The following is a 55410-nucleotide window of genomic DNA, read 5'->3' as shown; positions in this document are numbered from 1 at the left end:
TCGTACGGCCGGACGAAGAGGACCACCGAGAAGGTAGTCGACGAGGTGGCGGGAGGCGGTGAGGTTCACCCCGAGTAGTGGACACCGAGTTAGCAGGACCTGGGGTTCTGCTGAAAGGATGTCCTCATGCCTCCTCGTAAGCGCCGTTCGTACACGGCTGAGTACAAGGTTGAGGCTGCGCATCGTGTGATCGATTCCGGCCGGACGATCAGCGAGGTTGCCCGCGAGCTCGGGATCGACGCGGGAATGTTGAGCGTCTGGGTCAAGGATGAGCGGCGCCGGATCGCTGCGGCCGAGGCCCACGGGGACACGCCTCTGGAGGCGGCCGAGCAGGCCGAGCTGCTGCGGTTGCGTAAACAGGTCGCCGAGCTCGAGAAGGACAACGCGTTCCTGGTAAAAGCCTCGGCGTACTTTGCCGCGAGCCTCCGGCTACTACGCCTACGTGAAACGTTGTGCCGCAACGGTGTTGACACCTCGTCAGCAGCGTCGCGCAGACCTGGAGGTGAAGATCACCCAGGCGCACAAGGACTCTGACGGCACCTACGGATCGCCACGGATCACCGCGGACCTGAGGGATCAGGGCGAGGTGGTCAGCGCCAAAACCGTCGCCAAGGTCATGGCCGATATCGGGATCGAGGGCATCAGCCCACGCACGTTCAAGGTCAGAACGACGGTCTCCGACCCGGCGGCGTCGTTCCCGCCGGATCTCGTCGACCGCGAGTTCGATCAAGGCCGTCTGGACGCCGTGTGGCTCACCGACATCACGTACTTGTCTTGCGGTGAGGGCGAGATGTTCCTGTGCGCGATCCGGGACGGGCACTCCCGCACGGTGCTCGGCTACAGCGTCGCCGGCCACATCAGTGCCGAGATGGTCACCACCGCCATCGAGGCGGCCGTGACCGTCCGCGGCGGTGAATGTCGTGGCACGGTCCTGCATTCCGACTGCGGCGGCGAGGAGTACACGGCGAATCTGACCGCACAAGCGTGCTTCCGGCATGGGCTGCGCCGATCGATGGGCGCGACCGGGATCTGCTGGGACAACAGCCCCGCCGAGTCGTTCTGGTCGACGTTCAAACACGAGCACTACTACCGGCACTTCTACGCCACGAAGACGGAACTCGTTGCCGCAGTTGACAAGTGGATCCGTTTCTACAACAGTACGCGGCGGCACTCCGCGCTCGGGATGCGCAGTCCCAGCGACTACGAGAAGTCACTCCGAGCGGCTGCCGGAATCTCTTAAGCCCCTGTCCACCGTTCGGGGTGAACCTCAACATCGGCTACAGCGCGCTGCGCATCCACCCGGAACAACCGTGGCACCCGATCTACCTGGCGCAGCCGTTCTACAACATGGCGCTCGCGATGTTCTTCGAGTGGGGAATCACGATCTACGACGTCGAGCTGGAACGTGCCTGGCGTGGCGAGAAGAGCTGGCGCGAGGCGCTGACGCAGCTGCGCGGTGTCCTCGGCAAGGCCGGCCGTCAGGTGATCAAGGACTACGTCGCGTTCCCACTGCTGTCAGGCCCGTCGTTCCTGCCGACGTTGCTCGCGAACCTGACCGCGAACACGATCCGCAACGTGTGGACGCACACGATCATCTTCTGCGGCCACTTTCCTGACGGCACGGTGGTCTTCACCGAGGACCAACTCGACGGCGAGACCCGCGGTGAGTGGTACCTGCGTCAACTGGCCGGTTCGGCGAACATCGACGGCGGCACGCTGTTCCACCTCATGACCGGAAACCTCAGCCACCAGATCGAGCATCACCGGTTCCCGGACCTGCCGAGCAACCGGTACGCCGAGATCGCGCCGCGCGTACGTGCGCTCTGCGAACGATTCGGCCTGCCCTACACCACTGGCCCGTTGCTACAACAGACCGCCAGCGTGTGGAAACGCGTGCTGAGGCTCGCTTTCCCCGGTCAGGGCGGCCAGCAGGCCACGTAGTGACGTGGTCGCCAGCCCGATGGAGGCGTCGCTGGCACCGTAGGGGATCACCAGCGTGTCGTCGTGCAACAGGGGACCGCAGGAGTAGACGACGTTGGGTACGTAGCCGTCGCGTTCGGCGGCGGTGGGCAGCAGCAGCGGTTGAGGCAGGGTCGCCAGCACCCGTTCGGGGTGGTCGAGGTCGAGCAGGATCGCGCCCATCGAGTAGACGCGCATCGGGCCGACTCCGTGGGTCAGCACGAGCCAGCCCTCGGAAGTCTCGATGGGCGAACCGCAGTTGCCGACCTGGACGAGGTCCCAGTCCCTGGCGGGCACCTCCACCGGTCGTGGCTCGTTCCAGGTCCTGATGTCGTCGGAGGTCGCCACGGCCGTGCTCTCCCCGTCGCCGCGCGTCAACGCCGCGTACCGGCCGCCGATCTTCCTGGGGAATAGGGCCATGCCCTTGTTGCGAGCGGCCGACCCCGTCGTCTGTGTGACGTGGAAGGTGCGGAAATCCTTGGACTGCAACAACTGTGGTGCGACGTCCACACCGTCGTAGGCGGTGTAGGTGGCGTAGTAGGTCTGGTCGCCATCATCGTCGGTGAAGCGCACGAACCTGGCGTCTTCCATGCCCTGGCGTTCGGACGGGCCGGTCGGCCAGAGCACCCGGCCGCTGATGACGGTGTCGTCGGGAAACTCCGAGGTGTAGTTGCACGCGGCGATCCACCGGATCAGCTCCACGGTCCGGTGTGCCTCCTGGCGGGCGACCAGACTCGGGTGCAGATCGGCCAGCACGAGATTCAGGTCGGCGTCGGTGAACCGCTCGGGCAGCCACCGGTTCAGCACGCCGGAGACCTCGTCGTCGTGGCCGAGCTCGGCGAGTTTGCCCAGGAAGAGGCTCTTCTCGTACACCGCCTCCCGATGGAGGCCGGTGGTGATGACGTTCGGGGGCGCGTCGACGGTGAGCACACCGTCAGGACCGACCACCCCGGTCCGGAAACCGATCGACGACAGATGGCCCTCACCGATGCCGCGGACACTCAGCACGAACCGCAGATGTCCCGGTGCCAGCCCGCTCTGATCGGGGTGCGCGACCATGGACGGGTTGCACAGCGCGGCGCCTTCGATAGCGTACTCATGCGTGAAGTACGCGCCGATGAGCAGCCGGCGGGACTCGGACAGCTCGACGCCCTCGGGGAAGCGGTGGCTGACGCTCGCGAAGTGGTCGGCGAAAGTCACGCGGACGTCCCTGTGGCGTCCCGCGAACAGGCCGATGGTGCGGTCGAGCGTGGCGCACGCGGTTTCCTCGTCCAGCGCCATCACTCGCCGGATCACGGCCGCGGACCGCGACTCGTGTTCGGGCCGTTCCTCTCCCGGCACGAACAGTTTGGTGATGACCCGGCGCGGATCCGGCCGCAGCCGCAGCGAGGCGCGAGTGACACGGGCGTTCATCCGGTGCTCCCCAGCAGAGTGCGGCCGTGTTGCAGGGTGGAGATCAGCGCCAGGGTCGACTCGGCGCCCTGGTTGCGGTTGGGTCCTCCGTGCGTGAGTCCGTCGTAGCCGCCCCCGGTCTCCCTGTCGTGCATGGGCAGACCCAGGTCGTTGTCGCCGTCGAACCACGCGACCGCGCGGCGGACACCGGTGAGCCACATCAGGTCGCCGGTGACCTGGTAGGCGCGGGCGCAGGCGTCGGCCAGCGCCGCCACCTCGATGGGTTGCTGGTCGAACGCCGGGCGAGGCTCGCCGAGGTGCCAGCCGCCGGCCGGGGTCGGCGAGAGATGGATCTCGGCGGACTCGACGGTCAGCAGCCAGTCCAGCAGCCGCAGCCCGTCGTCGCGGATCTTGCGTTCCGAGAGGAGATGACCTGCGGCGATCAGCGCCTCGGGCAGCACCGCGTTGGCGTAGAAGAGTCGTTTCTCCGGCCACGGCCAGGTCGGTACGTCGCCGGGTTCGCCTACGTACGAGGCGATGTCACCGAGCAGCTTGGCCGCGAGGGCGTGCTCGGAGTCGGCGCTGAGCACCTCGGCGGCGCCGAGCGCGGCGAAGGCCATCGACCGCACCGACGGAGGCCTGTGGTGGGCGCTTGCCTCGAAGCGGTCCAGAGCAGCCGTGCGCATCCAGGGCACCGGGCAGCGGGCAGCCGCGGTGCCCAGTCCCCACAACGCGCGTCCCCACCAGTCACCCAGCCCCGGCTCGTCCCGCCAGCCGCGGTCAGGTCCGAGCCGGTTGTGGAACCGCCCGTCGTCGGCCTGCGCGTGGGCGGTGAAGGCGAGATAGCGCTCCAGCAGGATGACCAGATCGGCGGACAGCTCCGGTTCGCGGCTCAGGACGACCAAGCCTCGGGCGACGTCGTCCAGGCAGTAGCCGTGCTCCCGGCGAGGCAACGGCCCGTCGGCGTGCTCGTACAGGCCCGTGTCGTCGCTGAGCCGGGCCAGGTGGGTGAAACTCGGGCCGGTCACGTCGTCACGGCGACTCGGGCGGCGAGCAGGTGCTCCGCCAGGTCTCGATACCGGCTCGCGACCGCCGGCCAGTTCAGTGCCGGGGCGAGGCTCGCCGAGCGGTCGCTCATCCCGGCCGCGAGTCCCGGTTCGGTCAGCACCCGCCGCAACGCCGCGGTGATGGCGGCAGGGTCGCGGTGGGGCACCAGCAGCCCGGCCCCGTTCGCCAGCAGCTCGGCGGCGTGAGGGAACTCGGTCGCGACCACCGGTTTGCGAGCGGCCAGGGCTTCGACGAGCACACCGGACGTGACCTGCTCGGACGAGTCGTAGGGCAGGAGGATGACGTCGGCCTGGCCGACCAGCTCCGCCAGTGCGTCCACTTCGAGGTAGGTCGAATCGAACTCGACCAGGTCCGCGACGCCGAACGCGGCGGCGCGGTTGCGCAGGTTCCTGCGGTAGGCCTCACCCTCGTGCGCCAGCACCTTGGGATGGGTCTGGCCGGCCACCAGGTAACGCGGCTTCAGATCGCGCAACGCACCCAGTGCGGAGATGCCCCACTCGATGCCCTTGCCACGCCCCAGCAAGCCCCAGGTGAGGATCATCGGCCTGTCTGCGGACGGATCGCGGGCGGGTGGCTCGACGGGGAGCGCGCCGTGCGGAATCACGACGACCTCATCGGGCCGTCCGACGGCGTAGCCGTCCACGAGCCGGCGCCGCGCGGCTTCGGACATGGTCACCACGGCGTCGGCGTAGCCGACTACCTCCTCGAGCACCTGCCGCTGGCCAGGGGTGGGCGTGGTGAGCACCGTGTGCAGCACGATGATCACCGGGACCCGCAGCCGGGCCAGCACACCGAGCACGTCCGCACCATCACGGCCGGCGTAGATCCCGTACTCGTGCTGCACCACCACCATGTCGCAGCGGTTGAGCACGTCGGCCGCGGCCTCGACCGCGCCGGGGATCATCTCGTGCACCACTGATGTTCCCGCTACGGCGGCGGGTTCGTGATCCGGCTCCGCGAGAACACGGACCACCTTGCCCTTGCTGTCCGGCGTCACCGCGGTCAGATGGCTCAGCAGAGAAGCGGTGAACGTGGCGAGTCCGCATTGCGTGGGTGGATACGTACTCAGGAAACCGTACGTGCGAAGCACAAAGGACCTTCCGGGTCGGCTGGAATGTGGGACCGGTGACCACCGGCGCTGAGTCCTCCCGGGGCGCCCGGGCTGTTGGAACGCGCCGGTCGGCGATCAGCGGACGTGCTCCGGGATGTGGTCCAACGCGCCCAGCACGTGCACGGCAAGACCCTGTGCGTCTTTCGCGCTGAGTTCGGTGTGCGCAGCCAGGACTTCTTGGACCAGCTTGACTCTGCGCTCGTACAAGGACAGGTAGGTCGATGTCGTCATGGGGTGTGCTTCCTGTTCTGCTCCGGGATTCGGCCGCCGTCTGCTTCCCAGCCCGCGAGAGCGATCCGGGACAGGTCGGCCGTGCGTTGCGTCGACGCGGTCATGCTGACGCCCGCAGCGAGCAGGTCGTCGACAGTCTGGGTGTTGCCGCGATCGGCGGTGATCATCATGGTCTGCTGCGCGGCGGCCGGGTCGGTGTTCGACGGCACGACGAGCAGCGTGAGCCGGTGCTTGTCCGCCGCGAGCACGTCCACGGTGTGCGGGGGCCTGGAGATGAACCCGTCGAGCCGGATCTGGCGGCCGTCGCCGATGATGCGGCGCGGCGCGGAGTTCCACTCGGTCATGTTGTAGCTCACCCGCAGGATGTCGCCCAGGCGAGCTCCCAGCGCTGCGAGCAACGAGGGCAGCTCGGCGGCGAGGTCGCGGGAACGTGGCCACCAGGCCCCGTCGACGTGTCCCGTCGTGGGCGCCTTCGGCCGCAGCCGCAGTCGTTGCGAGAGCTGAGACTGCTCGGGGATCGCAGTGGCAGGTGAGGCTTCGGAAAGGTGGGGTGCTGACGTCATGTCAGGACTCCCGTCCCCGGCCGGAAAAACAGCCGGTCTAGTTTCGCCGAGCACGGCATGAACTCGATTGCCCATATACGCGCTGTTCTCGGCAACTTCACTCTACACCGATTCAGTCATGATCGACCGAAATGTCGCCAAATTTCTGGATCACCCACCCGCATGTCAGATCGAAGTACGGAAAACGCCTTCAGTGACCCAAACCTGCAGGTCAGATACTCACAGCTGACTCTCAGGATGACGTAGGCCGGATTTTCTGATCACACAGGGCTCGACCACTTGTGCCAGTGGCGCGTGTAGCATGGAGGAAAAAGTGCCGCTTTTCAACGGCCTCCTCGATCCTTCCCGAAATGGCCTGGCGATCCATATCGGACCATTTGCTCGAACATCACCCGGCCAGCTCGCGCAACCGGGGGACGGAGTACCGATATGAGCACGTCGACATGGACGACCCACCCGCTGACCACAGAGCGCCTGACCTTGCGGCCCTGGATGGTCGACGACGCACAGGCCGCGCTGGACGTCTACGGCCACGCCGAGGTGACACGCTGGCTCAGTCCCGACATGGACCGGGTGCCCGACCTCGCGGCCATGCGGCTGTTGCTGCAGCAGTGGAGCGCTGAAGGCGCCCGGTTGCCCGCTCCGGCCGGCCGATGGGCCATCCAGCGCAACACGGACGATCGTGTGATCGGCGGCGCCGTCCTGCTTCCGCTGCCGCCAGGCGACGAGGATCTGGAGATCGGCTGGCAGCTGTGCCCCGACGCCTGGGGCAACGGCTACGCCACCGAGACCACCCACGCGCTGGCCAGCTGGGCGTTCAGCCAGAACGTCCAGGAGATCTTCGCCGTCGTCCGCCCTGGCAACGCCCGCGCCGCGGCCACCGTCCGCAACAACGGCATGCACTGGGTCGGCGAGACCACCAAGTACTTCGGCGTCGAGCTGCAGGTGTTCCGTCTCCGTGCGGCTGACCTCGATCGGGCGGCACCCACGGCGCTGCAGCCACCCAACCTCAGTGGCGACTGACTCTCTGCCGCACAGCGGCCCGTTCGGCGCAGCGTCGACCTGTCTTCGTGAGCCGCGCGGGTCCGCCACCACGGACAGGAGACACGTGGAACAGCTCAGCCTCGGAGTGATCGCGCAGTCCCGCAAGGAGAACGGACCCGGCTTTCCCCGCATCCGTTACACCTGGCCAGGATCCACGCGGACCTCCTCGCAAAACGACGATCTGTCCACTTCGGCCACTGGCGCCCTGGTCGTCGGCGTCTCCTGCGACGCGGGCATGGCTTCGGATGGGCACGCCCACCTCGTTCACGGAGCAGGACTTCCTGGTGGGCGACCACGTGCCTTACCACGGCGTGGACCACAGCCCGTCCTGTCCTGTGGAGCTCGGCGACCTGGGGGATCAGCGAAGCGCTGCTCCCGCACCTGCGTCCGGTGCTCACCGGCGCCTGGGACTCCAGCGAGATCATCCGGCGTGCCATCGAGGTCCGCGAAGGAACCATCCTGAACACCCGCATCCTCTTCTTCCAACACCGATCATCGGAGTACCCGCATGCCCGTGTCTGAGCTGCAAACCGCCGTACTGTCCGACCACTCCGAGCACTCAGGCACCGCAGGCATCTGTGTCGTGTGCCCGCACCCGTGGCACGAGCACGACCCGATCGGTGTTCGCTACTGCACCGCGACCACCGCCTCCGCGCTGTCCCGAGGCTGCATCTGCCGGTGACGTGCGACACCTGATGCCACCACGGGAACTAATTTGCCCGCGGCGGTGTTGTACGAGGTGGTCGTAGAGTTTTGTGTTCGTGGTTCATCACGCTCGCGGAAACGGTGTTGCGGGCGCTTCTTTCTTTTTTCTGCAGGACAAGCTGGAGAAGTCGCCGTCTGAAGCCCGGCCTGGGAATCGCATTCCGCGGTGCCCACCCCAGCCCCTGACAAGGAGAAGGACAATGACACGGGGAACCGTGAAGTGGTTCAACGCGGAGAAGGGCTTCGGCTTCCTCTCCCGCGAGAACGGGCCAGACGTCTTCGTGCACTACTCGGAGATCGACGGTCACGGCTACCGCAGCCTCGAGGACGACCAGCGCGTCGAGTTCGAGGTGACCCAGGGCCCCAAGGGCCCGCAGGCCACCGCCGTCCGCGCCATCTGACCTCACATCGTGCTCCTACCAGCTGACACACGCTGACGGAGACACCAACCCGATGCCCCTCGACCATCCCCCGATCGAGGGGCATCGGCCTCAGCACATCGGTTTTGCCACCGCCACACCACGGGTATCCAGGCGGTGTGACGACCTGACGCGGGTCGCCTGACATCCGGCACCTGCCAAATCCCACACCGATCGCCCTGGACCCCGGCGACGGAGAACGTATGCCGTCCCCGGAGGTACGAGCGTGAGTGCGCAAGTCGAATCGAACGTCCGTCAAGCCGACGCCGCGCCGCAGCCCATGCTGGCCGGAGAGAAGTCCCCGGCCGAGATGTTCCTGGTCAAGTTGTTCGCCGTCATACCAGCGCTGGCACTGGCGGCAGCGGTTCCGCTGGCGTGGGGCTGAGGTCTGGGCTGGGTCGACGTCGGTCTCGCCGTTTCTTCCACACCCTCACGTGTCTCGGCGTGACGATCGGATTCCACCGCTACTTCACGCACGGTGCTTTCAAAGCCAACCGCGCACTGCGGATCGGGCTCGCGGTGACCGGCAGCATGGCCATGCAGGGCCCGATCATCGGCTGGGTCGCCGACCACCGCCGCCACCACGCCTACGCTGACCGCGAAGGGGACCCGCACTCCCCCTGGTTGTTCGGCACCTCGGCCACCGCGCTGGCCAAGGGTTCTGGCACGCCCACCTGGGCTGGATGTTCCGCCGGGAACTGACCAATGCCGCACGCTTCGCCCCCGACCTGCTCGCCGACCCGGACATCCAGCGCGTCAACCGCTGGTTCCCCGCACTGACCGCCGTGACACTGCTCGCACCCGCGCTGATCGGCGGGCTGGCCACCTGGAGCTGGTGGGGAGCGCTGACCGCGTTCTTCTGGGCCGGTCTCGTCCGCGTCGCCGTGCTGCACCACGTCACCTGGTCGGTCAACTCGATCTGCCACATGATCGGCGACCGGCCGTTCGAGGCGCGCGACAAATCCGCGAACTTCTGGCCCCTGGCGATCCTGTCCATGGGTGAGTCCTGGCACAACTCCCACCACGCCGATCCCACCTGCGCCCGTCACGGCGTCCGCCGCGGCCAGATCGACATCTCCGCGCGACTGATCTGGGTCTTCGAGAAGCTCGGCTGGGCCACCAAAGTCCGCTGGCCGAGGCCGGAACGACTGGCCCGCAACCTCAAGACCACCACTTCCTGACCCTCACACCCGTTTGGCGTCATCCGCAGCCACACCATTCGGTGGCAGCATTCACGACGCAGCTCGGTTATTTTCGAAAGCAGCCGAGTCCCTTCGGCGAAGGCACAGGTCAAGCTCCAGGCCCGGTGATGACCCGGTCATCGGCGAGAGGGCTGCGTTATCCGCTCCGGCCCCCGGCGGCGCCCACTTCTCAGTCGCCCTGTCAGGAGTGCCGCCATGGCCATCCCGGATTCCTCTCCTGCTCACGAACGTTCACCGCGATCGATTGACGTCTCCGACGTCGTTCGGCTGGAGGCGGACACGCACGCTCTGCGCGCGCTGGACTACCGGCAAGGCGGTGACTCCTGTCTCGACGCGGTCCGCACCCGGATGCGGGAAGGGCTGCTGATGCTCGACGCGTCAGCCACCGAGAAAGTGCGGCGGCGGCTGCATGTCGCGCTGGCCGACCTGCACAACCTCGCCGGCTGGGTGTGCTTCGACGCCGGTCTGGTCAGCAACGCCCGCGTGCAGTTCACCCGAGCACTTGTGTTCGCCGGGTGGGGCCGGCACGACGGGCTGGTCGCCAACATCTGCTATCGGCTCGGCCGCGTGTGCCTGCACCACGAGAGCCTTGACGAGGCGTTGGACTACTTCCGGCTCGGCCAGCTCGCGGCGACGCGGCCGGGCAACGAGATCGCGGCCAGCATTCTGTCGGTGAACTCGGCGTGGACCCATGCCAAGCACGGGGCCGGCGACCAGGCGCTCGCCGAGCTCGACCGTGGCCGGGACCAGTTCGCGGCCGCCGACCACACCCAGGTGCCCGACTGGGCCAGGTTCTTCACCACGACCGATCTGTCAGCCGTCGCCGGCGCCGTGCACACAGATCTCGCTCGAACAGTGAGCCCTCGCCACACCCGAATCGCGATTCCGTTGCTCATCGAAGCGACCGACGACTACGACGACGACATGACCCGCAGCCGTGCGTTCAGCCTCGTCCTGCTGTCGATCAACCACCTGCTCGACCGAGACCTCGACATCGGCGTCGACATCGGATTCCGCGCGCTGGCGTCCGCCGAGACCCTGGCCTCGGCACGAGTCCGCGATCGCATCCGTCCGCTCGGCCGGCAAGCGGAACGGCACGCCTCCCACGCCGGCGCGCAGGAACTAGCCGCGAGCATTGCCACTTACGCCACCACCGGTCCGTCAGCACCACTGCGGTCCGCGCCGACGCCGACCGCCCAGCCACGAGCCCCGCACGACAACGACAAGTACTGATCGACGCGGTCCGTTCACGTATTTTACGCCATGGGGAATCGGCAGGAGATTTTCAAGAGACCGCAATTCACGACAGAACCGTTCGAGTCACCGAGGTGTACAGGAACATCTCGGAGGAGTAGGTTGTGGGTTGTTGCTCAAGACCTCGGTAGCGTGTCAGACGCGAGCCGAGGTTTTTTCGTACAACAATTTGCCCCAGGAATAGAAGTAGTCATGCGAAAGCTCCGCACGACCATCCACGCCCTGATTGGAACCATCGTCGTCATCGGGGGTTTGACCGTCGTCACCCCGGTGGCACAGGCCATCACCATCCCCGTGGCGTGCAGCGAGAACGCTCTCGTTGACGCGGTGAGCCTCGCCAACTCCACGACCGCGACGGACACCCTCGTCCTGACGAGCGGCTGCACCTACGGTCTGACCTCGCCCCATGGCGGCCTGGCCAACGGACTGCCGGTGATCACCACTCGGATCGAGATGATCGGCCCTGCGACGATCACCCGCTCCTCACTGCTGCTCTTCCGCATCGCCGAGGTCAGCACCACCGGCAACCTCACCCTCACCACGTCGGTCGCGATCACCAACGGCAGCGTCGTAGGCCATGGTGGCGGCATCCTCAACCGCGGCGCGGTGACCTTCACCCGCAGCAGCTTGAGCGGCAACACGGCGACACTCAACGGTGGTGGACTGGCCAACGCTGACACCCCTTCCGGCACAGCGCCGGCCGCAACGTTCACCCGAAGCCCGGTGTTCAGCAACACGGCTCTGCTGCGCGGCGGCGGCATTTACAACGGTCTCCGAGGCACGCTGACAACCACCGGCGTCTCCGGCAGCCCGATGCCGATCATCGGCAACACCGGCTCACAGGGTGGCGGCATCGCGGCCGTCAGATCCACCGCGACCACCATGACCCAGACCGCCGTGTCCGGGAACCTCGCGCTGCTGACCGCGGGGGGCGTCTACCGCAACGGCGGAACCATGACCACGACCGACTCGCCGATCAGCGCCAACACGCCGAACAACTGCGTCGGCAGCACCCCGGCAGTGCCCAACTGCACCGGGTAGTCAGATCCGGAAAGGACGTGCGGGCTTCCCTCCGGGAAGACCCGCACGTCGCCTCACCCGTCCGCGGACCTGCCGAGCGAACCGCAGGAGCGCTGGGCCGAGTGCGGCGCGATGGGCACCACCGCGCCATCCACCCACGTGAGGCGTAGTGTGAGGTGTGCAAGCCCCCTGCCTGAAAGGGGGTGTTCATGACCGATACGTGCGCCATCAGGCCCGTACAGTCACAATCCTCCGACACGGCCCCGTCGGCCACTGCCGAGCTCGCTCCTTCAACGGCCGCCCGTTCCCAACCCGTGGCGTGCCCCCGAGCGGGAGTGATGTGCTCCATCGGACGGTGACAAAGGGAGCAGCCCAGGCCAGGCCGGCGCGAATCTTGCACGCGCCACCGTGTCCGTCGAGCACAACCATCCACAAAGGACTGATAGTCGCATGAACAAAACCCCGGACGACACAGCTGTTGTCGCCCAGCGCCTGCACCTCGCCACCGGCTTCCTCGCGTCAGAACGAGGATGGGTCGTGGAACGCCTCGCCGCCCTCGGTTCGCGACTGCGGTCGTTCCGCGACGACCAGATAGACCTGGAAATCAGCGTGAAGGACCGCAAGGGCGTCGAGCAGCGAGTCACCCTCGAATGCTGGATCAACCGCACTCCTCGCCTGCATCTCGTCGCCACGTCGTCGGAGCGCGACCTGCCAGGGGCGCTCAACGAGGTACGCGACGAACTCGTCCGTCAGGTCGACGAGGCCAAGACCCGGACTGAACCACGCAGCAACCGCGCGCTGAGGTCTGTGCCCCGGCTGCCCGAGCACGAATAGCACCCGCGGTCAGGACGCGTTCCTCCTTCCGAGCGCCGGTATCCGTCAAACCACCTACCTGATCTCGGCGCGCGTCCGCCCGTTTGGCAGGCCACCTGGGGCTAGGCTTTCGTTCGCACGAGATCACAATGGCGAGGAGTGACCAGCATGGGCACGAATCGGCATCTCGACATCCTCGTGGTGATCAATGAGATCGCCAGAGCGGACCAGGAGCCCACGGGTGTCCGTCATGTTTGTCTTGCCTGCCGGGCAGGCCTGAACGCGGCCGGCGTCGGGGTCTACCTGGCCGGTACCGTGCAACCGCTCGAAGTCATCGGGACGGCGGGCGAGGAGATGGCCGAGCTGCAGGTGACGATGGGTGAGGGGCCCGTATCGGAGGCTCTGCGGCAGAACCAGCCGGTGTTGGTGCCCGACCTGGCGAACGGGTGGAGTGCGCAGCGCTGGCCCGTGTTCGCCCCGGCCGCCGTCGCGGCGGGGGTGGCGGCGGTGTTCGTGATCCCCCTGACGATGGGGGCGATCGCGTTGGGCGCGTTGGAGATCTGCCGGGATGTCGACGGCCCGTTGTCGCCGGATGAGCTCGCGGATGCGCTGCTGTTCGCGGACACCGCGACAGCGCTGTTGCTCGGCCGGTCCGCGGCGCCGGCGGCGCTGGACGGCGGTGATCTGTGGGGTACTGAGCCGGAGCGTCGCTGGGGTGTGGTGCACCAGGCCACCGGCATGGTGTCGGTGCAGCTGGACACCGATCTCGGTGAGGCGTTCCTGCGGCTGCGCGCGCACGCGTACCTCACCGGCCTGCGTCTGTCGGAGGTAGCGGCGGACGTGGTCGCGCGCAGACTGAGATTCACCCCGGATACCGACCATGAGAAACAGAGGTGAGTCACGTGTTGGACCGGCGGATCACTCAGACCTTCGTCGAGCTTGCGGACACGCTCGTGTTGCGGTTCGACGCCATCGACTTCCTGCACACCCTGACCGAACGCTGCGTCGAACTGCTCGAGGTGGACGCGGTCGGAATCCTGCTGGCCGACCAGCGCGGTGCGCTGAACCTGGTGGCGGCGTCCACCGAGCAGGCCCGGATGCTGGAGCTGTTCCAGTTGCAGGACGAGGAGGGCCCGTGCCTGGACTGCTTCCACACCGGGCAGCCGGTGGAGTGCGTGGACCTGGCGCAGGAGCCGCAGCGCTGGCCCCGGTTCGCGGGCGCGGCACGTGAGCAGGGGTTCTCCGCCGTTCACGCGGTGCCGATGCGATTGCGTGAGCAGATCATCGGCGCGCTGAACCTGTTCCGGACCTCGCCCGGCGCCATCCCGGAGGACGCGGTCGAGCTGGCGCAGTCCTTCGCCAACGTGGCGACGATCAGCATGCTCCAGGTTCGCGCGCTCCGGCACAGCGAGATGGTCACCGAACAGCTGCAGAACGCGCTCAACAGCCGCATCGTCATCGAACAGGCCAAGGGCATCCTTACCGAGCGCCTGCAGATCGATGTCGCGGACGCGTTCTCCCTGATGCGCACCCATGCCCGCAACAGCCACCAACTGCTGTCGGACATCGCGCAGCAGGTGATCGCGCGATCGCCGGAGGTCGCCGAACTGATGCGGGTCGACAAAGCCTGACGCCCGTAGAGGGGCGCCGCACAGCCCACGGGCGTAGCTCGACGGTACCGAGAGCACTTCGCGGAAGCCGAACCAGCGCCGTTCTCGGCGTTCCCCGTGAACGGTTGTCCGCCGACCGGGACGGGAGTGGTCGGCATGCTGCCGAACCAGCGCGCATACACGGTTCCCGTGCGGACCATCCTCGCGACCATCGGGCTGACCCTGGCCACGGTTATGGCCGTGGTGTTCGTCATGCACGTCCAACGAGTGCTCGTGTGGATGCTCATCGCGGTCGTCTTCACCGTCGCGCTCTACCCGGCGGTGAACTGGCTGCAGAACCACGTCAGATGATGCCGCCGCTCGCTGGCGACGCTGGTCGTGTTCCTCGTGGTCTTCCTGGTCTTCGGCGGCGTGCTCACCCTCTTCGCCATACCGCTGGCCGAGCAGGGCACGCAGCTGGCGACCCGGTTGCCGGACATGATCGCGGACGCACGCGGCGGCAGAGGACCCGTCGGGACTTTGTTGGAGCGCACCAACGCGCTGGAGTTCGCCCGTGACAACGAGGAACGCATCCGGCAGTTCGCGACCGGACTCGGCACGCCGGCGCTGAACCTGCTGCGCAGCGCGGTCACCGGAATCGTCGCGACCATCTCCATCTTCGTCCTGTCCTACCTCGCGGTGCTGCAAGGCCCCAAAGTGATCGACGGGACCCTCGCACTGTTCCCGCCGCACCGCGCGGACCGCATTCACCGCGTAGGCCGCGAGTGCACGAAGACCATCACCGGCCACATCTCCGGCAACCTGCTCATCAGCGTCATCTGCGGCGTGCTCACCTACATCGTGCTAAAGATCTTCGGAGTGCCGTTCGCCGAACTGATCGCGGTCTTCGTCGCGATCGCCGACCTGATCCCACTGGTGGGCGCCACCCTCGGCGCGGTGGTCGCCGGCATCGCCGCCCTCATCCACTCGCTGCCCGCGGCCATCACCGTGATCATCTTCTTCATCGTCTACCAGCAGCTGGAGAACCACCTCCTGCAACCAGTGATCTTCTCCAGGACGGTCAAGCTCAACCCGCTGACCGTGCTCGTCGCCTTGCTGCTGGCGACCGAACTCGCCGGAATACTCGGCGCACTGCTCGCCATCCCGGTCACCGGCGTCATCCAGGTCGTCCTGCGCGACGTCTGGAACCACCGCGGCGGAGAGCCAGACGCTGGATCTGTTGTGGCAGCGGAGAACACGCATCAAGAACCGCTCGCTGACTGATCCACACAGGACGGTCGGCTCCGGCTGCCCGGCGACTGTGTCAAAGCCAGCCGCGGCGCCGGAAAACCAGGTAGAGGCCGGTGCACACCAGCGCCATGAGCAGCAGTGCGAACGGGTATCCCCACAGCCAGCTCAGCTCGGGCATGTGGTGGAAGTTCATCCCGTAGATCGTGCCGATCAGCGTGGGAGCGAACAGGATCGCCGCCCACGAGGAAATCCTCTTGATCTGCTCGTTCTGTGCGTTGCTGGCTTCGGCCAGAAGCCGCATCTCCTCGTTCTGCGCCTGGGTGACCAGAGTGGTGTTGACGGCGAGGACGTCGGCGAGCATGCCGCGGAAGCTGTCGGCCTGCTCGACCACGATGGTGGCGTGGTCGGCCACGTCGCGCAGATGGCGCCGCAGTTCCTGGTCGATGCCGTACTTGGCGAACCCGGCCGAGAGGCTGTCGAGGATCGTGAGCAGCGGGCGGGTGGCGCGTTGGAACTCCATCACCTCACGGGACAGCTCGTAGATTCGCCGGGAGGCGTTCGGGTCGCGGCTGAACACCTCGGACTCGATCTCTTCGATGTCGTTGTGCAGGCCGGACACTACGGGTGTGCAGCCGTCGACCACCGCGTCCAGCACGGCGTACAGCACCGCCTCGGGGCCTAGCCGCAACAGATGGGGCCGAGCCTCCAACCGGCGCCGCACGCCGGCCAGATCCGGTGTCTCGCCGTGCCGCACGGTGAGCACGAAATTGGGACCCACGAACAGGTGCAGCTCACCGAACTCGACCCGCTCGGTGTCATCGCGGTAGTCGGCCGAGCGCAGTACCACGAACAGGGTGTCGTCGTAGCGTTCCAGTTTCGGGCGCTGGTGGGCTGTGATGGCGTCCTCTACCGCCAGTCCGTGCAGCCCGAGCTGGCCGGCGGCGTCCACCAGCTGTGCCTCGGCCGGTCGGTACAGGCCGATCCAGGCCATGCTGCTGGCTTGCCGCTCCAGCATTCGGAAGGTGTCGGCCAGCGTGGTCGGGGACGCGGCATGCCGCCCGTCCAGGTAGACGACGTTGTTGATGATGCTGGTTTCTGAGGTCACACCGGGGATGGTGCACGGTGCCCCGTGCGTGGCCGCGGCAGGATGCCGTCATCGTCAACGGATCGACCGATGATCTGCGCGGCGACCTCGGTCATGCGCAGCCGGGCGTGTTCGACGTCGGGGCAGACGTCGAACACGCTGTCCAGTCCGGTGATCGTCAGTGCCCGCAACACCACGCGTGTACATGCGACCAGACACATCCTGATGCCCGCCGTCTCCGCAGCTTCCCTGGCAGCGACCAGGACGGTGATACCGGCTGCACCGAAGAAGGTCACTTCGGTGAGGTCTACCACCAGTTGTGGGCAAGTGGGTCGCACGTGATCGAGGAGACGATCACGCAGCAGCGGGCTGGTGGACGAGTCCACCTCGCCGCACACCGCGAGTACGACCGCATCGGGCGGGGCAGGGCACACAGTGACGGTCAGAACCTCCCCATCTGGCTGGAAGTCTGGCCGGACAGCAGCTGCGCGTGCCGGACGGCCCGTCGACACGTGTTGGAGGAGGGGTGTCATGGGGACATCTCCTTGATCGGGCAACGTTGCGCCTGCCCGGTTGCTTGTGAGGCGGACGGTCGAGCGCACCACGGAGGCCCAGTCACGCTCGTCGAAGATCCAGATCACTCTGGCTGAAATGTCGATCTGACCGTGCAACACGTCGTGCCGGGCACAAGCGGGAGCGGATCGCCAGCGGCCGGACGTTCGCGGACACAGCAGTCACGTGACTGTTCCATTGGGACTGTCTGGAAAGGCCTGCGCTGTGTCCCTGGTCGTGAGCGCGAGGATCCGGTCGATCATCAGGTCGGCTTCCGCCGCGCTGAACAGGCCCAGCCCGACCGTGTGCTGGACGGACGCGACCGTGCTCCGGCGGGGTTCCGCGATCCCCGCGACCGCGCCGTGGTAGCGGGAAGCTGATCAAGACGCGCCATGGGAATTCCCCGGTCGGATGTCGTCATGCCGGGGTCCAGGGCACTTTCTGGGAACGATACTCCCTTGTCCGGACAACGTTCGATCATCGCGTGCCCCGGTACCGGCCGGCCGCACACGCGCAAGACGCCCGGCCGTGTGCACGGCACGTCGTGTTCGTCCCCTTACCGGCGCTGCCTGAGGGTTCTCGGCGTGGGCTGAGGGCACCGGAGGCGAAGGAGGGACGGCGGTGTCGTTGGTGCCGCCTCAGGCACAGGAGCGATCACCGGCGCCCACTCATCGGGTGAACCGGAGACAGGAGCGTCGCGATGGTCTCGGATCAGCTCAGTCCCCCCGCACGGCACCGGCTGACCGGCGCGGTCTCGCATTGCGCTTGCAGTTGAAACCGCCTGGGGCGGCACTCGGGCCCGTCGACGGCGGCTGGTGGCCGTGGTCGGACGAGCTGGCAGCCGAGCTCCCCGTGCTGGTCACCGCGCTCGGCGCACGGCTCGGTCCGGTCAACCGTGTGTCATACCGTCTCGACACCTGGACCACAGTGGCAAGGAAAACACCCGTCGACGGTTGAATGGTCCGGTTCGAAGGCTTCCGATCGATCGATCGACCCGCACACCGTCGTGGTGATCGGGTCCGATCACCGGCGGGTCAGCCTGCTCGTCGTGCCGCCTGGCGTCCCGGAGGGTGCGGCACGCGTCCGCCACCGGCCACGACTCGACCGCGAGCGTCGCGGCCATCCTGGCTGGCAACGGCGTGCCGCTGGACGCCCACCACCTCAGCCCTGTGCTCATCCCCAGGACCCGCCAGGCTGAGCCGGCGGAAGAACGCTGGGAAACCGAAGGCGGACATCTGGTGACCAGGAAGCAGCCAGCCGAGAACCGGACGCTGTTCAGGGTGACGATCGGCGGGACTTCCGCTGCGGACTTCGCTCAGCAGACTCGCACCCTGTCGCCGTGGCGATCAGCGACGCGAAACGGTATCGCTACCAGCGTGCTCGGCGTAGGTTCGAGGGTGACCGGGTGACCTCCCGGCTCCACCAGGTGTTGTTACGTTGGCCCGGACCCCGCTGACACGCGCCAGGGTCGACGGGACGTGGACGCCATGCCGAACGCCTTCAGTGCCGCTGACAGCTCGGACGGCCCTCCGCAGGGTGGGTTCCAGTTGCCGTCCGCTGATCTGCCACGCCTGGAGCTGGAGAAACTGCTCGACGAGGTGTCGGCGCGGGCGCAGGACGTGCTCGCCACTCAGGGCCGGTTGCGGCAGCTGTTGCACGCGCACGCCGTAGTGGCCAGTGACCTGAGCCTGCAAGCGGTGCTGCAGCACGTCGTGACCTCGGCACGGGAGTTGCTGGAGGCCCGCTGCGCGGCGCTTGGTGTGATCGGCGAACACGGCCTGCTCGACGAGTTCGTCCATGTCGGCATGGACGAGAACACCGTGGAGCGAATCGGGGAGCTACCCTGCGGCAGGGGGAGCGCGGCGACGGCGAGACGGGACTTCATCCGTGAGTCGATGGAGTAACCCACGATCCGGTTGGAACAGGCGTCCTTGACCGTGCAGAGATACAGCTTTCCTTCGGCGGTGTGGTGTTCGGTGATGTAGGCCAGCCACAACCGGTTCGGTGCCGCGGCGGTGAAGTCGCGGCGCACCAGGTCGTCGTGCACCGGCAGACCGGTTTTCTTGCCGTTGCGGCCGCGTTGCTTGCCGAACGCACTCCACCAGCCCGTAGACGAGCAGATCCGCCACGCTGTCCGATCCGCCATCGCCACGCCGGCGTCACGGGCCTCGTCGGCCAGGAACCGGTAGCCGAACTCCGGATCGTCGCGGTGCGCGTCGAACAACACGTTCGCCCGATAGGCCCGCCCGAGTTCTGTGTCGGTGACCGGCTGGGCACGCCAGCGGTAGTACGGCTGTCGAGCGATGTTCACGACCCGGCACGTCACCGCGACCGGGATACCGTCGGCGGCGAGCTCGGTCACGAGCGGGTAGAGCCTTTTCCCGGCAGGTTCGCCTGGGACAAGTACGCCGTCGCCCGGCGCAGGACCTCGTTCTCCTGTTCCAGCAGCTTGATCCGCTTGCGCGCTTCCCGCAGCTCAGCCGACTCGACCCGGCTCGCACCGGGCTTGGCGCCTTCCTCGATCTCGGCCTGGCGCAGCCACGTGAACAAGGTCATCGGGTGAACCCCGAAGCCCTTCGCGATCTGCTCGACGGTCACGCCGGGCTCGCGGTCACGGGCGACCCGCACGACATCGTCGCGGAACTCCCGGGGGTGGGGCTTGGACACAGCGACATCTTCCCAGCTCACCATCACGGCAAGCCAACTCAGATGTCACCTGTCGGTGCAGCAGACCCTGTGCTGGTGATGACGGGTTCTGCTGTGGACGGGGAGTCGGTGTGCCGGGCGTCGACCTTGCGACGCCAGGGGATCTCGTTCTGGCGCGACCAGCTTTCGCACGTCGGACAGCATTTCGACTCGCAGAAGGCACGCGCAACACGATCGGGTGCCCATTCGAGACGGTGGATTTGCTGAAAGGGAGGAAATTTGCGCAATAAGGGAGTCGGTGGCAGGATGCGCGGTCGCCCGCAGGGCGATCGTCGCTGATGATCCAAGGCCGTGCGGTGAATCCTGAAAGGACTTGATGCCGAGTGGACGTGTTCGATCCTGTGCCGGTGCTTCCGGTGGTGGTTCCCTTGGCGGCGGTGGCCTTCCTGGCGTTGCTGTGGGTCCTGCACCGTCGTGGCCGTCTCACGGTGCCGCGTGCCGGTGTCGCTCTCGCGCTCTGCGTGTACGTCGCCGGAGTCGTTGCGAACACGGTGTTCCCGATCTACCTGAGCGCGCCGGCGACGGAAGCGCGATGGAAGGTCTACTTCGGACTGGTCGACGGCTACGACGTGGGTGACGCGGTGACGAACATCCTGGTGTTCATGCCTGTGGGCATGATCGTGCCGCTACTTCTGGCCACACCTTCGTGGTGGCGTGTGCTAGTCGCGTCAACGGCATTCAGCGCGGTGATCGAGTTGAGCCAGTTCTTCACCGGCAACCTCTGGGGCGGTGGCCATCTGGCCGACGTGAACGATCTGCTCTTCAACGTGGTCGGCGGAGTGCTGGGGTACGGCGTGTTCTCCCTGCTGACTCGAGTGCCGGCCCTCGCCGCTTTCATCGACCTGTTCCGCTGGAGCGACCCGCGTCCTGTGGTCAGTTCGTCATCGCGGTGACCGGTCGAACCGGCGGCGGATGTCCAGCAGGTGGTGCCGCAGCTCGTGCAACGTGTGCACCGCCGGCCCAGCGCACAGAATGCTCGACCGCTTCCGGGTGCGAAACGGGGAGCATGCGCTCCCAGTCACCGGGCTCGAGCAGGTCCAGCACCCGCGCGAACATCGCGGTGAAGTCCATGAGCCGGTGTGCGACGTCGCCGGAATCCGAGCCCTGGCGCGGCAGGTCCTGGCCGGGTTGTCCGACGACGACCTCGACGATGTCCTGCAGGTCATCGCAGAGCTGGTGAGTGACGCGTTCGACTGTGGCCGCAGCGCTCGCTGGATGCGGTTGTTCGTCACGCCGGCACCGTGAGTTCCGTGGCCGGGACCACCACGATGACCGGCAGATCAGCCAGCACGTGCGCGAGGCGGGGGCCGTCGTAGCCGGCGTCGGCGACCAGCAGGTCGTCCGAATCCCCCCGGTGACCACTGCCTGGCCGCGGTCAGGCGGTCCACCACGCCGCGGATCTGGCGGGCGGTCACGTCCGCGGCAGTGTCACCCCTGCCAGCGCGGTCCGCAACCGATCAACGTCCACCCGGCCCTGGGCCAGCGCGGCACGACCGCTGCCATGACCACGACGATGCTCACCAGCCAGAGACAGCTCCGCCACCGACCGCACCGGCCCGTCCACGCACAACACCGCGTCGGCTAGCTCGAACAACGCATCCGCCCGCCGGGTCAGGCACCGGTAGAACTCCTGCCGCAACCCGGACAACTCCCGGGACACCCGTTCTACGGGCCATGGTGCACACTGATCAACTGAAGCCTTGGTCTCGATCTTCTTCCGTTGCAAGAAGAAGAATCGACCAAGGGCTTCACTCATGGTTGACCGGGGTCACACCTAGCCACTCAGAGGTTGAAACTCAAGCTAGGCCCGGCTCAGCACGCGCAGCATCGTGTGCACGCGGTCCGCGCGGCCCCCGGGGTCGCCGGTGAAGGTCACTTCCGAGGCCATGCCGCCGAAGTCGGCCCAGAAGCTGTCGCCCGTCTGGTGGTGCAGCGGGATGTCCTGGCCTGTCAACGGGTTGGTGACTACCAGGGAGGCGTCCGAGCCGGGGCGCACGGTGAGGCGCAACGTCGGGGAGGTGTACTCGCCGAGGTAGCGGTGGACCTCCCGTGGTCCGGGACCGGTCTGTGGTGGGACCGGGCGGTGCCCGACGAGCAGTGCCAGGAGGTGTTCACCGAGCGCCGAGCCGCCCAGGGTGTTGGTCAGCACGGCCAGTGCCAGTCCGCGCTCCGGTTCCACGTGTACGAACGCGCTGGTGCCGCCGATGTGCTGGACGGCCCCAGGCGGTCCCGCAACTGGCAGCGCCCAGCCCAGTCCCCAGCCCCGGTAGCGCAGTGGCACACCGGGCAGGCGGACCTGTTCGCGCAGCATCTCCTCACGCAGGGACATCGGCAGCAGGGTGTGGCCCTGTTCGGTGCGCCCTCGGGCGCAGGCGAGCGCCACCCTGGCGGTGTGAGCCGCGGTGGCGCGCAGACCGGCCCCCGCTGGCCCGTACAACGGACTGGCCGGTGGCCACAGCGGCCCGCGTGTGAAACCGCCCTGCCCGTCCGAGAGATAGCCGTCGGCGGCGCCGAGGTCGGCGGAGGCGGCACCGGCCGGGGCGAGGACCTGCTCGTGCAGCGCCCTCATCCAGTGCCGGCCGGTGGTGTTCTCGACGAGCCTGCCGAGTGCGGCGTAACCGGGGTTGCTGTAGTGGAACAGTTTCCTGGGTTCGGCGGTGAAGGACCGGTCGAGCAGTTCGGCGAGCGAGGCGGTGCCGTCCCAGGCGTCGGCCAGGCCGGCGGTGTGCGCCAGCAGCATGCGTGGGGTGATCGCCGTGCCCGCCAGTTCAGGCACCAGGCGGCCCGCCGGGGCATCGAGGTTGAACGCGCCCGAAGCCACCAGGCGGCAGACCAAGGTCGCGAGCAGAGGCTTGGTCACCGACCCCACGGGGTAAGCGGTGTCCACCCCGGACGGAGCCACCCCGGTGACAGCGCACCGGGCGCCGGTGTCCTCGATCAGACACACCGATGCACCGGCCACGGCGTGCTCCCGGACGGCCTCCTCAAGCGCGGCACCGACTTCGGGACAGATCTTCACGACCCCCACCTCACATACGATGCAAATCTCACATATGCACTGTATCTGTAGTACAAAGAGTACGTGAGTACGAGAGCCGGACGCTCCAGGGAGACGAGCCGGGACAGACGTCGCCGTGAAACCCGGGCCGCGCTCCTGGACTCCGCGTACGAGGTCTTCCGCGCCGCTGGCTACGGCGCGGCTTCCCTGGAGGCGATCGCCGCCGACGCCGGGTTCACCCGGGGTGCGCTGTATGCGAACTTCAGCAGCAAGGAAGACCTCTTCCTGGCCTTGGTCGAGGAACGCGCCGACTCCCTGCTCGGCCAGTGGCGGGACCTGGTCCCGGCCGGTACCGCCCGCGGGGACGTGGCGCGGACTGTCGGTGCCTGGCTGGCCGGGTTTCTGCTCGAGCACCAGGGGTGGTTGCTGGCCAACGCCGAGTTCTCCCTCGTGGCGGCACGGTCACCGGAGCTCGCTGCGCGCAGAAGAGCCGCGCTGGGCCACGTCCGCCTCGAGATCGGCGAGGCACTGCGGCACTTCGCCGGTGCCGGGGACGAGGACCCCGGTGAACTCGGGGTGCTGGCCGTGGCGCTGATCGACGGCGTCCTGGTCAACGCCGCGCTGGACCCTGAGCTGGACGTCGCGGCCGTGCTTGCCAGCGGTCTGGGGCGCCTGCTCGCCACGGACCAGTGACCCGCTTTCCCGGCCGCCGAACAGCTCGTCGGACGGCCACCAGCGGCCCAGGGTCGTGACCATCACGGTCGACGGGCGCTGCGGGTCGACCGCCAGCCCCGCGAAGCCGAAGCCGGTGCCGGGCATCGGCGAGATGTCCTTCCACGACCCGGTGGACGGCGTGTGCTTCCAGACCGACCCCGCCTTCACCCCGTTCGGGCCGGGGACGTCGGTGTACGTCACGTAGAACGAGCCGTCGCCGGACAGCACACCGTGGTGCGGCAGCTGCCCCGCGGGCTGACCGGGCACGGCCGCCCAGGTGGCCCCGCTGTCGGTGGAGCGGTACAGCGAGGTCGTCTTGTCGGCGACGCCCGCGTAGACCGTCCTGCTGCCGGCCGGTCCGAAGGTCACGAAGGACAGCCCGATTCCACTGCTGCCGCCGTCCTTCACCGGGAACGTGGCCACCTGGCTCCACGTCACGCCGTGGTCGGTGCTGCGCCACAGCCCGTTCTTGCGGGTGCCCAGGTTGTCGGCGGGGTCGATCGCGAGCCGCTCGCCCATCGACCGGCCGTCCTCGTTGGCGCCGAGCTTGAACGGCAGGTCGGTGCGCTGGAACGTCCTGCCCTGGTCGGTGGAGCGGTCGTCGCTCTGGACGATCGCCCGGCCGCCCTCCCCGTCGCCCGCGCACAGGACCTTGCCGCTGGTGCGCGACACGATCTTCACCGCTCCGCCGAGGCCTTCGGAACTCCCAGGACCTTCTTGCTGTTGTTGTTGAACAGCTGGTGGTAGCCGCCGTCCACCGGCTTCAGCCGCCACTGCTGGCTCGCCGCGTCAGGGCTGCGCTGCTCCTGCTGAATCCGGACGCCGTCCGCTCCCGCCACGTCCAGCGCGTTGCCGCTGCGCACCGACACGAACCGGTAGTACGCACCGGCGTCGACGGCCACCGGCTCCGAGTCGCCCCACACCACCCCCAGGTACGCACCGGCCAGCGCCGACACCCCCAGCGCCGCGGTGATCACCGTCAACCGGCCGCGGTGGTGCTTGCGTCCCCGCGGTCCACCGGCCCGACGGTCCGCAGTGGACCCGGTCTTGCTCATAGCAGCGCTCCTTGAGTCTGCCGTGCCTTGGCACGGCACCGAGGTCGGTGATCGTCTTCCGACTTACGTGCAAGTTGCCGCTGCTGCGGGAAAGGTTTCCGCCGAATCCGGAATCCTCGTGGACCTGCGCACCACGAGACCGGCCAGTCGGTGTCGCCGTCCCGGCTACTCGCGTTCGACGATGACCGCGCAGGCGGTCGCCCCGGCGCCCGTGCCGATCAGGAGCGCGCACTCACCGGCTCCCAGCAGGTCACCCGCCAGGATGTCAGCCAAGTTCGCCGGCAGGTCCCCGGCCCCGAGGTGCCCGGTGTCCGTCCCGAACGCACGGTAGCGGTCGCGCAGCGCACGTGGCAGGGCACGCCGCACGACCTGGTCCGTCACCTGCGCACCCAGCCGGTTCGACGAGACGAGTGCGATGCGGTCGCGGGCCGTGTCCTCGTCCCCCAGACCGGCGTCGGTCAGTGCGGTGCCGACGGCCTCCTGGATCACCTCGCGGGAGCCCTTCAGGTTCGCCGCGAACCCGAGCGCGTCCTCCTGGGGACCGGAGACCGGCTCGGGCAGCGGGCGGAACGGGTGGAAGGCCGGGAAGGTCTCCTCGAGCTGCGGGCGGCCCGCCGAGCCGACGGAGCGGATGATCAGCGGGCCCTCGTCGCGGCCCAGCAGAACGGCGGTCGCGCCGTCCCCGAAGACGGTGGCGGGAGCCGTTCGCCACCGGTCGTACGGGAGCGCGCTGAAGTTGCCCGCGGTGGTGCACAACGCGTGCCGGACGCTGTCGTCCGCCTGCATCAAAGTGGTGGCCCAGCCGATTCCCGCGGCACCGCCGTTCGACATCTGAGCCAGCCCGATCGCGACCGCCCTGGACGCGCCGAGCACCCTGGCGAGCCGGTGCGCGGGCGACCAGGGGTCTTCCTCTCCCGGAGTCATGCCCGCGTAGGTGACGAGGTCGATCTCAGCGGGATGCACGCCGTGGTCGCCGAGGCACTGCCGGGCTGCCTGCCACCCCATCCACCAGGCGGGTACCGCGGCGCCGACCGGCACCTCGGAGCACGCGGCCCCGGCGGCCTGTTCCGCGGTGACCGCTCCCGCTGCGACGGCACTCGCCGCCGGGTAGCGCTCGTCGGGCAGCCACGTCGTCGCAGCGCTGATCCGGACGGTGCGCTCGACCCTCATGCCGGTCGCTCGTCGGGTCGAAGGCGGACCGGGACGGAGAACAGGGTGCGGTCACCCAGGTTCGTCGTCCAGCGCAGGTCTTCGAGCGGGACGGCGAGGGACAGCCGCGGGAACCGCGCGAACAGCGCGGGGAGCGCGGTGTTCGCCGTGGTCAGTGCCAACGGCGCACCCGCGCAGAAGTGCGGGCCGTGCCCGAAGCCGATGTGACCGGTGTTGCCGGGGCGGGGCACGACGAGCTGATCCGCGTCCGGGTAGGCCAACGGATCGCGGTGGGCGGCGGCGACCACCACGAGAACGGTGGCGTCGCGCGGGATCGTGACCCCGCCCACCTCCACGTCCTCGGCGGCGAACCGCCAGGTCGCGCACGGCGTCGGCGGGTACCGGCGCAAGACCTCCGCGAGCACCGCCGAGCACGACGCCGGACCGGCCGTGATCGCTTCGAGCAGGTCTTCCCTGGTGGACGCCAGAGCGGCGGTGTGAGCCAGCAGCGTCGTGGAGGTCGTGGTCCCGGCGAACACGGTCAGGGCGACCATCGACATCACCTCGGCCAGGCTGAGCCTGCCGCCGGGGTGGTAGTCGCGGAAAGCCAGCTTCAGCAACGTGTCGGTGCCGGGGAACCGGTCGTGGTCGTCGATCGCCTCCAGGATGAGCTGTTGCTGCGCGTCCGCGGCTTCCCGCGCCTCCGCGCTCCGCGGATCTGCGTCTGCGACGACTGTTCGCACAGCGGGGAGCAACCGGTCGAGGAGGGACTTCTCGATTCCGATGACCTCGCTCATCACCGACGTCAGCACCGGCCCGGCGAACGCGGTCACCAGGTCGGGCGCGGTCGCGGCGGCCAGGGTGTCGAGGCTGGTCGCGACGATCTCGGCGATCCGCTGACGGCGCCGGTCGACGGCCTTCGGGGCCAGGCACCTGGTGAGCAGCTCCCGCAGGCGGCGGTGGTCGGCTCCGTCGGTGTTCAGCACGTGCCGGCCCAGCACCGCGTAGCTGTCCTCGGGGTGCCTGCCCCCGTCGAACAGGTGGGCGGGATCGGACAGCGTCGCCGGGTCCTTCCTCAGCCGGCTGTCCAGCAGGACGGCTTTCGCCTCGGCGTAGCGGGCCACGACCCAGACCCGGAGCCCGGTCGACAGCACGACCTGCTGAACCGCGTCTCCTCGAACCAGCGCGGCCAGCATCGAGTCGTTGTCGGTCTGGTTCGGACTCAGCGCGAAGACGCTGGACACCGGGTCACACCCCGCTGTCGGCGAAGAGCCGCTCGCGCACCTCACCACGGCGCCACTTCCCGCTGCTGGTCCGCGGCAGCCACCCCCGCGCGACGAGCCGGACGTCGACGTCGGCCAGCCCGACCTCATCGGCGATCCGGGCACGGATGCCGGCGACCAAGGCGGCCTGGTCGTCGGTCTGCGTCTCCGCCACGACGACCATGCGCTCACGGGACACGTCCGCCACGACGACCACGTGACGCTGGTAGACGCCGTCGAGGTCGCGGACTGCCGTCTCCACGTCGTGGGCGTGGAAGTTCCGGCCGGCCACCACGATCATGTCGCTTCGCCGGCCGGAGACGTAGAGCTCACCGCCGAGCACGAACCCGGTGTCCTGCGTGCGGAACCAGCCGTCCCTGATCGCGGCGTCGGTGGCGGCGCGGTCGTCGAGGTAGCCGCGCAGCATGTTCGCCCCCCGTGCTTCGATCTCGCCGAAGTGCCCTTCGTCCAGCTCCCCGCCCGCGCCGTCAGTGATCCGGAACTCGACGCCGGGGAAGGCGGGCCCCTGCGACACGACGGGCACCGCACCGGGTTCTGGGCCGTCGTGGACCACCACCCGGCCGCCGTCCCGCAGCGACGCCCGGTCGACGTGGACGACCTTCGCGACACGGCCGGCGGGTTGCAGCGAGATTCCCACGCAGAACTCCGCCGCACCGTAGCCCGGCGTCATGACGGTCGGGCGGGCGCCGAGCGGGCCGAGCAGTTCGTCGAACCGCCGCAGCGTCGAGGAGGCAACGGGTTCACCGGCGTTGATCGCGGCCTTCCACCCGGTGAGGTCGATGCCGTCGAGCCGCCCGGCCGCGGCCGCGTCGAGGATGCGGTCGTAGGCGAAGTTCGGGCCGGTGAAGAACGCGATGCGCTGGTCGGCGAAGTACCGGAGGGTTTCCGCGGTGCGCCGGACGAACGTCACGGGGCTGAACATGTGCAGGTCGCTGCCGGTCACCAGGTGGGTCAGCAGCGTCACGAGCCCGAAGTCGTGGAACAGCGGCACCCACACCATCGCGGCGTCCCCGTCCTCCACACCGCCCCGCTCGGCCGTGCCCAGCACGCTGGCCACCAGGGCACCGTGTTCGATCATCGCCCCCTTGGGCGAGGAGGTGCTCCCGGAGCTGAACTGCACCACGGCCAGGTCCTGCGGTTTCGGTGTCGCGGACCGCGGGACTTCCGGCTGCGGTGCGCAGTCTGCGATGCGCACCACCGCGACGTCCGGGTACCGCTCCTGCACGGCGGCACCGAACTCGTCGAACGGCGGTCCCACCAGGACGCACCGGAGGTCCGCGCTGCGGACCAGCGCGTCCATCCGTTCCAGAGCGGACTCCAGTCCCCCTGCGAACGACGGCACGGGAATCGGCACCGCCGCGACGTTCGCGGCGAACACCCCGAAGAGCGCGGAGACGAACTCCGGCGACGTCGCGGCGAGGATTCCCACCCGGTGGCCGGGCCGGTCGTCCAGACCCGCGCGGCGCAGTTCCGCAGCGACCCCGTACGCCCGTGCCGGGATCTCCCGGTGGGCAAGCGAGGTGTTCAGCTCCGGGAAGACCAGCTCCCCGGCCGTCCGCTGCGCGAGGACCGGCAGCAGGTCGGCCATGGTGCGGAGCTCCTGGGTTTCGGCGAGCCAGCGGAGTCCCGGCTTTTCGTTCCGTGAACCGGGAGGGGTGGCCGTGTCGACTTCCAGCCCCATTGGACTTTCCTCCACCTGGTCCCGATGTGCCGTCACGACGGTGCGAACGCCGGTTCACCGTAGGAAGGACGCAGGGTGTCGACCATCTCCTGTTCCGATAAACGGAACGACCGCGAAGTCCGGGCCCAGATCACGCACGGCGGCCGCGAACCGGTCAGCGCGCCCCGGAGGAGCGGATCCCGGCTTCGACCAGGTTCGCCAGATCGGCCACGGTCCGCACCCGCACCAGGGTGTCGGGGTCCAGTTCGAGGGCGAACTCGTCCTCGATGGCGGTGACCGCGGTGAGCAGCCGCAGCGAGCTGGCGTTCTCGAGGTGGGTGAGCTGTGCGTCGAGGGCGATCTCGGCGACGGGCACGTCGAGCGCGGCCGACAGGTGGCCGACCACCACTCGCGCGAGGTCATCGGGTGACGTCATTCGGACATCCTCTCGGCTGCAACCGGCCGCGCCTGGAAAGGCGGCATCTCCCGAACGACGCTATCAGCGAGGTTCAGCTGTGCAGCTCCGTTCTTCTCGTGCCGCCCTCCACAGCAGACGGTGAACCGCAGGACCCGCAGCGGCTCTTCTCCGGACGTTCAGGTGGACGGCCCTCACCGTCCACACTGGACATCCCGGTCAGGCGCCGGTGTGCCTCATCCGGCAGGACGCGCGCCGATGACCGAGCAGACCGTGGTGCCGCGATAACCGAGCCGGACCTGCTCGGGCAGGACGCGCACCGTGAAGTCCTCGGGGAGCGGGTGTGCCTGGAGCCCCGGGGCGTCACCGTAGGGCTCGAAGCCGCAGCGGCGCAGCCGGGTGATCCAGGTGGCGGCCGGCTCGTGCCGCTCGAAGCGCTGGTCGTCGGTGCGCGAGCCGACGATGTTCATGATCTCGCGGGCGAAGAACGTCTTCATGTGGTCCTTCTCCTGCTGGGTGGCCGGAGTGGCCTCGATGGCGCGCAGGATGGTGCCGAAGAACCGCCACGAGTTGAAGAACCGCTGCGGGAAGGACACCTCGTGGTGGTCGGTGTCGAACTCGTTCAGCACCAGCCCGCACGGGTTCAGCTCGCGCAACCGCTGGAAGAACTCGTCCCTGGCGTCGTGACCCGGGCTCGGGTCCTGCATGTGGTGCAGCGCGAGAGAAGCGTTGACCACCAGCGGGACGTCGATGTGGGACAGGCCCATCCAGTCGGCGTCGTCGAGGTCCTCCGCCACCTTCGCCACGGGACGGAAGTCCAGCTCGACACCGTGCTCGGCCGCGACCTGCCACAGGGTGCGCTCGGCCGTGGCCAGGCTCTCCCGGTCGGGGTCGACACCGATGACCGTGCAGCGGCGCAGTCCCGGGTTGCCGGTCGCGAGACCGCGCAGCAGCGCGCTCTCCTGGCGGCCGTGCCCGATGCCGACCGACATCAGGGCGAAGTCCTCGGCGGTGCCCACCTGCCCGGCGAGCAGCTCGTTGACGACCCGGCTCGTGTCCATGAACGGCAGGTGGGTGGTGAGCAGGTAGTACAGGTCGATCTGCGGCTGGTCGTAGTCCTGCCTGTACAGGTTGGTCTCCGAGGGGCTGCCGTGCTCCTCGACCCGGTTGACCAGTGCGGCCCGGTAGAACTCGTACGCCGCGTCCTGCGGCTGCACCTCGGGCCCGAGCAACTTCTGCAGGGTCTCCAGCGCAGGACGGGCCTGCGCGGAGCGGCCGGCGTGGACGTGGGCGACGGCGTCGCACAGCAGGGCGAACTTCTCCATCGGGCAGCAGCTCCTCGGGACTGACCAGAACTTCTCGGCATGGCTGTCATCACCGGCGGCATCCGAATGCCGCCGACGGGCTTCTTCACGGGGTGGCGGCCGCGAGGGCGGCCGGTGCCTCCAGGGCTCGTTTGAGGTCACCGAGGAAGACCATCGCGTCACGGCCGTTGACCACGCGGTGGTCGTAGACCAGACCGAGGTGGGCGAACCGGCGGGCTTCCGGCCTGCCCTGCTGGTCGAGGACGAGCTGTTCGTCGATGCCGCCCAGGGAGAGCGCGCAGGTCTGGCCGGGGAAGACGATGGGGGTGGCGAAGACCACGCCGTCGGTGGTGTGCGGGGCGATCAGGATGTTGGCGCCGGTGAGCTCGTCGGCCCGGAAGGTGCCGCGGGCGGCCTTGTCGCGGAACTCGGTGATCAGGTCGGCGATCCGGGTGACGCTCAACGCGGCGGTGTTGTGCACGACCGGGGTGTACAGGCCCTTTCCGGCGTCCACGGCCACCGCGACGTGCGCGCTGGCGGCGGGCTGGACGGTGCCGTCGTCGAGGAGCCGGGTGAACAGGCTCGGGTGTGCCGGGAGCTGGTCCGCCACCGCCTTGACGAGCAGGCCGACCAGGGAGACGACGCTGCCGGTGCGCCGGCGCAGTTGCCGGGCGAGGTCCTGGGCCTGGCCGACGTCGACCTTGGCGTAGGCGGCGGCGGCCGGGATGGTGCGCATCGACTCGGTGACCACGGCGCTCACCGCCCGTTGCTGCGCCGACAGCCGTTGGCCGGTGGGGGCATCGGCTTGTGCGGGGCTGGGCAGCAGCGCTTCGACGTCGGCTGCGCGGATCACGGTGCGGCCCAGTCCGCGCAGGTCGTCGTCGGTCAGGCCGTGCTGGTCCGCGAGGGCGCGCGCCGCCTTGGTGAGCGTCAGACCGGCACTGGTGGCCGGCTCCGGCGGTGCCGCGGGGGCGGCGGCCGGTGCGGAGAGGTAGGCGCGGTGCTCGTCCGCGGAGGCGAAGAGGTGGGCGACGGTCTGACCGGGGCGGCAGTCCGCGCCGTCCGCGACGAGGGTGTGGAGGATGCCGTCTGCGGTGCTGTCGATCTCCTCCTGGGCCTTGGAGGTCTCGACCACCACCAGCGGCTGCCCCTTCTCGACGCGTGCGCCGTGCTCGGCGAGCCACTCGACCAGGACGTAGCCCGCGTCGTTGGTGTTGAGGGTGGGCAGCTTGACGCTGATCACTGGGAGGCCTCCGTGAGGGCGCGGCGCAGTGCGGGCGCCTGGAGCAGGACGGTGTGCTCCAGGTGGGCGGCGGTGGGGATGACGCTCGGCCGGGCGCTGAGCAGCAGCACGGGCTGGGCCAGCCGGTGCCACAGGTGCTGGTGCAGCTGCTGGGCGAGCATCTCGCCCCAGGTGCCACCGGCTGCGCTGTCCTCGGCGACGCAGATGCGGCGGGCGCGGGACAACGTCTCCAGCAGCGGTTCGACGGTGAACGGGTGGAGCCGGGAGGGCACGAGCAGCTCGCAGGTGACCTCTTCCTCCAGCAGCAGGGTGCGCATGGCGGCGACGGCTCGCTCGGTCAGGCCGCCGGGGGCCAGGATGATCCAGTCCGGGTCGGCGCAGTCCACGGGGAACACGCGCGCGGTCCGGCTCGGGTCGTCGAGCAGCTCGTACCGGAACAGGTCGTCGACGATCCCGCCCTGGTGCATCGTGCGGGCGTAGAGCGTCTTGTCCTCGAACAACATGCAGGGCTGCTCGCTGGAGAGCATGGCGGTGAGGACGTCCGCGTTGTCGTGGAACGGCGACATCTCGTGCAGGCTGAGCGCGGGGATGCCGATGAAGTGCTTCTGCAGGCTCTGGCTGTGGGTCGGCCCGTAGCCGCGGTTGCCGCCGGTGGGACAGCGGACCACCATGCTCATCGGAACGGTGCGCCCGTACATCGACACGGACTTGCTGGCGAAGTTCAGGAGCTGGTCGAAGGCGAGCGCGGCGAAGTCGGAGAACATCATCTCCACGACCGGGTGGTTGCCGGTCAGCGCGAGCCCCGCGGCGACGCCCACGATGCCGCCCTCGCTGATCGGCGAGGAGATCACGCGTTCCGGGTGGCGGTCCGACAGGCCGCGGGTGGCCTTGAAGGCGCCGCCGTACGGGTCGGCGACGTCCTCGCCGATGACGTAGGCGCGGGGGTCGTCGTCGAGGAGCGCGTGCAGGGCCCGGTTGAGGTTGCCGATCACCCGTTCCGGCCTCGTCACGAGTGCTCCCAGCGGGACGCGGGGCGGGCCTGGACCTCGCGCACGACCTCGGCGATCGCCTGTCGCTGGTTCCGGTCGGCCACGGCGAACTGCTCCGGGTGCTGCGCTTCGTACCGGCGGTACCAGTCGTGCTCGGCCGCGTGCCGCATCACCTCGGCGGGGCGGGAGTCGTCTCCCTTGCTGTGCGGGCCCACCCGGTTCGTGCTGAACTCCACCACCAGGGGCTGGTGCCGGGTGCGGACGTCGTCGACCAGGCCGGACAGCTCCCGGCGCACCACGGCGACGTCGTGAGAGGTGACGTGGTGGTGGCGGATGCCGAAGGCCGCCGCACGCGCCTGGATGGTGCCGGCCATCTGCTGCTCGGTCGGGGTGGACTGGGCGATCCTGTTGTTCTCGACCACGACCAGCAGGGGCAGCCCCCACAACTGGGCCATGTTCAGCGCCTCGTACACCGCGCCTTCGCCCCACGTGCCGTCGCCGACGTGCACCACCGCGATCCGTCCTGGCTCGGTCCGCCGCAGGTGCAGGGCGACCCCCGCGGCCACCGGCAGGCTCTCGCCCTGCACGCCGGTGGACAGGTAGCGGTCGCGGAGGATGTGCTGGCTGCCGCCCACGCCGTTGCACACAGCGCCCTCGCGTCCCATGATCTCCGCCAGCAGGCCGTGCGGGTCGCGGAAGCGGGCCAGGTAGTGGCCGTGGCCGCGGTGGTTGCTGAAGACGTGGTCGCCCTCGTCCAGCAGTGCGTAGAGCGCGACGGGGATGTACTCCTGCCCCAGGCAGGTGTGCGTGGTGCCGTGCAGCAGACCCTGCGAGAACAGCTCCAGCAGGGCCAGTTCGAAGTGCCGGATCATCAGCAGGGTGTCGAGGTCCTCGGCCGCCAGCCGCGACAGGGGTTCCGCGCCCGCCCGGGGCTGAGGCAGCACGGTGGTGCTGCCGCCGACGAGCGGGGGTGCTGTGCTGGCCACATTCGTCTCCCAGTGCGATTCAACGAACAACAGCATTCGAACAAAAGTGCGGCGACCTCATTTTGACTCATTTTTTCAATGCGAGTCGGGCCTTTCCTCGCAAAGTCTGGCAGGTAGACCCAATTCCACAGAAGCCATCATTCCAACCCGTGGGACAAGCTTTTCTGAACAGCATCCGCGTGTACGGAGCGTCCACTGCGCGCAGTCCAAGTTCACCCTGATGGCCGTTGCGGTGCGTACATCCGGGCTATCAGCTCGATGACCGGTGACGTCGAATACATAGTTGTTCAGTCAAACGGAGTCCACTGAGGAGTGATGACCTTGCGTCTGTCGCAGAAGTTCGGGGTGTCCGCTGTCGTCGCGGTGGCGGTTGCCGCCGGCATGGCAACGCCCGCGATGGCCGATTCCAGCAGCAACGTGTACGGAACATGGCCGAACCGGCTCGCGCACGCGACATTCACGAGCTACGGCGACTCGTTCACGGTCTGGGACGACGAGGCCGACGGCCGGGCCGCCGTGGTGTTCTGGCAGGCGGGGGCAAGGACCGGTGAGTGCGTGAACAGCAAGGGCGACAACACGTCCAAGACCTGCAACTACGACTTCACCGAAGGCGTGCGGGTCACGTGGAACCTCACGGCGCAGGGGTGGGCGAACCCGGGGTGCTGCACCGCGGTCGTGGGACCCACGCAGTACGACAAGGCCTGACCCACCGCCGCGCCACCGGTTGCGGATGACCGTGCAACCGATGGGCGTGGTCACGACAGGCCGGTGACCGTCCACAGCCGAGGCAGTGGACGGTCACCGGCCGTCAGGCTCCCGAGGACGGCCCGAGCACCACCGGGAACGTCCTCGGCGCGTGCACGTGGACACTGCGCCGGAACGTCAGCTCCTCCTCCACGGCGGCGGCCCGCAGCTTCGGGAAGCGGCCGAACAGCGCGGTCAGCGCGACCTCCGCCTCCAGTCGCACGAGGGCTGCGCCCAGGCAGCGGTGGATGCCGTGGCCGAACGCGACGTGGCCGGTGGTGTCGCGGTCCGGGTCGAGGCGGGCCGCGTCGGGGAAGCGGGTGGTGTCGCGGTTGGCCGCCCCCGTGGAGAGCATGACGGAGGCGCCGCGCGGGATGGTGGTCCCGGCGATCTCCAGGTCCTCGGTGGCGAACCGCAGCGAGGCGTTGAGGGCGGGTGAGACCCACCGGAGCAGTTCCTCGACCAGCTCGGGCGCCGTGTCCGGCTTCAGCCGCTCCAGTGCCGCGGGGTCGGCGAGCAGGGCGCGCACGCTGTTGGTGACGAACACCGCGGTGGTCTCGTGGCCGGCCATCAGCAGGAGCATCGCCATGGCGACGATTTCCAGGTCGGAGAGGCGTTCGCCGTTCTCGGAGGCGGCGATGAGGCCGGAGAGCAGGGCGTCGTCCGGGTCGGCGCGGCGCAGCGCGACGAGGCCGCCGAGGTAGTCGGCGAGCTGGGCCGAGGCGCGGACCAGCTCGGGTTCCGGGCACTCGTCGATCAGCACGGTCGACCAGTGCGCGAAGTCCTCGCGGTCCAGCTCGGGCACGCCGATCAGCTCGCAGATCACCTCCATCGGCAACGGGATCGCGAAGCGCGCGACGAGGTCCACCGGCTCGTCGGTGGGCAGCGCGGACAGCAGGTCGTCGGCGAGGGTCTGCACGCGGGGGCGGAGCTCGGCGATGCGGCGGGCGGTGAACGCCTGGGTGACGAGCCTGCGCAACCGGGTGTGGTCGGGCGGGTCGAGCGAGGTGAGCATGTGCGACATGGGCGCGGGCAGACCCGGTGGCGCGGTGGCGCGTTCGTCGGCGGGCAGCGCGGCGCGGTAGTCCTTGGCCAGCCGCGGGTCGGCGAGTCCTTCGCGCACGTCGGCGTACCGGGTGACGAGCCAGGTCGGTCCCGTCTCGAAGGTCAGCTCGCGCACCGGGGTGTGGTCGCGGGCGTGGCGCAGCGCGGCGTGCGGGTCGCGCCAGTACAGGTCCATGAACTCGGTGTCGTCCACGGCGCTCAGTCCTTCACCGCGGTCGCGCTCATGCCGGTGACCTGGTGGTCCGGCCAGCGCGCCCCGTCGCCCTTGGGCTCGTCGCCGAGGACGGTGACGCGGTACCCGACCCTGCGCCCGGTGTAGTCGTTGACGGCGTGGTGCTGGGTCGCGCGGTTGTCCCAGACCGCGACCGCACCCTCGGTCCACCGGTAGCGGCACACCCGCTGCGGGCTCTCCGACACGGTGAACAGGTGCGGCAGCAGCACCGCGCTCTCCTCGGCGGTGAGCTGCGGGATGCGCTTGGTGAACATGCGGTTCACGTACAGGGAGCGCCGGCCGGTCTCCGGGTGCACGCGCACGACCGGGTGCTCCGCCTCGCTGCGGAAGGACCCGAACTCCAGCACGTGGACGGCGGTGAGACCGTCGCACAGCTCCCGGATCGGCGCCGACAACGCCTCGTAGGCCAGGTACTGGTTGCTCCACATCGTGTCGCCGCCGACGGCGGGCGACTGCGCGATCTGCAGGACCGAGGCGATGGGCGGCGACTGGGCGTAGGTGACGTCGGTGTGCCAGACGTCGGCCTTGGCGCCCTGCTCGGAGTCGAGCACGACGACCTCCTCGTGCTCGGGCAGCTTCGGCAGGAGCTGGTGCACCTCCAGCTGCCCGAACCGCCTGCCGAACGCCTTGTGGTCCTCCGGCGTGAGCCCGGCGGCGTCGGGGAAGAACAGCACCAGGTGTTCGAGCAGCAGCCGGTGGATCCGGTCGAACAGGGCGTCGTCGACGTCGGCGAGCGCGATGCCGCGGATTTCGGCACCGAGTGCGCAGGTGAGCGGACGCACGTCGAGAGAGGTCATTTTCCACCCATTCCTGATAACCATTCCGCACACACGGAACGGATGTGCAAAAAATCTTCTGAACGCTTGCTTCCAACGCTTTTCAGCGGCAATCTTCAGATCAGCACAGAACCTCCAGGGAATTCCCGAAAGGATCGCCGTGACCAGTGACAGCTCCGGTACCGCCGCTCTCGCCGCCCTCGTGGACCTCGCCACCCCGTTCGCCGTGCGGACGGCGGTCGCGCTGAGGCTGCCCGAGCTGGTGCGCGACGGGCACACCACCACGGCCGCCCTGGCGCAGGCGTGCGGCGCCGACCGGGACGCGCTGGCCCGCCTGCTGCGCCACCTCGTGGCGGTCGGCCTGTTCGCCGAGCAGGCGCCCGGTGAGCACGCGCTCACGCCGGTGTCGCGGGCGCTGCTCGACGAGAGCAACGCGCTGCTGCGGTCGTGGCTCGACGCGGGAGGACCCGGGCTGAAGATGGACCTGGCCTACAGCGGGATGCTGCACGCCGTGCGCACCGGCCGGTCGGCCTACGGCGTCGTGCACGGCAAGGACTTCTGGTCGGACTACCGCGACGACGAGGCGCTGCGCGTGTTCTTCGGGGCGACGATGGCCGGGTTCGCCTGGCAGACCGGCCCGGAGGTCGCCGCCCGCTACGACTGGAGCTCCGTGTCGAGCGTGGTCGACGTCGGCGGCGGCACCGGCGCGCTGCTGGGCGCCGTGCTGACCGAGCACCCGCACCTGACCGGTGCGGTGCTGGACCTGCCCGAGGTCAGGCCGGAGGCCGAGGAGTTCCTCGCCGACCTCGGCGGCAGGGCGAAGTTCGTCGGCGGCAGCTTCCTCGACCCGCTGCCCACCGGCTACGACGTGCTGATCGTGTCCCGCGTGCTGACCGACTGGCCCGACGAGGACGCCACCCGCATCCTGCGCCGGTGCGCCGAGGCCGTCCCGGACGAGGGGCGCGTGCTCGTGGTCGAGGTCCTCGCCGGCGAGGAGCACGCGAAGAACAACTCGTCGTTCGACCTGCAGTCGCTGACCCTGCTCGGCGGGCGGGAACGCCGGCCGGAGGACTTCGACGCGCTCGCCGCGCCCGCCGGTCTCGTGCGGCGAGCGCGGATCGACGGGCCGAACGGCCTGGTGGTGCTGGAGTACGCCCGCGGGTGAGCTCACCGTGCCGCCTCCGCGGAGGCGGCACGCACCCAGTCCGGCAGCCGGGACGCGCGCGGGTCGGGCAGCAGCTCCACCTGGTGCAGCCGGTCGAGCGGCGTGAGCCGGCGCACCCCCAGCCCGGACATGGTGTGCATGACCTCGTGGCGGATGCGGTCGTTGCGGCCGGTGCCGGTGAGCGCGCGGGCACCGACCCACGACCGGGTCGTGATCATCCTTGCGGCGTTGTGGCTGGTCCGGCCGATGTGGGCGAGGTTCTCCCTGCGGGCGGCGTCGTAGCGGCGCAACGCGTGGTCGACCACGTCGGGCGCCAGCGTCCCGCCCTGGCGCAGCACCGTCGCCAGCTCGTGCGCGTCGGCGATCGAGCTGTTCATGCCCTGCGCGGCCATCGGGTGCACCGAGTGGCCGCTCTCCCCGACCAGCGCGAAGCCCGGCGCGACGAGGGCGGGCGCCGTCGACCGGGACACCGGCAGCACCTGCCTGCGGTCGAGACCGGCGCGGAACGGCCCTGCCAGCGGCGCGAGTCCGGAACATCCGGCCAGCACCCGGTCCGCCCACCCGGCGAGCCCGTCCCGGTCGAGCCCGCGCAGCTCGTCCGGCGCGACCTGGACGTAGAGCCGGACCCGCCGGCCGGGCAACGGGTAGTGCAGCCGCAACCCGCCGTCGGTGACGTAGGCGGAGAAGTCCGGTTCCACGTCGTCGACGTCGTGCAGCTCGAACGCCGCCAGGCGGTGCGGGTAGTCGTGCCGCGCAGCGGTGAGCCCGGCGGCGGCGCGCAGCCGTGAGGAGATCCCGTCGGCTGCCACGACGAGCGCGGCGGGGACGTCCCCGTCGTCGCACCGCACGCCGCTCACCCGGCCACCGGTGCGCAGCAGGTCGCGGACGTGCACGCCCCGCCGCACCTCCACCGCGGCCGGCAGCGCGTCGGTGAGCGCGTCGAGGATGGCCTGGTAGTCGTGGGCCAGCAGCCACGGGTGCGCGGCCGGGAGCCGGCCGTAGTCGAGCACCATCCGCGGCGTGCCGTCGGAGGAGCGGGCGACCAGGCGCGACAACCGGGTGGCGCCCGCGCGGTCGAGCCGGTCGGTCACGCCCCAGGCCGCCAGGACCGCGAGTGATCCCGGTTGCAGCACCTCGCCCTTCGCCACGGGCGCGGGCGTGGGCCGCTTCTCCAGCACGAGCACGCGGCGGCCCAGCCGCCCCAGGGCGCAGGCGGTGGCGAGGCCGGCCACCCCGGCTCCGCAGACGACGACGTCCGGCCCGCTCATCGGGCGGCCGTCCGGTAGCGGCCCAGCGCGCGCAACGCCATGCCGTGCGTGAAGCCGGGGTTGGCGTACCGACTCACCCGCCGCACGTACTCGTGCACGGGTTCCGGTGTCCACCCGCCCTCGGCGGTGCGGGCGTCGAGCAGCCAGCGCACCCCCGTCGCGACGGCGGCCGGCTCCTCCCCTGCCGCGAGCAGCGACGACACCGCCCAGCCGGTCTCCTCGACCGTGCCGGGGGCGCCGTGGCCGTCACCCCACGATCCGTCGGCGTTGCGCGTCCCGAGCAGCCACGACCGCGCGCGGACCGCCGTCTCGTCACCGGTGCGGCCGCTGCGGGCGAAGGCCTCCAGCACCGCGGCGGTGCCCATCGTGTGCTCCCGGTACCAGACCGACTCGAAGCTCCCGTCCGGCAGCTGGGCACGGCCGAGCCACCGCAGCGCCCTGCGGACGCGGGTGTCGCCGGCGAGCACCCCGGCGTCGAGCAGCGCGTCGACGGCCTGCGCGGTCGTCATCGGGCACGGGCCGCTGTTGGCGACCCTGGTGTTGCGCACGCACAGTCCCCACGAGCCGCGGCTGTCCTGGCGGTCGCGCAGCCAGCCCGCCGCGGTGCGCACCGCGCCGGCCTGCCCGCTGCCAGGTAGCTTCGCCAGCACGGACACGATCTCGCTGGTCTCGAGGACCGCGGGCCAGCCATGCGCGCCGGACCAGCCCCAGAACCCCGGCGGGCAGCCGAAGGCGAGGAACGGCCGGTGCTGTTGCAGGGCGACGAACAGGTCCCGCGACGCCGCGAGCCTGGGGTCGTCGCGGTAGCCCGCCTCGACCAGGCCGCGCACCGCGTACATCGTCCAGGCGGCGTCCAGCGGTGTCGTCGCCCAAGACCCGTCAGCGTGCATCGTGCGCCGGAACCACCCCACGGCGGCGTCGACCATGTCCTGGCCGAGCCCCGCGCGGGCCAGGCCGGTGCAGACGAGACCGGTCACCCACGCGTCCTCCGACCACGACCCGGCCGACCCCTCGTGCTCGAAGGCCTGCCGGACCACCCGCAGCGCGTTCGGTTCGGCCCTGCGGGCCAGCAGCCGCTGCAGGCGGGTCAGCGGCCGGTGCCGGGTCTGGGCGAGCCCGAGCGCGGAGGCCATCGGCAGCCGCAGGTCGAACAGCCGCCGGTACAGGCCGGGCAGCAGCGCGAGCTCCAGCGGGAACCGCCGCATCTCGTGCGGGGCGAGCCAGCCGGCGAACCCGTAGAACTGGCGGCACCACAGCACGACCTCCGGGTGCGGGATCGCCTCCAGTCCCCCGTAGTCGGCCATCCAGCGCCGTCCTGCGGCGACCTCCGCCGCGTTGGCGACCGGGTCGACGAGGTGCAGCGCCGCCGCCGACACCGCCGTCGGCCCCGGTTCGCTCGGCAGGCCCGGCACCATCGCCCAGCCGCCGTCGTCGTTGCGCGTGCGGCGCAACCGGTCGACGCCCGCCGCGATCAGGTCGGCGGCACCGCCGGGGTCGGCGAAGTGCAGCGCGGTGATCGCGCCGGCGGTCGCGAGCGTGGAGCGCAGGCTGCTCGCCCCGTAGTCGAACACCCCGTCCTGGCGCTGGGCGGCGAACAGCACCCGCGCACCGTCGGCGATGGCGGTCTCCAGCTCCTCAGCGGTGCCGGTGTCGACCGAGGTCATGACCTCTCCCCTCTGTTGTCCGCCCCGTCGGGGAACTCGTGTCGTGAGCGCATCCGGGCCTGCAGGACGAGCGAGAACGCGAGCGCCGGTGCCACGACCAGCACCGCGGTCCACGGGCCGGCCGCACCCGCCACCACGGCGGCGGCGAGCACCAGCCGTTCCGCGACGAGCAGCTCGTGCGAACGCAGCGCGCGCCTCGGGGTCAGCGCCGCGGGCCGGGCCACCCACAGCGCGCACCCGCCGAGCACGACGGCGACACCGAACAGGGCGAACTGGGCGCCGGGCCGTGCGGCGACCAGCGCGCCGAGGCCGACCGCCGCGGTTCCGGCCGCCCACAGCACGGTGGCGAGCCGCACCGCCGCGGGCACGCCGTGGCGCACCGGCACCGACCGGTAGCCGCCCGCGCGGTCCCCGTCGACGTCGCGCACCGTGCCGATGAGGTTGGACGCGGTGTCGTGCAACAGGAACCCGAGCGCCACGGGCAGCAGCTGCGGTGGTGGCCAGGGCACCGCGACCATCGCGCCGATCACCAGCGCGAGCGCCGACAGCACGCCGCGGCTGAGGTTCCCGCTGAACCCGAGGCGTTTGAACACGGCGCTGTAGGCGACGATCCCGCCGACCGCCAGCGCGAAGAACGGCAGCACGCGCCAGTTGAACCCGACGACCACGGCCAGCGAGACGACCGCGCAGCCGATGCCGGTGGCCAGAGCCGCAGCGGGTGACAGCCGCCCGGACGGGATGGGCCGCTGCGGTTTCGCGATGGCGTCGAGGTGCCGGTCGAAGTGGTCGCCGAGGTAGTGACCGGCGAGCCAGCCCAGCACGGGGGCCAGCACGGCGGCGGCGATCTCCGCCGGCCGGTCACCGCCCGCGACCAGCACGCCCGCGAGGCCGAGCAGGGCCGGGTAGCACGTCGTGTAGGGCCGCCAGGTCTGCCAGTGCGCCAGTGCCCGCTCCCGCACCGCGTGCCCGGTGGCCTGGAGCGCGCGCACCTCAGCGGTCACGGTCGACCGCGATCTCGGCGATGGCCGCGAGCCGGTCGGTGGCGGCCGCGCCCGGCAGCCCCCGCAGGCAGGCGAGCGCGAGCCGGGACCGGTCGCGTGCGCCGCGGCGGGCCTCGTCCAGCGCACCGCTGTCGGTCACCGCGAACCGCAGCAGCTCCAGCGTCTCCTCCGGTTCGAGCGCACCCGACAGCGCGGTCTCCACGGCCGCGCGGTGCTCCGGCCGGCCCTCGCGGTGCGCGAGCAGCACCGGCCACGTGGGACGGAGGTTGGCCGCGTCGCTCGCGTCGGGTTTGCCCGACGTGCCCGCCCCGAGGTACGGCAGCAGGTCATCCTGCATCTGGAAGGCCACGCCCGTGTGGTGGCCGTAGTCGCCGAGCTGGTCGACCTGCCCCGCGGAGCCGCCGCCGAGCAGCGCGCCGGCCCGGCACGCGGCCCGGAACAGCGCCCCCGTCTTGGCGGCGGCGACGTCGAGGTAGTCCTCCAGCGCGCTGCCGGGCCGGGTGGCGCCGGGCGACACCATCGTGGACTCCAGCACCTGCCCGCGGCACAGGTCACCGCCCGCGTGGGCGAACTCGGCGACGACCGCCATCACCACCCGCGGCGGCGCGGCGCATTCGGCGACCGAGGCGAACAGGTCGAACAACAAGGCGTCACCGGTCACGATGGCGTCCGCGACGCCGTAGCGCGCGTGCACGGAAGGCCGGCCGCGGCGCAGGTCGTCGCCGTCGATGATGTCGTCGTGCACCAGTGACGCCACGTGCAGGTGCTCGACGGCCACGGCGGCGGGCAGCGCGGTCTCGGCGGTGCCGCCGACCGCCTCCGCCGACGCGACGAGCATCAACGGCCGCAACAGCTTCCCCGGCACGGCCATGGCGTAGTGGGTGAGCTCGCCGAACCGGTCACCGGAGCGGGGACGGCGGCGCGCGAGGGCGGCGCGGATCGCCTCGGCGGGGTCGTCGGTGCGCAGCGCCTCGCTCACCGTGCCCGTCATCGCACGGCCCCCTCGACCGGCCGTCCGCTGAACGCGCGGGCCGCCGTGAGCACGGCGTCGTTGGCCTCCGGCACCCCGGTGCTCACGCGCACGCCGCCCGCGACCTCCCGCACCGCGATCCCGTGCTCGGCGAGGTGGGCGATGAACTCCTGGTTGCGCGGCCCGAGCCGCACCCACAGGTAGTTCCCGCCGCTGGGCGGGACGTCGTAGCCGAGCTCCCGCAGCCCCGCGCGGACCCGGTCCCGTTCCGCGGCCACCGCACGGCACTGCTCGCGCATGCGGGCCCCGGCGTCGAGCGCGGCCAGCGCGGCGGCCTGGGCGACGGTGGGCACCCGGTGGAACGGCGCCACCCTCCGCAGCGGTCCCACCACCTCCTGCGCGCCGACGAGGTAACCGACCCGCAGGCCGATCAGGCCGTGCGACTTGGAGAACGTGCGCACCACCGCGAGCCGCGGATCGGCTGACAACGTTGTCGCGTCGGCGATCTCGGCCTGGTCCGCGAACTCGCGGTAGGCCTCGTCGACCAGGACGAGCACGTGCTGCGGCAGGGCGGCGAGCAGCGAGCGCAGCCACTCCTCGCCGAGCACCTCGCCGGTGGGGTTGTTGGGGTTGCAGACCAGCACCACACGGGTGTCGTCGGTGACGGCGGCCGCGACCGCGCGGAAGTCCTGCTGTTCGCCGGGCACCGCAACCGGTTCGGCGCCCGCGTTGCGGATCAGCAGCGGGTAGAGGTCGAAGGACGGCCACGCGTGCACCACGGAGGTGCCGGGGGCGCAGTGCGCGGTCAGGAACTGCTGCAGCAGCGCCCCGGAGCCCGCACCGGCGACGACCCGGTCCGGCGTCGTGCCGAGGTCGGCGGCCAGCCTGCGCTCCAGTCCCGCGGCGAGCGCGTCACCGGTCAGGTTGACGTCGGCGAGCGAGTTCACCAGCGCCTCGCGCACACCCGGCAACGCAGGCCAATGATTTTCGTTCAACGCCAATTGGTGAATGATTCGACTCAATTCGCAAACCTCCCGGAGAGGGCGTGATTTCGAACCTACAATCGCCCTCCTGGCACGTCAACACCACCACCGGGACAAACGTCCGCTTAACACCGGTGAAACCTTTACGCGCGCACGCGCTTAGAACTCCGCTTCCTGCCGAGTCAAGTGCAGAAAATGCATCCGGCCGGCTGCGCATTTCTCAATTGGGATTCCGGCGACGTGCCGAAACGCGGTCAGGCGTGCCCGCGCGGGCACCATGCGGTGGCTGCGCGGACACGCCTGACGTCGGAAGGGGAGCCGAATGGCCGCCTATCGAGATTTCGCGGACTACCCGGATGCGGGAGCGGGGCGATTACGGTACCGGCCGGTCCATGCGCGGGTAGCGGCTGAATACCGCCGTTCGAATGACTTCCGTTCCGGTTCTCGGCCCGGTCCGTCACCCGGCCGGGGCGCTACCGGGCAGCATTCGGTGGCGGTTCGTCCCGGTGCGGGCACTCAGTTGAGCGGCCGGGTGTCCTCCGGCACACCACCGCCCTGGTGCACCGCCTCGACCAGCTTCGCCAGCGCGGTCAGGGCGACCCGCTGGGACAGCGGCCCGTAGGACACGCGGGCCACGCCCAGCTCCTGCAGCCGCGCGAGGGCCGGGAGGCCGGGCAGGCCGATCAGGGTGAGCCGCCGGGGGCCGAACGCCTCGACGAGCGTGCCGATCTGGTCCTCGTCCAGCTTGCCGGGCACGAAGACCACCGGTGCGCCGGCGTCGAGGAACGCCCGCCCGCGTTCGACGGCGTCGGCGAGCACCTCGGCGGGGTCGCGGTCACCCGCCTTCACGAACGCGTCCGTGCGCGCGTTGAGCACGAAGTCGGGAACGCCCTCCGCGTTCGCCGCCCTGATCGCGGCCTCGACGGCCGCCACGGCCTCGGGCAGCGGCTTGAGCTGGTCCTCCAGGTTCGCGCCCACCGCGCCGGCGGCGATGGCGCGGCGCACGGTGTCACCGGGGTCGCCGTAGCCGGCCTCCAGGTCGGCGGTCACCGGCAGCTCCGTCGCGGCGGTGATGCGCCCGACCTCGGCGATCATCTCCTCGACCGGGATCTGCTCGCCGTCGGGGTAGCCGCGGCTCGCGGCGATCGAGTGGCTCGCGGTCGCCAGCGCCTTCGTGCCGGGGACGCCGGCGACGACCTCGGCGGTGATGACGTCCCACACGTTGACCACGGTGAGCAGTTCGGGGTCGGTGTGCAGGCGCAGCAGGCGGGTGGCGAGCTCGGACGGGTCGGCGGGCACGGGTTCCTCTCGGAGGACGGTCAGGACACGGCCGGGTAACCGTCGGCGCGCAGCAGCCTGGCCAGGTGCGCGGCGTTGCGCGCGGCCGTGGCGTTGGTCGACTTCACCTCGTCCGGCGTCTCGTCCAGGTCGTTGTAGTCGACGGTCTGCATGGCCTGGCCGTTCCAGTAGGTGCACCCCTGGGCCGGGATCGAGAACCCGACGTCGTTGAGCGCCTGGAACAGGTCGGCGACGATCTTGTGCGCACCGTCCTCGTTGCCGACGACCGCGACCAGCGCGACCTTGCCGAACATCGCGGGCCGCCCTTCGTCGTCGGTCTCCGACAACGCGGCGTCGAGCCGTTCCAGCACGCGGTGCGCCACGCTGGAAGCATGCCCCATCCAGGTCGGGGTGGCGAGGATCAGCACGTCCGCCGCGCCGATCTTCTCCCGCAGCGCGGGCCACGCGTCCCCGTCGCCCATGTCGGCCTCGACACCCGGCTTGACGTCGTGGTCGACCACCCTGACCACCTCGCCGGTCACGTCGTGCGCCCGCAGCTCCGCCAGCAGCTGGTTCGCGATGAGCTCGCTGCTCGACGGGGCGGGCGAGGGCTTCAGGCTGCAGACGAGGGCCAGTGCACGCATCGAGAACCTCCACGTTGGCGCACCTGGTCACCGACGACCGGCGCGTGCCCGCTGAGTCCCCGTGGGACACCGGTCCGAAACGTCCGCCCACACCCCCGCGCGCACGATCAGCCGGTCGGGTCGGCACTCCTTCGTGCGTTCTTCAACTGCTGCTGGAGGTCGTCGACCTGCTGCTGGAGCCGGACGACCTGGTGGGGGTCCGGCGTCGGCTCCTCGTGCCGCAGACCGGTGGACTCGGCCTTGAGGATCTTCGCGGAACGCCCGAGCGAGCGTGCCATCTCCGGCAGTTTCTTGCTGCCGAACAACAGCAGGACGACCGCACCGATGATCAGCAGCTCGGTTGCTCCCAGGTTTCCCATGCGCTTCTGCTCCCTCTCGTCGGACCCGTTGTCGAGAGTACGTTGCACCGCAGGAGCATCTGCGTTCGGCGACCACCGTCACACAGTCCAAAACAGACATTCCGCGGGTAGCGCGGAAAACCGGCGCGTCCTCCCCTCGCGCGGCACGTGATGAGCCGCGCAGGTGTGGGTACCCCTCAGCGCACACCATGTGACGATCGCGGGAGTGACCATGCCGGCAACGGTTTCCGACGAGCACCTGACAGCGGTGCTGCGCACCTTCGTCCGCACCGCCTCGCCGGCCCTGGACGCCGTGCGCAGGTCCGGGCCGCGCGAGGTCGTGGCCGACACACCGCTCAGCCTGCCCAGGCGGGTGCTGCGCCGGGTCGTCGTGCTGCGCGTCCCCGGCACCGCGGCCTGGGCGCGGATGGGCACCGCGCGGCGCGTCCGCTGGTGGACTGGCCCGTTCGGCAGGCTCACCGCCGCCGTCACCGCCATCCCCGGCCTGGGCGGTGTGCTCGCCAGCCGGCTGCCCGTGCAGGACCTGCTCGGCAGCGCGGCCCAGGGCCTGATCCTCTGCGCCATCGCGGGAGAGTGCGGCGTCACCGACACCGACACCCGCACGCGCCTGCTCGCCGCGGTCCTGTTCGACCGCACGCTCCCCGCGCAGCTCACGAGCGCGGAGACCACCACGGCTCCGCCCAGCCGCGGCAAGGCGGGGCTCGGCGGCGCCCTGTGGCGGCTCGCCCAGGAGCTGCGCGGCATCGACTCGCTGCTGGGCAGCCGGCCCACCGGCGGCCGGCTCCTCGGCGTGCTGGGTTCCCTGCCGCTGCTGGGCTTCGTCGGTCACTACCTGGCCGAACGGGCTGGCACCCGCACCATCCGCAAGCGTGCGCTGACCTGGCTGACCGCGCACCGCGGGACGGCTCGGCACGCGGGAGCCGTTTCGCCGGAGAAGTGATCCGACCGGTGCCGGTCATCCGGCCGTGGTCACCGCACGGGGCCGCCGCGCGGGTCGCCGGGTGAGCAGGATCGCGCCGATCACCACCGCCCCGCCCACGACGGTGTGCCACCCCACCGGTTCGGCCAGCAGCACCGCACCGAGCGCGGTGGACCACAGCGGCGTCACGTAGGTGACCGAGGCCGCGACCGTGGGACCGGCCGCCCGGATCAGGTCGAGGTTGAGCACGTACGCGTAGCCCGTGCCCGCCGCGCCCAGCACCAGCAGTGCGAGCAGCGCGGACCAGCCGGGCCAGGACGGCGGCCCCGACAGCAGCGGTGCGGCCAGTCCCAGCTGGGCGGTGGCGCAGGTGATCTGCACGGCGGACAGGGCGCTCGCCCGGTGCGGCACGCCGGACAGGAACCGCCGGGTGCAGGCGAACCCGGCGCCGTAGCAGGTGGTGGCTCCCAGGCAGGCGAGGCCGCCGGCCAGCACGTCGCCGTCCAGCCCGCGCCACACCCCGAGCAGCACCAGCACACCCGCGAAACCGAGCAGCAGCCCCGCGAGCCGCGTCCTCGTCACCTGCTCCCCCGGTACGACGAGCAACGCGAAGGCCAGCGTCGTCAACGGTGTCGTCGCGTTCAGCACCCCCGCCAGCACCGAGTCCACTGTGGACTCACCGAAGGCGAGCAGCGTGAACGGCACCGAGTTGAGCAGGACCGCGACCACGGCCGCATGTCCCCAGGTGCGCGCGTCACGCGGTACCGCCGCCTTCTGCACCGCGCAGATCAGCCACAGCGCCAGCGCGCCGAACAGACAGCGCGCCAGCGCGACCTGGACCGGCGGCACCCCCGCGTCCACCGCGACCTTGATCAAGGCGAAGCTGCTGCCCCAGATCGCCGACAGCAGCACGAACTTCCCAGTCGATCCCACGGCGGGAGCATCACCCGGCGGGGCATCATGAGTCCAACAAGTGACGATCAGCCGAGCATGAGAGAGGCTCATGACCCTGAACTTCGCCCAGCTCCGGGCGTTCCTCGCGGTGGCCGACGAGGGCGGGTTCGGTGCGGCCGCCGACGCGCTGGGCATCACGCAGTCGGCGGTCTCGCACGCGGTCGCCTCCCTGGAGCGCTCGCTGGGCCACCCGGTCCTGTCCCGGCGCGGAGGGACCAAGCCCACCGCGTTCGGCCAGGAGGTCTTGGCCCACGCCCGTGCCGCGGTGACGGCGTCGACCGCGATCACCGACCTGGCCGAACGCCGTCGTGGCGGGGTGCGCGGCACGGTCCGGCTGGCGGCGCCGCCGACCGTCTGCCAGGGCCTGCTGCCGGACCTGCTGACGCGGTGGCGGGCGGAGTTCCCGCAGGTCGCCGTGCGGGTGTTCGAGGGGGAGGACGACGAGGTGGCGGAGTGGCTCGCCGGCGGCACGGTCGAGGCGGCGGTGCTCGTGGACCCGCCACCCGGCCACGGCGCGCAGGTCGGCGAGGACACCTTCCACGCCCTGCTGCGCACCGACCACCCGTTGGCGGGCCAGTCGCACGTCAGCGTCGCGGACTTGGCCGACGACCCGTTCCTGCTCTCCCGCGGTGGCTGCGAACGGCACGTGCGGCAGGCGCACACCGGCCACCCGTTCACCCCGCGGCACCGGGTGCGGGAGCTGGGCACGCTGCTCGCGATGGTCCGCGCGGGCGTCGGCGTGTCGCTGGTGCCGGGCCTGGTGGCGTCGATGCTGCCCGCGGACCTGGTCATGCTGCCGCTGCGGGAGCCCGTCGTGCGCACCCTCGTCCTCAGCGGCCCGGCCGGTCGCGAGTGGCACCCCGCCGTCACGGCCCTGGTGGACTCCGTCCGCGACCACGCCACCTGAGACGAGCGGTGTCCGTTTCGGCCTGCTCCTCCCCGGACGACCGGTGTGGTTGTGACGAGCTTCAACAAATGTGTGCGGCCGATGGCAGGCAGGGCATGCCCCGGCCGATGCACGAAACCGGGAGGAGCCCACCGTGCGCACCATCGCTTTCGCCACCCTCACCGCGACCGCCGCCCTGCTGGCCGGCTGCACCGGACAGAGCGGCGGCTCGGCAGAACCCGCCCCGACCACGTCCGGCACGCCCTCACCGGACGCCCCGGCCCCGCAGACCACCCGGCAGGCCGTCTCCACCGGCCCGGCCGCGTGCCGGTCAGCCGACCTCGGCCTCGCCCTGAACCCGGACCAGGGCGGTGGTGGCATGAACAAGATGCGCTACCTCCTGGCGTTCACGAACAAGGGCGCCGCCGCGTGCACCCTGCAGGGCTTCCCCGGCGTCTCGTTCGTGACCGGTGACACGGGTACTCAGGTCGGCGCCCCGGCGACCCGCGAGGGCGCTGAACCGGCGGCCGTGACGCTGCAACCCGGCGCGAGCGCGTCGAGCCTCGTGACGATCGCGAACGCCGGCGTCTACGACCCGGCCGAGTGCGCGCCCACCGACGTGCGCGGTCTGCGGATCTACCCGCCGGGTGAGACCGCGGCCCTGTTCGTGCCGAAGGAGCAGCAGGCCTGTTCCGCCGCGGACAAGGCCACCATGTCCGTCGGCCCGGTCCAGTCCTGACCCGGTCCAGTCCTGACTCGACGGTGGTCCTTGCCAGTCGGGACCGCGTCCGTCAGGCTGGCGTGCAGTCCCGCCGCCGAGCACGGAAGCGACCATGAACCAGCGCTGGATCAGGATCACCGCCGTCGTCATCGCCGCAGCCCTCGTGCTGAGCACGCTGTACTACCTGCTGATGAGCCTCTGACCGGTCCACTGGGGACACTCGACCCGAACCGCAGGTGTTTCAAGTCCCGCGGTGCGGGTATCCCCGGAGAGACGTTCAGACGTGAGCTCAGGCAAGGGAAAGAGGGACCTCATGGGCGCCGATGACAAGCTGGAAGCCAAGGGCGACGAGCTCACCGGCAAGGTGAAGGAAGGCGTCGGCAACGTCACCGACGACGAGGGTCTGCGCGCCGAGGGCAAGGCGGACCAGACCAAGGGCCACCTGAAGGAAGCGGTGGAGAAGGTCAAGGACGCCTTCAAGTAGGCCGATGTGCTCGACTGTGTCCCCCGCACGCTCGTGCGGGGGACACAGTCGTTTTCGGGCGACGGCGCAGGAAGGCGTGTCGATGACCTCGGACAGCACAGCGGAACGGCCCGGCCGTCTGGGCGATCCCGCACGGAACCTGCTCACCGACCCCCGCACCGACCCGCGGCTCGTCCGAGCGCTGACGTCGCACGGCATGGGCAGGAACGCCGGTCCCACGCCGTTCGGCCCCGACGCCCCGCGGGAGCAGCTGCTGGCGTTCGTCGCGGCCGCGGAGGCGGACAACGAGCGGTTCCACGCCGTGCTGTTCGGTGACGGGCAACCGGTGCCGGGGCTGGAACACCACACCGAGACGATCACCGGTCCGGCGGGCGACGAGCTCCGGCTGTACGTGACGCGGCCCGCGCACTCCTCCGGTCCGCTGCCCGGTGTCCTGTACCTGCACGGCGGCGCCATGGTGATGCTGCAGGGCTCGTGGCCCGTCTACACCACGTTCTACGACGACCTGGCCGCCACCGGACTCGTCGTCGTCGCCGTCGAGTTCCGCAACGGCGGCGGTGAGCTCGGTGCGCACCCGTTCCCGGCCGGGCTCGACGACTGCGCAGCAGCGCTCGACTGGGTGCACGCGCACCGCGCGGAGCTGGGTATCTCCGCGCTCACCGTGGCGGGCGAGTCGGGCGGCGGCAACCTCGCGCTGGCCACCGCGATCCGCGCCAAGCGCGAAGGCGGCTCGCCGCGGTCGACGGCGTCTGCGCGATGGTGCCGTTCATCTCGGGCCGGTACGGCGCCCCCGTGCAGGAACGCGAGGCGGAGCTGCCGTCGCTCGTCGAGAACGACGGGTACCTCATCTCCTGCGAGGGCGCCGCGATCCTCGCCGAGGTGTACGACCCCGGCGCCCGGCACAACACCGATCCTCTGTGCTGGCCCTACCGCGCGACCGCCGGCGACCTGGCCGGGCTGCCGCCGCACGCCGTCGTCGTCAACGAGCTCGACCCGCTGCGTGACGAGGGGCTGGCCTATTACCGCACCCTGGTCGAGGCCGGGGTGAAGTCGGCGGTGCGGACGGTGGCGGGTCTGTGCCACGCGGGTGAGCTGCTGTTCCGCGAGGCGGTTCCGGAGCTGTACGCGGAGGTCGTCGGGAGCGTGCACCGCTTCGCCGCCGGTCTCCGGCCGTGACGCCGCGAGAAAAGAACAACGAAAGCACGCAAGATTCACGGTGGTGAACCGAGGAATCAACCATTCTGTTCACGAGTGTGACCAGCGCATATCCACCCGGCGAACAAGGATGATCCATTCGAACGCCGATGACCTGGCCATTCGACGCATTCGACTGGGACACATCGACCTGACCACGCATTTTTGCCGTTGACCGCGCACGGAGAACGCTCCTAGCATCCGACGGGAAACCCGCCGCGCATTCGACCGAAAAATCTTCCTCTCACCGTTGAGAAGTGGAGTTCCCGTGGGAATTTCGGAACAGCCCGCGCGCTTGGCGCGGCAACGCCGGGTCCGTGCCGGACTGGTGTCGGGTGGCGCCGTCGTCGCGCTGGTGACCGCGCTTGCGGCGTGGCCCACCATCGCGGCGAACGCGAACGCCGCGGGCACCTACGTGCTGAAGAACGCAGGCAGCGGTCAGTGCCTCGACGCCGGCACGAGCCCGGCGAGCGGAACGCAGCTGCGCCAACAGGCCTGCGCCGGTCAGGAGTGGGTGCTGACCGAGGTCAGCGGCGGCGTCCGCATCACCGCAGGCGGCCTGTGCGTGGGCGTGCGCGACGCCTCGACCAGCGCGGGCAAGCCCGTCCAGCTGGAGACGTGCACCGGTGCGGCGAGCCAGACGTGGGCGCTGACGCCGAACGGCACCGATCACCGCCTGGTCAACGCCAACGGCGGCAAGTGCCTGAACGTCAAGGACAACGCCACGACGCCGGGTGCGTTGATCCAGACGAACTCGTGCGACGGCGCCACGACCAAGCAGTGGACGCTCTCCCCGACCAGCGGCGGCCCCACCAGCACCACCACGACCACAACCACGACGACGACCACCACCACTACCGGGACGCCACCGGCCAACGCGCTGTACGTGTCACCGACCGGCCGTGACGGCGCGTCCGGCACGATCTCCGACCCGACCACGCTGACCTCCGCGCTCCCCCGCGTGGCCGCGGGCGGCACGATCTTCCTGCGCGGCGGCACGTACAGCTTCGCGCAGACGGTGACCATCCCGCCCACCAACAACGGCACCGCCGGTGCCCGCAAGAAGCTGACGGCCTACCAGGGCGAGACGCCGGTGCTGAACTTCTCGGCGCAGACCGAGGACCCGGCCAACCGCGGCCTGGCGGTGAACGGCTCGTACTGGCACGTGTACGGCGTCGTCGTGGAACGCGCCGGCGACAACGGCATCTTCATCGGCGGCAGCTACAACATCTTCGAGCGCACGGTCACCCGCTTCAACCGCGACACCGGCCTGCAGCTGTCCCGGATGCTGTCGACCACGCCGAAGGACCAGTGGCCGTCCCACAACCTGATCCTCAGCGCCGAGTCGCACGACAACGCCGACTCCGACGGCGAGGACGCGGACGGGTTCGCGGCCAAGCTCACCTCCGGGCCCGGCAACGTGTTCCGCTACTCCGTGGCGCACAACAACATCGACGACGGCTGGGACCTCTACACCAAGTCCGACACCGGCCCGATCGGCGCGGTCACCATCGAGGACTCGCTGGCGTTCAAGAACGGCACGCTGAGCAACGGCGGCCAGGCCGGCAACGGCGACCGCAACGGCTTCAAGCTCGGCGGCGAGGACATCGGCGTCAACCACACCATCAGCCGCACGATCGCCTACGACAACGGCAAGCACGGCTTCACCTACAACCGCAACACCGGCTCCATGGCCGTGTCGAGCAACCTCAGCATCGACAACGACGAGCGCAACTTCTCGTTCGACGCGGGCAGCTCGGTGTTCCGCTCCAACACCTCCTGCCGCAGCGGCAGCGGGAGCAACGACAAGGTCGTCGGCAACGCCGACTCCTCCAACCAGTTCTGGTCGGGCAGCAACGGTTCCCGGTGCTCCGCCTACAGCGGGAGCCTCGGCTGGTCGTTCGCCTCCGACGGCAGGCTCGTCGTCACCCTCGGCGGCAGGCCCGTCGTCCTCTGACGCACCACTCAGCCGGGCCGGGTCAGCGCGTCAGCCGCGCCGGCCCGGTCCGCGCGTTCCCCGGGAGCGGAGGTGCACGTCCGCTGCTTACGGGTCGTTCCGCACCACCGCCGGCTCGCCAGCCGGTCGATCGCGGCCCACGTCCCGACCACGGTGTTCCGCTGCCCTCCACGCCCTTCCGCAGCACGTACCTCAAGCGCACGTGCTCCACCCCAACCCGGTGGGCGGCAGCACGGAGACCGAACCTTCCTGGCCGGGATGTTACGACGGCGGGTCCCGGTGTGCTCTCCTGCCACATGCACTTCAATGCCGAAGTCAACTGGCCCGACGTCTTCCGCGGTGTCATCTCACGTGACTCCGTCGCAAATCCTCACAACAAGAGACCGCACGTCTTCATCGCGACGATGGTCCTGCTGGAAGCCGGTCTCCTCGAACTCGACGAGCAGGTCACCGGCCGCAGCCGAGTGCCCAAAACCGGGCTCGAGTGGGCGAACATCACCCGCGAGGTCGTGCTGGCCCGAGCATGGCGACTGCAGCACGATCTGACCACCAGGGCCCTCCAGGAGAGCAACTCGGGCAAACCACCGACAACCCCGCCAATCGAGGTGCTCAGGAACATGAAGATCGGGGACTCCCAGTTCAGGGACCGGTGGAGGGGCAAAGGCGGTATGGAGAAGTACCTCGTCTGCATGGTGCGCTACACCTGCGTTTCCGCGCGCTGGCACAAGATCCTCGATCGCGGTCCCAAGCTCGCTGCCGAGGCGTTGCCGGCGGTGAGCCGAGGTGAGCGCTCCCTCGCCGATCTCGTCTCCGAGATCACCGCCCACGACCTCAAGCTGTGGACCCGGCTCGCCCGCTGCTGGCTCTTCCCCTTGCTGCTCACCATGGACACCTTGCTCAAACCGATCGGTCACCAGGCGTTCAACGACCTCCTGGGCGTCTACTCCGCGAACTGGACACCCGTGTTCGACCAAGGGCTCGCCACACTCGGGGTGCGGTTCCGGCCAGGCGTCACGCCGACGTCGCTGAGCCGGATGCTGTCCGCGCACATCAGCGGGGTCGCCCTCGGCGCCGCCGGCAACGGCCAGAACAGCGACCGCGACTTCGCGGACCTCGCCCACGCGGTGCAGGCCCTGCTCCTCTCCGCCGTCGACCCCGGCGACGGCGCGTCGATCGGACGCGCACTCGACTCGGTGGTGCACCTCGACAGCAGACCTCATGAAAACCCTGACCGGTGAGCGCGACTGCACAGTGCAACGCGAGCGGGAACACCCACAGCGTGAGGGGACCGGTGTCCGGTGTAGCGGTCCAGGCGGACGTCATCCGCGGAGACCTGCACGTGCACCACCTCTCGTCATCACTTGACATCGACACCTTGCCGCCGGGCGTCGTCTTGGCTGCGGTTGCCGCCGCAGCCGCGTTCGTCACCGCGATCATTCTCATCGACCGCCGAGCTCGATGACCGCCTTCTCACACCCGCGTGACTCGGGTGCGCCACAGCACCAGGACGAAGTACGGCGTGCCCACCAACGCGATGACCAACCTGGCCGGGATCTGCGCCGACGCGATCATCGTGCGCTTCACCGTGTCCGCGGCGCTGACCAGGATCGCACCGATCGCCGTCACGACCGGGATGACACGGGCCTGCCGCCCACCGACGAGCGCCCGTGCGAGGTGCGGTGCGACGCCATGCCGAACGGGCGGATGACGACCTGCTGCCGCAGGTAGCCGTCGGCCATGAAGAACGGTATGCCGACCTTGGCCGTCGGCGCCTTCCTGCCCTCGGCCAGCACCACCCCGTCAGCCTCGCGACGTCAGCGGCCGCGGTCTCGCGCTGCTTCCGCTTTCGGTCGCGATGGGGTGCTTGGTCGTGCCCCTCGGGGTCGGGCAGCCGCTCGCCACGGCGTGGCCGGCCACCTCCACACCGCCCGGGTTGCGGGGGCAGTTCAGTGAAAAGTGGGCAGTGCCTTGAACGACGTCCTTTCTTCGAGGAGTTCGGCCAACCGCAACGGCGTGCGGTCCTCGAACGCCGGCCCGATGAGCTGCACCCCGACCGGCAACCCCTCATCAGACCGCCCCGCCGGCACGGCCGTGGCAGGCAACCCGGGCATCGTCGCCACCCCCGCCCACACCAGCTGGTCGAAGTACGGGTGCAACACGCCGTCGATCTCGATGCGCCGCCCCAACATGTCAGGGTTGTGGTCGTGCGGGAACGCGGGAGTCGGCGTCACCGGGCACACCACGACGTCGAACTCACCGAACAACTGCCGCCACAGGTGCCGATGCCGTTCCCGGCGGTTGTGTGCCGCCAGCCAGTCGTGGTGGCTGAACACCATGGCACGCAGTCGAGTCGCGTCAAGCCCCTGGTCGTCCGCACGCAACCCGGC

General features: G+C 70.0%; 61 protein-coding genes and 4 pseudogenes (1 of these 65 cut by a window edge). 31 read left to right on the top strand and 34 right to left on the bottom strand.

Annotated elements, in window-relative coordinates:
* Window positions 1–126 precede the first annotated feature (126 nt).
* The 3 genes from AB0A63_RS10775 to AB0A63_RS10765 are packed head-to-tail and all read left to right on the top strand — an operon-like array spanning window position 127 to window position 1941.
* Window positions 127–534 (top strand): transposase, encoded by a 408-nt coding sequence (locus AB0A63_RS10775; RefSeq protein WP_360388178.1) that lies wholly within the window; start codon window positions 127–129, stop codon window positions 532–534.
* Window positions 443–1240, top strand: a complete 798-nt coding sequence (locus tag AB0A63_RS10770) for an IS3 family transposase (protein WP_360388176.1) — start codon at window positions 443–445, stop codon at window positions 1238–1240. The genes AB0A63_RS10775 and AB0A63_RS10770 overlap by 92 nt, the downstream gene beginning before the upstream one ends.
* A gap of 20 nt (window positions 1241–1260) precedes the next feature.
* On the top strand, window positions 1261–1941 hold the full coding sequence (locus AB0A63_RS10765; protein WP_360388174.1) for a fatty acid desaturase: 681 nt from the start codon (window positions 1261–1263) through the stop codon (window positions 1939–1941).
* On the opposite strand, the gene AB0A63_RS10760 is transcribed toward AB0A63_RS10765, so the two are convergent.
* The 5 genes from AB0A63_RS10760 to AB0A63_RS10740 all read right to left on the bottom strand — a co-directional run bounded on the left by AB0A63_RS10760 (window position 1864) and on the right by AB0A63_RS10740 (window position 6324).
* Window positions 1864–3372 (bottom strand): glycoside hydrolase family 130 protein, encoded by a 1509-nt coding sequence (locus AB0A63_RS10760; RefSeq protein ID WP_360388171.1) that lies wholly within the window; start codon window positions 3370–3372, stop codon window positions 1864–1866. The two genes, AB0A63_RS10765 and AB0A63_RS10760, sit on opposite strands and share 78 nt — an antisense overlap.
* A complete protein-coding gene (locus AB0A63_RS10755) occupies window positions 3369–4379 on the bottom strand; it encodes a hypothetical protein (protein WP_360388169.1) in 1011 nt (336 codons plus the stop codon). The genes AB0A63_RS10760 and AB0A63_RS10755 overlap by 4 nt, the downstream gene beginning before the upstream one ends.
* Window positions 4376–5323 (bottom strand): glycosyltransferase, encoded by a 948-nt coding sequence (locus tag AB0A63_RS10750; protein WP_360388166.1) that lies wholly within the window; start codon window positions 5321–5323, stop codon window positions 4376–4378. The genes AB0A63_RS10755 and AB0A63_RS10750 overlap by 4 nt, the downstream gene beginning before the upstream one ends.
* Before the next feature lie 282 nt (window positions 5324–5605).
* On the bottom strand, window positions 5606–5761 hold the full coding sequence (locus AB0A63_RS10745) for a DUF6307 family protein (RefSeq protein ID WP_360388164.1): 156 nt from the start codon (window positions 5759–5761) through the stop codon (window positions 5606–5608).
* Window positions 5758–6324 (bottom strand): DUF5994 family protein, encoded by a 567-nt coding sequence (locus AB0A63_RS10740; protein ID WP_360388161.1) that lies wholly within the window; start codon window positions 6322–6324, stop codon window positions 5758–5760. Before AB0A63_RS10740 ends, AB0A63_RS10745 begins: the two co-directional genes overlap by 4 nt.
* Before the next feature lie 429 nt (window positions 6325–6753).
* On the opposite strand from AB0A63_RS10740, the gene AB0A63_RS10735 reads away from it, so the two are divergent.
* The 11 genes and pseudogenes from AB0A63_RS10735 to AB0A63_RS10685 all read left to right on the top strand — a co-directional run bounded on the left by AB0A63_RS10735 (window position 6754) and on the right by AB0A63_RS10685 (window position 15654).
* The gene (locus AB0A63_RS10735; protein ID WP_360388158.1) at window positions 6754–7347 is read left to right on the top strand and encodes a GNAT family N-acetyltransferase; all 594 of its coding nucleotides are present in this window, start codon (window positions 6754–6756) and stop codon (window positions 7345–7347) included.
* Between the two features lie 529 nt (window positions 7348–7876).
* The gene (locus tag AB0A63_RS10730) at window positions 7877–8050 is read left to right on the top strand and encodes an RGCVC family protein (protein WP_360388155.1); all 174 of its coding nucleotides are present in this window, start codon (window positions 7877–7879) and stop codon (window positions 8048–8050) included.
* 223 nt (window positions 8051–8273) lie between these two features.
* Window positions 8274–8474: a cold-shock protein gene (locus AB0A63_RS10725; RefSeq protein WP_360388152.1), complete on the top strand. Its 201-nt coding sequence runs from the start codon at window positions 8274–8276 to the stop codon at window positions 8472–8474.
* A 298-nt stretch (window positions 8475–8772) separates the two neighbouring features.
* Window positions 8773–9673 (top strand): annotated as a pseudogene (locus AB0A63_RS10720) (acyl-CoA desaturase).
* A 216-nt stretch (window positions 9674–9889) separates the two neighbouring features.
* Window positions 9890–10927: a transcriptional regulator gene (locus AB0A63_RS10715; RefSeq protein ID WP_360388151.1), complete on the top strand. Its 1038-nt coding sequence runs from the start codon at window positions 9890–9892 to the stop codon at window positions 10925–10927.
* A 153-nt stretch (window positions 10928–11080) separates the two neighbouring features.
* Entirely contained in the window at window positions 11081–11989 is a 909-nt protein-coding gene (locus tag AB0A63_RS10710; protein ID WP_360388148.1) for a hypothetical protein, read from the top strand.
* 429 nt (window positions 11990–12418) lie between these two features.
* Window positions 12419–12802 carry an HPF/RaiA family ribosome-associated protein gene (locus AB0A63_RS10705; RefSeq protein ID WP_360388145.1) on the top strand — a complete coding sequence of 128 codons (384 nt, stop codon included), beginning with the start codon at window positions 12419–12421 and terminating at the stop codon, window positions 12800–12802.
* 147 nt (window positions 12803–12949) lie between these two features.
* Window positions 12950–13678 (top strand): GAF and ANTAR domain-containing protein, encoded by a 729-nt coding sequence (locus AB0A63_RS10700; protein WP_360388387.1) that lies wholly within the window; start codon window positions 12950–12952, stop codon window positions 13676–13678.
* Window positions 13675–14412: a GAF and ANTAR domain-containing protein gene (locus AB0A63_RS10695; protein WP_360388142.1), complete on the top strand. Its 738-nt coding sequence runs from the start codon at window positions 13675–13677 to the stop codon at window positions 14410–14412. The genes AB0A63_RS10700 and AB0A63_RS10695 overlap by 4 nt, the downstream gene beginning before the upstream one ends.
* Before the next feature lie 168 nt (window positions 14413–14580).
* Complete coding sequence (locus AB0A63_RS10690) at window positions 14581–14742, top strand: hypothetical protein (RefSeq protein ID WP_360388139.1); 162 nt, start codon at window positions 14581–14583, stop codon at window positions 14740–14742.
* 12 nt (window positions 14743–14754) lie between these two features.
* Window positions 14755–15654: an AI-2E family transporter gene (locus AB0A63_RS10685; RefSeq protein ID WP_360388384.1), complete on the top strand. Its 900-nt coding sequence runs from the start codon at window positions 14755–14757 to the stop codon at window positions 15652–15654.
* Between the two features lie 40 nt (window positions 15655–15694).
* Here AB0A63_RS10685 and AB0A63_RS10680 read toward each other — a convergent pair whose 3' ends face one another.
* Both AB0A63_RS10680 and AB0A63_RS10675 read right to left on the bottom strand, forming a co-directional pair.
* On the bottom strand, window positions 15695–16726 hold the full coding sequence (locus AB0A63_RS10680) for a magnesium and cobalt transport protein CorA (RefSeq protein ID WP_360388137.1): 1032 nt from the start codon (window positions 16724–16726) through the stop codon (window positions 15695–15697).
* On the bottom strand, window positions 16723–17238 hold the full coding sequence (locus AB0A63_RS10675; protein WP_360388134.1) for an STAS domain-containing protein: 516 nt from the start codon (window positions 17236–17238) through the stop codon (window positions 16723–16725). Before AB0A63_RS10675 ends, AB0A63_RS10680 begins: the two co-directional genes overlap by 4 nt.
* 640 nt (window positions 17239–17878) lie before the next feature.
* Here AB0A63_RS10675 and AB0A63_RS10670 point away from each other — a divergent pair.
* The 4 genes and pseudogenes from AB0A63_RS10670 (at window position 17879) to AB0A63_RS10655 (ending at window position 19161) form a co-directional block, all read left to right on the top strand.
* Window positions 17879–18214, top strand: coding sequence for a DUF5994 family protein (locus AB0A63_RS10670; protein WP_360388132.1), 336 nt, complete (start codon window positions 17879–17881; stop codon window positions 18212–18214).
* Window positions 18153–18284: pseudogene (locus AB0A63_RS10665) on the top strand (hypothetical protein); the annotation flags it as partial. The gene AB0A63_RS10670 and the pseudogene AB0A63_RS10665, both read left to right, overlap by 62 nt.
* Window positions 18285–18327: 43 nt before the next feature.
* Window positions 18328–18666: a hypothetical protein gene (locus AB0A63_RS10660; RefSeq protein ID WP_360388392.1), complete on the top strand. Its 339-nt coding sequence runs from the start codon at window positions 18328–18330 to the stop codon at window positions 18664–18666.
* 69 nt (window positions 18667–18735) lie between these two features.
* On the top strand, window positions 18736–19161 hold the full coding sequence (locus AB0A63_RS10655) for a hypothetical protein (protein WP_360388129.1): 426 nt from the start codon (window positions 18736–18738) through the stop codon (window positions 19159–19161).
* A 454-nt stretch (window positions 19162–19615) separates the two neighbouring features.
* Here the strand turns inward: AB0A63_RS10655 and AB0A63_RS10650 are convergent, their stop codons facing one another.
* Window positions 19616–19924, bottom strand: coding sequence for a transposase (locus tag AB0A63_RS10650; protein ID WP_360388126.1), 309 nt, complete (start codon window positions 19922–19924; stop codon window positions 19616–19618).
* A 362-nt stretch (window positions 19925–20286) separates the two neighbouring features.
* Here AB0A63_RS10650 and AB0A63_RS10645 point away from each other — a divergent pair, with 362 nt between their 5' ends.
* Both AB0A63_RS10645 and AB0A63_RS10640 read left to right on the top strand, forming a co-directional pair.
* Window positions 20287–20856 carry a VanZ family protein gene (locus AB0A63_RS10645; protein WP_360388123.1) on the top strand — a complete coding sequence of 190 codons (570 nt, stop codon included), beginning with the start codon at window positions 20287–20289 and terminating at the stop codon, window positions 20854–20856.
* A gap of 79 nt (window positions 20857–20935) precedes the next feature.
* The gene (locus tag AB0A63_RS10640; RefSeq protein WP_360388120.1) at window positions 20936–21208 is read left to right on the top strand and encodes a hypothetical protein; all 273 of its coding nucleotides are present in this window, start codon (window positions 20936–20938) and stop codon (window positions 21206–21208) included.
* A gap of 166 nt (window positions 21209–21374) precedes the next feature.
* Here the strand turns inward: AB0A63_RS10640 and AB0A63_RS10635 are convergent, their stop codons facing one another.
* Together AB0A63_RS10635 and AB0A63_RS10630 are read right to left on the bottom strand one after the other, a co-directional pair.
* Complete coding sequence (locus AB0A63_RS10635; protein ID WP_360388118.1) at window positions 21375–21719, bottom strand: transposase; 345 nt, start codon at window positions 21717–21719, stop codon at window positions 21375–21377.
* A gap of 45 nt (window positions 21720–21764) precedes the next feature.
* Window positions 21765–22982, bottom strand: coding sequence for a serine hydrolase domain-containing protein (locus AB0A63_RS10630; protein ID WP_360388115.1), 1218 nt, complete (start codon window positions 22980–22982; stop codon window positions 21765–21767).
* Between the two features lie 63 nt (window positions 22983–23045).
* Between AB0A63_RS10630 and AB0A63_RS10625 the strand changes: the two are divergent.
* Window positions 23046–23243, top strand: a pseudogene (locus tag AB0A63_RS10625) (helix-turn-helix domain-containing protein); the annotation flags it as partial.
* A 180-nt stretch (window positions 23244–23423) separates the two neighbouring features.
* Here the strand turns inward: AB0A63_RS10625 and AB0A63_RS10620 are convergent.
* The 10 genes from AB0A63_RS10620 to AB0A63_RS10575 form a co-directional block, all read right to left on the bottom strand.
* Window positions 23424–24356, bottom strand: coding sequence for a hypothetical protein (locus tag AB0A63_RS10620; protein ID WP_360388112.1), 933 nt, complete (start codon window positions 24354–24356; stop codon window positions 23424–23426).
* Window positions 24353–24730 carry an RICIN domain-containing protein gene (locus AB0A63_RS10615; RefSeq protein ID WP_360388110.1) on the bottom strand — a complete coding sequence of 126 codons (378 nt, stop codon included), beginning with the start codon at window positions 24728–24730 and terminating at the stop codon, window positions 24353–24355. The genes AB0A63_RS10620 and AB0A63_RS10615 overlap by 4 nt, the downstream gene beginning before the upstream one ends.
* Window positions 24731–24895: 165 nt before the next feature.
* Window positions 24896–25900: a ketoacyl-ACP synthase III family protein gene (locus tag AB0A63_RS10610; RefSeq protein WP_360388107.1), complete on the bottom strand. Its 1005-nt coding sequence runs from the start codon at window positions 25898–25900 to the stop codon at window positions 24896–24898.
* Window positions 25897–27123, bottom strand: a complete 1227-nt coding sequence (locus tag AB0A63_RS10605) for a cytochrome P450 (RefSeq protein WP_360388104.1) — start codon at window positions 27121–27123, stop codon at window positions 25897–25899. Before AB0A63_RS10605 ends, AB0A63_RS10610 begins: the two co-directional genes overlap by 4 nt.
* 4 nt (window positions 27124–27127) lie before the next feature.
* A complete protein-coding gene (locus AB0A63_RS10600) occupies window positions 27128–28843 on the bottom strand; it encodes an AMP-binding protein (RefSeq protein ID WP_360388102.1) in 1716 nt (571 codons plus the stop codon).
* 154 nt (window positions 28844–28997) lie between these two features.
* Complete coding sequence (locus tag AB0A63_RS10595) at window positions 28998–29258, bottom strand: acyl carrier protein (RefSeq protein ID WP_360388099.1); 261 nt, start codon at window positions 29256–29258, stop codon at window positions 28998–29000.
* Window positions 29259–29473: 215 nt separating this feature from the next.
* Window positions 29474–30562 carry a GRAS family protein gene (locus AB0A63_RS10590; protein WP_360388096.1) on the bottom strand — a complete coding sequence of 363 codons (1089 nt, stop codon included), beginning with the start codon at window positions 30560–30562 and terminating at the stop codon, window positions 29474–29476.
* A gap of 85 nt (window positions 30563–30647) precedes the next feature.
* Window positions 30648–31784 carry a 2-oxo acid dehydrogenase subunit E2 gene (locus AB0A63_RS10585; RefSeq protein WP_360388093.1) on the bottom strand — a complete coding sequence of 379 codons (1137 nt, stop codon included), beginning with the start codon at window positions 31782–31784 and terminating at the stop codon, window positions 30648–30650.
* The gene (locus tag AB0A63_RS10580; RefSeq protein ID WP_360388090.1) at window positions 31781–32794 is read right to left on the bottom strand and encodes a transketolase C-terminal domain-containing protein; all 1014 of its coding nucleotides are present in this window, start codon (window positions 32792–32794) and stop codon (window positions 31781–31783) included. The genes AB0A63_RS10585 and AB0A63_RS10580 overlap by 4 nt, the downstream gene beginning before the upstream one ends.
* Window positions 32791–33759, bottom strand: a complete 969-nt coding sequence (locus AB0A63_RS10575) for a thiamine pyrophosphate-dependent dehydrogenase E1 component subunit alpha (RefSeq protein ID WP_360388087.1) — start codon at window positions 33757–33759, stop codon at window positions 32791–32793. The genes AB0A63_RS10580 and AB0A63_RS10575 overlap by 4 nt, the downstream gene beginning before the upstream one ends.
* A gap of 315 nt (window positions 33760–34074) precedes the next feature.
* On the opposite strand from AB0A63_RS10575, the gene AB0A63_RS10570 reads away from it, so the two are divergent.
* On the top strand, window positions 34075–34464 hold the full coding sequence (locus AB0A63_RS10570) for a hypothetical protein (RefSeq protein WP_360388084.1): 390 nt from the start codon (window positions 34075–34077) through the stop codon (window positions 34462–34464).
* Window positions 34465–34567: 103 nt separating this feature from the next.
* Here AB0A63_RS10570 and AB0A63_RS10565 read toward each other — a convergent pair whose 3' ends face one another.
* Window positions 34568–35761: a cytochrome P450 gene (locus AB0A63_RS10565; protein WP_360388081.1), complete on the bottom strand. Its 1194-nt coding sequence runs from the start codon at window positions 35759–35761 to the stop codon at window positions 34568–34570.
* 5 nt (window positions 35762–35766) lie between these two features.
* Window positions 35767–36597 (bottom strand): TauD/TfdA family dioxygenase, encoded by an 831-nt coding sequence (locus AB0A63_RS10560; protein ID WP_360388078.1) that lies wholly within the window; start codon window positions 36595–36597, stop codon window positions 35767–35769.
* Between the two features lie 139 nt (window positions 36598–36736).
* Between AB0A63_RS10560 and AB0A63_RS10555 the strand changes: the two genes are divergently transcribed.
* Window positions 36737–37741: a methyltransferase gene (locus AB0A63_RS10555; RefSeq protein WP_360388075.1), complete on the top strand. Its 1005-nt coding sequence runs from the start codon at window positions 36737–36739 to the stop codon at window positions 37739–37741.
* Between the two features lie 2 nt (window positions 37742–37743).
* On the opposite strand, the gene AB0A63_RS10550 is transcribed toward AB0A63_RS10555, so the two are convergent.
* The 8 genes from AB0A63_RS10550 to AB0A63_RS10515 all read right to left on the bottom strand — a co-directional run bounded on the left by AB0A63_RS10550 (window position 37744) and on the right by AB0A63_RS10515 (window position 45956).
* A complete protein-coding gene (locus AB0A63_RS10550; protein WP_360388072.1) occupies window positions 37744–39009 on the bottom strand; it encodes an NAD(P)/FAD-dependent oxidoreductase in 1266 nt (421 codons plus the stop codon).
* Window positions 39006–40673 (bottom strand): prenyltransferase/squalene oxidase repeat-containing protein, encoded by a 1668-nt coding sequence (locus tag AB0A63_RS10545; protein ID WP_360388069.1) that lies wholly within the window; start codon window positions 40671–40673, stop codon window positions 39006–39008. Before AB0A63_RS10545 ends, AB0A63_RS10550 begins: the two co-directional genes overlap by 4 nt.
* Entirely contained in the window at window positions 40670–41674 is a 1005-nt protein-coding gene (locus AB0A63_RS10540) for a UbiA family prenyltransferase (protein ID WP_360388066.1), read from the bottom strand. The genes AB0A63_RS10545 and AB0A63_RS10540 overlap by 4 nt, the downstream gene beginning before the upstream one ends.
* Window positions 41664–42665 carry a polyprenyl synthetase family protein gene (locus AB0A63_RS10535; protein WP_360388063.1) on the bottom strand — a complete coding sequence of 334 codons (1002 nt, stop codon included), beginning with the start codon at window positions 42663–42665 and terminating at the stop codon, window positions 41664–41666. The genes AB0A63_RS10540 and AB0A63_RS10535 overlap by 11 nt, the downstream gene beginning before the upstream one ends.
* On the bottom strand, window positions 42662–43639 hold the full coding sequence (locus AB0A63_RS10530) for an aminotransferase class I/II-fold pyridoxal phosphate-dependent enzyme (RefSeq protein WP_360388381.1): 978 nt from the start codon (window positions 43637–43639) through the stop codon (window positions 42662–42664). The genes AB0A63_RS10535 and AB0A63_RS10530 overlap by 4 nt, the downstream gene beginning before the upstream one ends.
* A gap of 504 nt (window positions 43640–44143) precedes the next feature.
* A complete protein-coding gene (locus AB0A63_RS10525) occupies window positions 44144–44926 on the bottom strand; it encodes an isocitrate lyase/phosphoenolpyruvate mutase family protein (protein WP_360388061.1) in 783 nt (260 codons plus the stop codon).
* Between the two features lie 20 nt (window positions 44927–44946).
* Window positions 44947–45549: an NAD(P)H-dependent oxidoreductase gene (locus AB0A63_RS10520; protein WP_360388059.1), complete on the bottom strand. Its 603-nt coding sequence runs from the start codon at window positions 45547–45549 to the stop codon at window positions 44947–44949.
* 107 nt (window positions 45550–45656) lie between these two features.
* Window positions 45657–45956, bottom strand: coding sequence for a Sec-independent protein translocase subunit TatA (locus tag AB0A63_RS10515; protein WP_360388056.1), 300 nt, complete (start codon window positions 45954–45956; stop codon window positions 45657–45659).
* A 163-nt stretch (window positions 45957–46119) separates the two neighbouring features.
* On the opposite strand from AB0A63_RS10515, the gene AB0A63_RS10510 reads away from it, so the two are divergent.
* A complete protein-coding gene (locus AB0A63_RS10510; RefSeq protein ID WP_360388054.1) occupies window positions 46120–46848 on the top strand; it encodes a hypothetical protein in 729 nt (242 codons plus the stop codon).
* A gap of 15 nt (window positions 46849–46863) precedes the next feature.
* Here AB0A63_RS10510 and AB0A63_RS10505 read toward each other — a convergent pair whose 3' ends face one another.
* Complete coding sequence (locus tag AB0A63_RS10505; protein ID WP_360388051.1) at window positions 46864–47760, bottom strand: DMT family transporter; 897 nt, start codon at window positions 47758–47760, stop codon at window positions 46864–46866.
* A gap of 70 nt (window positions 47761–47830) precedes the next feature.
* Here AB0A63_RS10505 and AB0A63_RS10500 point away from each other — a divergent pair, with 70 nt between their 5' ends.
* From AB0A63_RS10500 to AB0A63_RS10470, 7 genes and pseudogenes are all read left to right on the top strand, one after another.
* Window positions 47831–48688 (top strand): LysR family transcriptional regulator, encoded by an 858-nt coding sequence (locus AB0A63_RS10500; RefSeq protein WP_360388048.1) that lies wholly within the window; start codon window positions 47831–47833, stop codon window positions 48686–48688.
* 133 nt (window positions 48689–48821) lie between these two features.
* Window positions 48822–49406 (top strand): DUF4232 domain-containing protein, encoded by a 585-nt coding sequence (locus AB0A63_RS10495; RefSeq protein ID WP_360388045.1) that lies wholly within the window; start codon window positions 48822–48824, stop codon window positions 49404–49406.
* Window positions 49407–49701: 295 nt separating this feature from the next.
* On the top strand, window positions 49702–49872 hold the full coding sequence (locus AB0A63_RS10490) for a CsbD family protein (RefSeq protein WP_360388041.1): 171 nt from the start codon (window positions 49702–49704) through the stop codon (window positions 49870–49872).
* A gap of 4 nt (window positions 49873–49876) precedes the next feature.
* Window positions 49877–50545, top strand: a pseudogene (locus AB0A63_RS10485) (alpha/beta hydrolase); the annotation flags it as partial.
* A gap of 83 nt (window positions 50546–50628) precedes the next feature.
* Entirely contained in the window at window positions 50629–51048 is a 420-nt protein-coding gene (locus AB0A63_RS10480; RefSeq protein WP_360388038.1) for an alpha/beta hydrolase fold domain-containing protein, read from the top strand.
* Between the two features lie 286 nt (window positions 51049–51334).
* Entirely contained in the window at window positions 51335–53023 is a 1689-nt protein-coding gene (locus AB0A63_RS10475; RefSeq protein WP_360388035.1) for an RICIN domain-containing protein, read from the top strand.
* A 404-nt stretch (window positions 53024–53427) separates the two neighbouring features.
* Window positions 53428–54261: a hypothetical protein gene (locus AB0A63_RS10470; protein ID WP_360388032.1), complete on the top strand. Its 834-nt coding sequence runs from the start codon at window positions 53428–53430 to the stop codon at window positions 54259–54261.
* Between the two features lie 232 nt (window positions 54262–54493).
* Here the strand turns inward: AB0A63_RS10470 and AB0A63_RS10465 are convergent, their stop codons facing one another.
* The 3 genes from AB0A63_RS10465 to AB0A63_RS10455 form a co-directional block, all read right to left on the bottom strand.
* Window positions 54494–54649, bottom strand: a complete 156-nt coding sequence (locus AB0A63_RS10465; RefSeq protein WP_360388029.1) for an iron chelate uptake ABC transporter family permease subunit — start codon at window positions 54647–54649, stop codon at window positions 54494–54496.
* Window positions 54646–54819 (bottom strand): hypothetical protein, encoded by a 174-nt coding sequence (locus AB0A63_RS10460; protein ID WP_360388026.1) that lies wholly within the window; start codon window positions 54817–54819, stop codon window positions 54646–54648. The genes AB0A63_RS10465 and AB0A63_RS10460 overlap by 4 nt, the downstream gene beginning before the upstream one ends.
* Before the next feature lie 150 nt (window positions 54820–54969).
* Window positions 54970–55410 carry the end of an amidase gene (locus AB0A63_RS10455; protein WP_360388024.1) on the bottom strand. It continues 1008 nt past the right edge of the window, so the window shows 441 of its 1449 coding nt (coding positions 1009–1449); its start codon lies off the right edge, out of view; its stop codon occupies window positions 54970–54972.

The sequence above is a fragment of the Lentzea sp. NPDC042327 genome (assembly GCF_040647275.1).
Classification (GTDB): Bacteria; Actinomycetota; Actinomycetes; order Mycobacteriales; family Pseudonocardiaceae; genus Lentzea.
Note: the sequence above shows the minus strand (reverse complement) of the source record. Positions and strands in the feature narration are given on the sequence as shown.

Bases quoted from the DNA above. Each gene is read 5' to 3' on its own strand.
- AB0A63_RS10775 (WP_360388178.1), top strand. From the start codon at position 127: ATGCCTCCTCGTAAGCGCCGTTCGTACACGGCTGAGTACAAGGTTGAG.
- AB0A63_RS10760 (WP_360388171.1), bottom strand. From the start codon at position 3,372: ATGAACGCCCGTGTCACTCGCGCCTCGCTGCGGCTGCGGCCGGATCCG.
- AB0A63_RS10750 (WP_360388166.1), bottom strand. From the start codon at position 5,323: ATGATCCCCGGCGCGGTCGAGGCCGCGGCCGACGTGCTCAACCGCTGC.
- AB0A63_RS10745 (WP_360388164.1), bottom strand. From the start codon at position 5,761: ATGACGACATCGACCTACCTGTCCTTGTACGAGCGCAGAGTCAAGCTG.
- AB0A63_RS10740 (WP_360388161.1), bottom strand. From the start codon at position 6,324: ATGACGTCAGCACCCCACCTTTCCGAAGCCTCACCTGCCACTGCGATC.
- AB0A63_RS10735 (WP_360388158.1), top strand. From the start codon at position 6,754: ATGAGCACGTCGACATGGACGACCCACCCGCTGACCACAGAGCGCCTG.
- AB0A63_RS10730 (WP_360388155.1), top strand. From the start codon at position 7,877: ATGCCCGTGTCTGAGCTGCAAACCGCCGTACTGTCCGACCACTCCGAG.
- AB0A63_RS10725 (WP_360388152.1), top strand. From the start codon at position 8,274: ATGACACGGGGAACCGTGAAGTGGTTCAACGCGGAGAAGGGCTTCGGC.
- AB0A63_RS10715 (WP_360388151.1), top strand. From the start codon at position 9,890: ATGGCCATCCCGGATTCCTCTCCTGCTCACGAACGTTCACCGCGATCG.
- AB0A63_RS10705 (WP_360388145.1), top strand. From the start codon at position 12,419: ATGAACAAAACCCCGGACGACACAGCTGTTGTCGCCCAGCGCCTGCAC.
- AB0A63_RS10700 (WP_360388387.1), top strand. From the start codon at position 12,950: ATGGGCACGAATCGGCATCTCGACATCCTCGTGGTGATCAATGAGATC.
- AB0A63_RS10675 (WP_360388134.1), bottom strand. From the start codon at position 17,238: ATGACACCCCTCCTCCAACACGTGTCGACGGGCCGTCCGGCACGCGCA.
- AB0A63_RS10640 (WP_360388120.1), top strand. From the start codon at position 20,936: ATGCTCGACCGCTTCCGGGTGCGAAACGGGGAGCATGCGCTCCCAGTC.
- AB0A63_RS10635 (WP_360388118.1), bottom strand. From the start codon at position 21,719: ATGAGTGAAGCCCTTGGTCGATTCTTCTTCTTGCAACGGAAGAAGATC.
- AB0A63_RS10615 (WP_360388110.1), bottom strand. From the start codon at position 24,730: ATGAGCAAGACCGGGTCCACTGCGGACCGTCGGGCCGGTGGACCGCGG.
- AB0A63_RS10610 (WP_360388107.1), bottom strand. From the start codon at position 25,900: ATGAGGGTCGAGCGCACCGTCCGGATCAGCGCTGCGACGACGTGGCTG.
- AB0A63_RS10600 (WP_360388102.1), bottom strand. From the start codon at position 28,843: ATGGGGCTGGAAGTCGACACGGCCACCCCTCCCGGTTCACGGAACGAA.
- AB0A63_RS10595 (WP_360388099.1), bottom strand. From the start codon at position 29,258: ATGACGTCACCCGATGACCTCGCGCGAGTGGTGGTCGGCCACCTGTCG.
- AB0A63_RS10590 (WP_360388096.1), bottom strand. From the start codon at position 30,562: ATGGAGAAGTTCGCCCTGCTGTGCGACGCCGTCGCCCACGTCCACGCC.
- AB0A63_RS10570 (WP_360388084.1), top strand. From the start codon at position 34,075: ATGACCTTGCGTCTGTCGCAGAAGTTCGGGGTGTCCGCTGTCGTCGCG.
- AB0A63_RS10560 (WP_360388078.1), bottom strand. From the start codon at position 36,597: ATGACCTCTCTCGACGTGCGTCCGCTCACCTGCGCACTCGGTGCCGAA.
- AB0A63_RS10550 (WP_360388072.1), bottom strand. From the start codon at position 39,009: ATGAGCGGGCCGGACGTCGTCGTCTGCGGAGCCGGGGTGGCCGGCCTC.
- AB0A63_RS10545 (WP_360388069.1), bottom strand. From the start codon at position 40,673: ATGACCTCGGTCGACACCGGCACCGCTGAGGAGCTGGAGACCGCCATC.
- AB0A63_RS10535 (WP_360388063.1), bottom strand. From the start codon at position 42,665: ATGACGGGCACGGTGAGCGAGGCGCTGCGCACCGACGACCCCGCCGAG.
- AB0A63_RS10520 (WP_360388059.1), bottom strand. From the start codon at position 45,549: ATGCGTGCACTGGCCCTCGTCTGCAGCCTGAAGCCCTCGCCCGCCCCG.
- AB0A63_RS10510 (WP_360388054.1), top strand. From the start codon at position 46,120: ATGCCGGCAACGGTTTCCGACGAGCACCTGACAGCGGTGCTGCGCACC.
- AB0A63_RS10500 (WP_360388048.1), top strand. From the start codon at position 47,831: ATGACCCTGAACTTCGCCCAGCTCCGGGCGTTCCTCGCGGTGGCCGAC.
- AB0A63_RS10490 (WP_360388041.1), top strand. From the start codon at position 49,702: ATGGGCGCCGATGACAAGCTGGAAGCCAAGGGCGACGAGCTCACCGGC.
- AB0A63_RS10480 (WP_360388038.1), top strand. From the start codon at position 50,629: ATGGTGCCGTTCATCTCGGGCCGGTACGGCGCCCCCGTGCAGGAACGC.
- AB0A63_RS10470 (WP_360388032.1), top strand. From the start codon at position 53,428: ATGGTCCTGCTGGAAGCCGGTCTCCTCGAACTCGACGAGCAGGTCACC.